Source organism: Ancylomarina salipaludis (genome assembly GCF_004122035.1).
GTDB classification, from domain to species: domain Bacteria; phylum Bacteroidota; class Bacteroidia; order Bacteroidales; family Marinifilaceae; genus Ancylomarina; species Ancylomarina salipaludis.
Genome location: NZ_SAXA01000002.1, coordinates 402,722 through 460,392 on the forward strand (window position 1 = coordinate 402,722; position 57,671 = coordinate 460,392).

Consider the following 57,671-nt stretch of genomic DNA (forward strand, 5'->3'; position numbering starts at 1 on the left):
GATGGATTTTTCAGTGGGTATAATGGCCTATTATAATAACTATTATTTTGGTGCAGCTGCCAGTCATGTCAATCAGCCTAACCTTAGTTTTGATGATTTTGAGGATGATCAGCTGAATGCGAAATACACCTTTCATGCAGGAGCCGAATTTGCATTATCTGGGCAAACACGAGGTAATGGTTTGGTTTTATCACCAGCTCTGTTGTTTCAAAAACAAGGGGAGTTTACCCAAATGAACTATGGGATGTATATAAGTAAGAGCTCTTTGGTTTTTGGATTTTGGTTCAATCAAAATTTTCAGTTGAATTACGATGCTGTTATTCTGATGGCAGGTATTGTTACTGATCGGTTTAAACTGGCTTATAGTTTTGATTATACAATAACCAAATTGGTGCAAACAAATACGGGAGCACATGAGTTATCGTTTTCATTTCCTCTTGCTTTTGAAAAGAGAAAAAAAAGGCGTCGACCTAATCGGGTTAGGTACCCTCAATTCTAAAATAATAAAGGAGCAAATTCAATTGAGTTTGCTCCTTTATTATTTCCTGTGAAAATTGATTTATTTGATTCGTTCAATATATTTTTTTCTGATTTGTTTAAGCATATCCAGGCTTAAATTTTCAGCATAAATACGAATGATGTCAATAGCTTTGAAATAGTCGTAAATAAAGCCAATTGAAGCATCAAAATGCAGCAGGTCCATATTATACTTTACTTGCTTTGTAAGTTGCTCAAATTCGCTCCAGGAAAGGTATTTTGGTATTTTAAAATAGCCGTGATTTGCTTCTACACTATCGAAATAATAATCATCCTCAACTTTTTCTAAAGAGAAAAATTTATTTAGGCGAGTAATTCCGGTTTCATGATCAAATTTCGAAGGTTTATCTTTAAAGTTAATACCTAAAGATACGTAATAGGCTTGTAGTTCTTTAATATCTGCATATTGTTCTATGTGTCGAACTCTAATAACGTAATAAACGGTATTGAAAATTGTAATTGTTCCCAATGCAGCATGATACTTTTTGTGTGTATCTGCCATAATCTTCTGAGTGACCCGGGTAAATTGCTCCAGATCATATTTTTTATCTGTTACCAGATAGATGTAATGAGGTGTAATATCCTTCTGTAAATTGTCGTAATACTCATAAAATCCAGGGAAAGGATTTTTAGATTCCAGCACGAAGGTATTAGGAAGTACAGCACCTTCTATAAGCTCAAAAGCTTCTTCTTTTATAAGGCTTCCGTATTTAATTTCAGTCGATTCAGTCATATATAAGAGGGATTTAGTGGTACTTTATTCGTTGAAAACAATTGTTACAGTTTGTTACTAGTACTCCTCTAAACTTATGAAAAAATCGAAGAAAAAACAAGAACTCAAAGTCTTTTTTTATTGTTCTCTTGTGAAGACCAACTCATTATTTTTTGAAAGATTCGGATTGAAAATATAACCTTCGGAATTGAATGCTTTCAGGTGTTCGGGATCGGTAAGTTGATTTTGAATTATAAAACGTGTCATTAGTCCACGAGCCTTTTTGGCGAAGAAGCTAATGACTTTGTATTGCCCATTTTTAAAGTCTTTAAAAATGGGGGTAATAATTTCGGCTTTAATCTTTTTTTTGTTTACGGATTTAAAATATTCGTTGGAAGCTAAATTTATTAAGTATCGATCTTCTTTTTCTTGGAGTGTTTTATTGATTTCATTGGTGATTTTATCTCCCCAAAATTCGTATAAATTATTTCCTTTATTTGTTTGAAGTTTTTTACCCATTTCAAGACGATAGGCTTGAATCAGATCAAGTGGTTTTAGAACGCCATAAAGCCCGGATAAAATCCTTAGATTTTCCTGAGCCGTTTGTAGTTCTTCTTCACTCAAGCTTTCAGCATCAATACCTGTGTATACATCACCTTTAAAAGCAAGAATAGCCTGTTTGGCATTATTCATATCGAATGGCAATTGCCAGCTCAAAAAACGTTCGAAGTTTAATTGAGCCAATTTTGGACTGATATCCATAAAATCGGCAATTTCATCAGGAGAGAGTTTGCGGAGCTGTTTAATTAAAGCCTGAGATTCCTTTAGGAACACAGATTCGGTAAAGTTTTGACTCGTGCTTTTGGTTTCAAAATCCAGAGACTTTGCCGGTGATATAAGGATTAACATATGTTGCTTTTTTTTGATATGATGAATCTAAGATATGTGATTTGATAGATATAAACTAATTGAGTTTTTTGATATGAATATTGTTCGTGTTTATAAGCGATTTGATCGACTTGTATAAAAAAAGCAGATGACGGGCATCTGCTTAAAAATTAACGATTAAATGTGTCTCGGATTAGAGATTCTGATCAGGATATAAGGCATTCCACCATTCCTCTTGATCTTTTAGGTGTTTGGCAAAGTATGCAAAAATGGTATTGTTCCATAAAATGCGTTGTGTGTAGTTTAAAATCTGATGATTTTGATTCTTAACCTGAACAAAATCGACCTCTTTACCCAACAGTTTTAAGGCTTGATACATTTGAATACTTTCGCCAAGAGGCACATTTGTGTCGACACTGCCGTGAATAAGCAACATAGGAGTTGTTACTTTATCGGCACCGAATAAAGGACTTTGATCAACAAATAATTTACGGTGACTCCACGGGAATGATTTTCCTGCGGCATTAACACTGTAGGTGTATCCCCAGTAGCCTTCTCCCCAATATGAGGTAATATCGCTAATGCCAGCATGCGAAATAGCTGCAGCAAAAATATCTGTTCTGGTTTGTAATAACATGGTCATAAATCCACCATATGAGGCACCAATACAGCCAATTTTATCCGCATTTATAAATGGGTGAGATGTAACGAATTTTTTTGTTCCCTCAATAATCTCATCGGCAGTGGTAATGCCCCAATTGTTTTGGTGTTCAGCAGAGAATTCTTGTCCGAAACCTGTTGCTCCGCTGGGTTGCAGTAAGTAAACAACATAGCCCATGGCTGCATATAAATTCAGAGGGTATCGTCCACCAAAACTGCGTTCAACAGGAACGGTTCCTGCGTAATAGTTGACAATCATTGGGTACTTTTTATTCGCGTCGAAATTTGGAGGATAATAAACGCGTCCAATAATTGTTTTTCCATTTTCCTTCGTGAAATTCCAATCCTCAGTTTTCCCGAATTTAACTTTTTCGAATTTTGTCTTTTCCGGATCAGATAGTTTTGTTGATTCTTCTTTTGCTAAATCATAAGTGTATGCTTTGTATGGATTTGATATCCCGCAGCCAATATAGGATAGTGTTGAGCCGTCGTTTGAAATGTCAAAACTTTTAACCACATCGCTACTGATGTTTAGTTTGGTAAATGACTGAGCGTTTATGGTATATTTAAATAAGCGAACGTAATCTTTATCGTTTGCCGTAAAGTAAATATTACCATCCTTCTTGTTCCAAACAGTGGTCCCGACAGCGGGATTGAAATGATATGTGATGGGAGTAACATGATTTGTTTTTAAATCCATAATATACAACTGCCCATCGTAATTGTTTGCTAGCTTCTGTTTCCCAATATTCTCACCCAATTTCCCAAAACAGGATGGGCCGCCTTGTACCAAAATCTGGCTGTCATCGGGAGAATAGAGTGCCGAACCGCCAAACAATTTATCTTTCCAGATGGTATCGACCTTAAAAGTTTCCAGATTCATTTGATAAAGGTTTTGTTTGCTGTATGGGTATTCATTATAGTCTGGTCTCGATTGTGAAAAAAGAATATGCTTGCTGTTTGAGCTGATATCGTTTAATTGAGTCGAAAGATTTCCAAAAGTTAATCTTTGTTTTACGCCACTATTTACGTCTAGCTTAAACAGGAAACTGCGATATCTAAATCCGGGAAGACGATCTTCCATACCTTGTATTTTTCTGATTTTCCATTCTTTAGAGTGGTCTTTTGCTTCAGAGTAGATGATGGTTTTAGCATCAGGTGTCCAAGTGTAATCTTCAAAATCATCTATATTATTTGCGATCTCTTTTTCGGTTCCCCTATCCAAATCGAACAAGAAAATAGATGTTTTGTTATTATAGTTCTTGGTGTAAGAAATTTGATTTCCCTTAGGTAGCCACTTGATACCATCCAGATTTGTTCCTCTAAATGAGTGAATAATATGATGACTATTGATGTCTGTAATCTCTTTCCAATGTTCAGTCTCGTCTGATGGAGGGAGTGTTCTTGAATAAGAAATTAAGGCAAGCTGTCCATTGGCAGACAACTGGGTTGAAGTCACTTTTGTCCCGTCAAGCACATTGTTGATTGTGATGAAATGTTCCGGGTTTGTTGAGAAAGTAAAGTCTTTAGTTGACCATGCTTTTTCTGCTTGTAGTTTTACATTGAAGCTGTTTTTTTTGCTTTGAGACAGGACTTTGATCAGAATGCAATGCTTGCCTGGTTCCAAAGTAATATCTGAAGTGATTTCCTTCGCTTTTTCACTTTCTGCTTCGTAGTGTGAAGCTATTTTTTTCCCATCCAAATACATTTCAAGCATTGGAAAAGTGTTGATAATCAGTTTAGCTTTTGCCCATTGTTCAACACTAATATAGGATACAAAATAGGATAGGCTATTGGCTTTCCCACGAGCATTAAGATCCTCTTTTTTAGAGAGAGCCGCTTTATTCCATTTCAGATTGGAATTGTTCCAGACTAAAACTTCATTTACCGATGGTTTTAATTCTTGTTTATTGAGATAATTCTCTTGTATTAATGCCTTCAAATGGAAGGTTTGGCCATCGATATCCGGACTGTTATTAAAGGCCGGAAGATTAATTGCAACCGCTTCAGTTTGCAACCAATCTTTCAGGATAATCGTTTTTTTGTCTGTTCTTTTCTCAGCTCTAAGACTTAAGTTAAAGAAGACAATGAGTGTCAGAATTGAAAGGAATTTGTTCATATGTTTATTTTTAGCATAGTTGAGACTTCAATATTACAAATTTAACGAGCTATATAAAAGGACTTATTCTAGACTTTATTAGTTTTTATTTACACTTGTTAGATTGGAAATGTAAAACTGAAATGCAAATTGATTTTTATTATGATTGTTTATTTTATTATCTTAGACAATATTGACAAATTCTGATACTTAACTTTCATATTGACAAGCAATGGGTGGTGATCTTCTTTTTCCTGAATTTATCTTTACAAAATGGCAAGAATTATTAGACTTATTAAGTTTAACCTTTAATTTGCCAGCAACACTTATTATGCATGCCAATGAGGATTCAATGGAGGTTTTTGCGAGGAGCATAAATCCTGAAAATCCTTATCGAGTTGGAGATTCTGAAAAGATGGCTGGACTTTATTGTGAAACAGTAGTCAAAAGTGAGTCTAGCTTATTGGTCGCTAACGCTCTTACTGATCTCGATTGGGTTGATAATCCTGATGTAAAACTGGGGATGATTGCTTATCTGGGGTTTCCTCTAATGTATCCTAATGGAGACGTTTTTGGAACAATTTGTACTCTGGATAAAAAGGAGAACCATTTTACAAAACAGATTCAAGAATTTCTCATCAAACTTAAAGAAATTGTAGAGTTGGATATTGCTGCCTATTACTCATATGAAGGAGCAAAAAATAAGGTAGATCATATTAGTTCTGATCAGCTTGATCATCTGTCTCAAGTTGAGAGAACAATGGTAAATATTGAACCTAATAGACAAAAAGAATATTATAAAAATTCAAATACCTATACGACTGCAATGAGTATTGACCTGATGGAGGAAGATAATAAGTACAAAGCTCTTTTTTCATCTATGAATTCTGGCTTGGTTGTTTATGAACCTATTTTTGACCAGAATGGTAATTTGTGTGATGCCAGGTATTTGGATATGAATACCAGAAATGAGGAACTGATTGGACATAAAAAAGAAGAAATAATTGGTAAGACTCTATTAGAAGTTTTTCCCAAAACAGATGCGATTTGGATTTCCAATTTTGATCAGGTTTTTAAAAAGAAAATACCAATCAATTTTGAATCATATTATTCACCTTTGGGTAAGTATTTTTCTGTGAGTGCTTTTTTAATCGAAGAGAATGTTTTTGCTTTTTCATTCCATGATATTTCGGAACATGTTATCGTAAAGCAAAGGTTAATTGATAGCGAGAAGAAATATAAGACATTATTCAATCACAGTAATACAGTAATGATGCTTGTCGATCCTAAGGATAGCAGTATTGTTGATGCCAACGCTTCAGCAATAAAATTTTATGGGTTTCCCAAGAAGGATTTATTGAGTATGAAGATGATTGATATTAATAATATGACCAAAGAAGCACTTCAACATGAAATAGATTTGGCAGTAAAGAAAAAAAAGAATCATTTTCAATTGAAGCATCGCTTGGCATCGGGTGATGTTCGGGATGTTGAGGTTTATACAGGGACACTTATCTCGGATGGTAAAACCTTATTGCATTCGGTTATTCATGATGTGACGGACAGATGTTTGGCATTAGAAAAGGTTAATCGCTTATCGATGGTTGTAGAGCAAAGCCCGGTTGCTATTATGATGACCGATATTAGCGGGAATATTTCATATTGCAATGCTAAGCTTTGTGAGTATACCGGTTACTCAGTTGATGAGATGATTGGGCAAAACCCAAGTATACTTAAATCCGGAAAATTTTCAAAAAAAACATACTCAAAAATATGGCGTACGATTTTATCAGGTCGTAAGTGGAAAGGGGAGTTTTATAATAAGAAAAAGGATGGCAGTTTTTATTGGGAATCAGCAACAATAGCTCCCATCAAAAATGCAAAAAATGAAATCGTCAATTTTATTAAGATGGGCGAGGATATTACTGAGAGAAAACGTCTGGAGAATCAGTTATTGCAATCCAAACTTAAGGCCGAAGAAAGCGATATGCTAAAGAGTTTATTCCTTGCAAATTTAAGTCATGAATTGCGAACCCCTCTAAATGGCATAATGGGCTTTACAAATCTTATGTTATCTGATGATATTTCGGATAAAGAGCGAAAAGAGTATGGTGCTTTTGTAGAATCTTCAGGTAATCAATTGTTGACTATGATGGATGGGATTCTAAAACTGTCAGTGATTGAAGCAGGAGAGATGAGTGTCAAATATTCCAGCTTTAGAGTTAATGATTTATTAAATGAAATCGTTAATTATTACGCAAAGGATATAGCAAACAAGAAGCTTAATCTGCATTGGGATTGCGATTGTCAATCTTTAGTGAGGAGTGATAAAAAACGCATTCGTCAGGTGTTTGATATCCTGATTCAGAATGCGATAAAATTTACCGAAAAAGGCGGCATTGTGTTGGCGGCGGAATGTAATAATAATATGTTGGTATTATCTGTTAAGGATACAGGAATTGGAATTGCAGCTGAGAACCACACAAAAGTGTTTGAGCGCTTTCGTCAGGTGGATGATTATTCGACACGGGAATTTGGTGGAACGGGTCTGGGTTTAGCTCTTTCTAAGGAAATTGTGACTTTGTTGGGAGGCGAAATTTGGATTGAATCGGAAGTTGGTAAAGGGGCTAAATTTATATTTACGATTCCCAATGTTGATAAAAATGAGCATGAACACTTAAGCTAAAATTTAAAAAGCCGAAACGTCAAAGTTTCGGCTTTTCAATATTTATCGTTTTTCCATTAGCACGATATTCTCCACATGATGTGTGTGGGGGAACATATCTACGGCTTGAACTTTTGTAACTTTATAAGCGTGATCCATCATTTGTAAATCGCGAGCCTGAGTGGCAGAGTTGCAACTGACATAAACAATTCGATTTGGTGCAGCTTGTAATATGGTTTCTACAACATCAGCATGCATTCCGGCTCTTGGAGGATCTACAATCATCATATCCGGATGACCGTGTTCAGCAATAAAATCAGCATTTAGCACATCTTTCATATCTCCTGCGAAGAAAACCGTGTTATCAATACCGTTAATTTCTGAATTCAGTTTTGCATCTTCAATTGCCTCTGGTACGTATTCTATACCAATTACTTTTTTTGCCTGACGAGCAACAAAGTTGGCAATGGTTCCTGTCCCTGTGTACAGGTCATAAACAACTTCGTCTTTTTGGATGTTTGCAAACTCACGAGTTTTGCTGTATAGTTCGTATGCTTGTTCTGAATTGGTTTGGTAGAATGATTTGGGACCAATTTTGAATCTCAAATCCTCCATCTTTTCAAAAATATGATCCTCACCTTTGTATAAAATAACCTCCTGATCGGTAAACGAATCGTTCGCTTTTTCGTTAATGATATACATCAGTGAGCTAATTTCAGGGAATTTCTCAGCTAAGTGAGCCATAAGACCTTCACGTTTCTCAACATCTTCATGATAGAAAACAACGATAACCATAATGTCACCAGTTGTTGATGTTCGAACAACAAGTGTACGAAGAAATCCCTCCTGAGCACGAATATCGAAGAAACTCAAATCATTCGCGAAAGCATACTCTTTTACGGCTAAACGAATCGCATTTGAAGGATCAGCTTGCAGATGACACTTGTTGATATCAACAACCTTATCAAAAAGACGAGGCACGTGAAATCCGAGTGCCGGAGTTCGTGCAATATCAGCATCGCTGTTGATTTCATCAAAAGTTAGGTAACGCTTATTTGAGAATGTGAACTCCAGTTTGTTGCGGTAGAATTCGGTTTTGGCAGAAGGCAAAATAGGGTTCGCTTTAGGTAACTCGATTTTACCAATTCGGCTTAAGTTGTCAAGAACTTCCTGTTGTTTAAAATTCAGTTGTTCTTCATAAGGTAAATTTTGCCATTTACATCCGCCGCAAACACCAAAATGTTCGCAAAAAGCATCCACTCTCAAGTCAGAATACTTGTGAAATACAACAGGGTGCCCTTCCATATAACTTTTACGTTTTTTTGTCACCTGTACATCCACAACATCGCCAGGTATCACGTTGGTTACAAACACAACTTTTTCATCAACCTTAGCAATGGCCTTTCCTTCGGCTGCTAACTTTACAATTTCAATGTTTTCCAGTAAGGGTTTTTTGTTTCTATTACGTCCCACTTTGTATTTCTTTTAAGATTTGGCTGCAAAGATAGTAAAATAGTCATGAGTTGTTGACGTGATGGTCTGTTGATGTGATGGTTTGATAATTTTCAGCAATCTAAGTTTGTCTAAGATTAAATGGCATTAGAATTCTAATATCTACGTACTTCGTATTATCTTTGTCGCCCAAACATATAAACATTTCATTGTCCATGATATCAATAAATAATCTCATTGTAGAATTTGGTGGTTTTACACTTTTTAAGGATGTTACTTTTATCGTTAATTCCCGTGACCGAATTGGATTGGTTGGGAAAAATGGTGCAGGTAAATCAACTCTTTTGAAAATTTTTGCTGGTAAGCAAGAGGCCACCAAAGGGACGGTTAGTATTCCTAATGAGGTTAAGATTGGTTATTTGCCTCAGCAAATGAAGCATGAAGATGGACGAACTGTGATAGAAGAAGCCTTAACCGCTTTTGAAGAAGTGATTGAGCTTGAAAAGGAAATTGCAAATATCAATAATGAAATTGGCGAGCGTACCGATTACGAATCAGATGATTATATGAAACTGATTAATCGGTTGGCTGAAAAGAATGATCGATTTCATATGATGGGAGGAGAGAATATTCAAGCTGAAGCGGAACGAACGCTTCTTGGTCTTGGCTTTCTTCGCAGCGATTTCAGTCGTCAAACCAACGAGTTTAGTGGTGGTTGGCGTATGCGTATTGAGCTTGTTAAAATTCTCTTACGTCGTCCTGATGTTTTCCTTTTAGATGAGCCAACAAATCACTTGGATATTGAATCGATTCAGTGGTTGGAAGATTTTCTGAAGACTTATCCCGGAGCTGTAGTTTTGGTATCTCACGATAGAGCCTTTCTTGATAATATCACCAACCGTACGGTTGAGATTTCAGTTGGAAAAATATACGATTATAAAGTCTCTTATTCTCAATATGTCGCCTTACATGCTGAGCGTCGCGAACAGCAGATGAAAGCCTATCTCAATCAGCAGAAGATGATAAAAGACACTGAGGATTTTATTGAGCGTTTTCGATATAAAGCAACCAAGTCGGTTCAGGTTCAGTCTCGTATCAAACAGCTTGAAAAGGTTGATCGTATTGAGATTGATGAGGTTGATAATTCAAAGTTGAATTTAAAATTTCCTCCGGCACCACGTTCAGGTGATTTGGTTTGTGAGGTTAAAGATTTAAGTAAATCCTATGGCGATCATTTGGTTTTAAAGGATCTGGAATTTGTAATAGAGCGTGGCGAAAAATTAGCTTTTGTTGGTAAGAATGGTGAAGGGAAATCAACCTTGGTAAAAGTGTTGATGGGAGAGCTGGATCATACGGGTGTTTGTAAAATTGGACACAATGTGAAGATCGGCTACTTTGCGCAAAATCAGGCAATGTTACTCGATGGTGAAAAAACGGTTTTCGATACCATTGATGATGTTGCAGTTGGAGATGTGAGAACAAAAATTCGCGATATTCTCGGAGCTTTCATGTTTGGAGGAGAAGATATTGATAAAAAAGTAAAGGTCTTATCAGGAGGTGAGCGTTCTCGTTTGGCAATGATTCGTCTACTGCTTGAACCGGTTAACTTACTTGTGCTCGATGAGCCAACGAATCACCTCGATATGAAATCGAAAGATGTTTTAAAAGAGGCTCTGTTGAAATTTGATGGAACTGTTATTGTTGTTTCTCACGATAGAGAATTCCTTGATGGCTTATCTTCGAAGGTATACGAGTTTGCTAACCAAACTATAAAAGAGCATTTGGGTGGTATTTATTCTTTCCTTCAGAATAAGAAAATGGACAGCATGAGAGAGCTTGATCGGAAACAACAAATTGCCCGTGAAGAGAAAGTGGAAGTTGCTCCCTCAGAAAACAAGTTGAACTACCTTGAGCGTAAAGAAATGAGTAAGCAAATTTCAAAGCTCGAAAGAACTGTGGCCAAGAGCGAGGAAATGATTGCTGAATACGAAGAAAAAATCGAAGAAATAGAAGCTCTTTTAGCCGATCCCAAGAATCAGGATCAGGAAACTTTTAAAGCTTACGATGAGGCTAAAAAGAAGCTTGAAGATGAGATGTCCAATTGGGAAAATATAAACGAAGAATTGGAAGCTCTAATTCTTGAAAAAGGAGAATAAATTCCAGGATCAGTATAGAGTCAGTTTTGGCGATTAGATATAAAAAAAGCTCGATGTGAATCGAGCTTTTCTTATATAGTAAACTAGATTTCTAGTTTTTCTCTTCTTTAGGTAGTAAAACTTTTCTTGAAAGTTTCAATTTACCTGTTTTAGGATCGATACCGATTAGTTTCACTTCGATAACATCACCTTCTTTCAATACCTCGTCAACAGTATTAAGACGACGGTGTTCGATTTCAGAAATGTGAAGTAAACCATCTTTACCAGGAAGAACTTCTACGAAAGCACCAAAGGCAACTATCGATTTTACTTTTCCTTGGTAAACTGTTCCCACTTCAGGAACAGCAGTAATGCCTTTGATACGACCCAATGCAATATCAATTGCTTCTTTGTTGTCAGCTGAGATATCAACGATACCTTTTCCGTCAATTTCCTCGATAACGATTACAGCACCAGAGGTTTCCTGAATTTCTTGAATAATCTTTCCACCTGGTCCGATTACAGCACCAATCATATCCTTAGGAATAGATAGTGATACAATTCTTGGAGCGTGAGGTTTAAGATCTTCTCTAGGAACTTCAATGGTTTCGCTAATTTTATCTAAAATGTGAAGACGACCAGCGCGAGCTTGCTCTAACGCCTGAGCCAATACTTCGTATGGAAGGCCATCAACTTTAATATCCATTTGAGTCGCAGTAATACCATCTCTGGTACCTGTTACTTTAAAGTCCATATCACCCAAGTGATCTTCATCACCTAAGATATCCGAAAGAACAGCATATTTTTGAGCTCCTTCAGTTGAAATCAATCCCATTGCGATACCCGTTACCGGCTTCTTAATCTGAATACCCGCATCCATCAATGCTAAAGTTCCTGCACAAACTGTTGCCATTGAAGACGAACCGTTTGATTCAAGGATATCAGAAACAACACGAATTGCATATGGAGAATCAGAAGGAATCATTCCTTTAAGAGCACGGAAAGCCAGGTTACCGTGTCCCACTTCACGACGGCTAATACCACGAGACGCACGAGCATCACCCGTTGAGAATGGAGGGAAGTTGTAGTGAAGAACAAACTTCTCTTTTCCTCTGTACAATACATCATCAACCATTTTCTCATCAAGCTTAGTACCTAGAGTTACTGAAGTTAATGATTGTGTTTCACCACGTGTAAATACGGCAGAGCCATGAGCACCTGGAAGGTAGTCAATTTCCGACCAGATTGGACGGATTTGATCTGTTTTACGACCATCAAGACGTACACGATCTTCCAATACCATTTCTCTTACAGCATCTTTTTCAACATCATGGTAGTAACGACTAATTAATGTCATGTTGATTTCAGAATCTTCTTTTCCTTCTGAGTATTCTGCAATAAACTCGTCCTTAATAGCAGCAAAAGCATCTGATCTTTCGTGCTTGTTAGGGTTTTGTAATCTTGCTGTAGCTAATACCTTAGCATATGTTTTATCAACGATTAATTGACGAAGTTCTTCGTCGTTATCTTCGTGACAGTATTCTCTTTTCACAGTTTTACCAACCGCTTCAGTCAACTCAATTTGAGCCTGACACTGAATCTTAATGGCTTCGTGAGCGAATTTGATAGCTTCCAGCATTTCAGCTTCAGAAACTTCATCCATCTCACCTTCTACCATCATAATATTTTCCATAGTAGCAGCAACGATCATATCAAGATCTGCAGCTTCTAATTCGGTACGAGTTGGGTTGATAATCATCTGACCGTCAACACGACCTACACGTACTTCTGAAATAGGTTCCAAAAATGGAATATCTGATACTGCAAGAGCTGCAGAAGCAGCTAAACCAGCAAGAGCATCTGGTAAAATATCAGAATCCGCAGAGATTAGGTTGATTGATACGAAAGTATCAGCATGGTAATCTTCCGGGAATAGTGGACGTAGAGCACGGTCCACAAGACGTGATACTAAAATTTCATAGTCTGAAGGACGACCTTCTCTTTTCATAAATCCACCAGGGAAACGGCCTAGTGCACTAAATTTTTCTTTGTAGTCAACAGACAAAGGCATAAAGTCAACATCTTGCTTTGCGCTTTTGGCAGATACTACGGTAGCTAACAACATGGTCTTACCCATTTTTACTACAACAGCTCCATCAGCTTGTTTGGCTAACTTACCTGTTTCAATTGTGATGGACCTTCCATCACCTAATTCAATTGTTTTTTCGATTACGTTCATCTTTCTGTAGTTTTATTCAAACTTATAATTTGGATAAGGCGAAATGTTGCCGTGCCTAAATAAAAAAGCAATCCTGATTTCTCAGGATTGCCAATATTATAAATATTATCGACGAATATTTAAAGCTTTAATGATAGCACGGTATCTTTCGATATCTTTTGCTTTTAAGTAATCCAATAGGTTTCTTCGTTTACCTACTAGTAATTGCAGCGCACGTTGGGTACTGTAATCTTTTCTATTTTTCTTAAGGTGCTCAGTTAAATGAGAGATACGGTAGGAAAATAAAGCGATCTGAGATTCTGCAGCCCCAGTGTCTTTATTAGACTTTCCGTATGTTCCGAAAAGCTCTTGCTTTTTTTCTGCTGATAAATACATAGTACTTAAAATTAAATTGTTTTTGTTTGAACTATTAATTCGGCAAAAGTAAGGATTTATTTTTACAAATCAATAAGCTTGCTTTGTTGTTTTCTTTTAGAAACTTAAACATTCTCCAAAAGTAAACCGTTTAGCCTTTTTATAATAAAAAAAGAAGCCTCGAAATATTGATTCGAGGCTTCCTGGTATTTGATTGTATAGGAGTAGAAATTATTCTACTTCAACATGCTCGTCAATATAGTTTTCAAGAGGTGCACAAGTACACATCAGGTTTCTGTCACCAAATGCATCGTCAACACGCGATACGGATGGCCAGAATTTATTTTCAGCAACCCACTCCAATGGATAAGCTGCTTTCTTGCGAGAGTATGAATGATTCCACTCGTCAGCAGTTAACACCATATGCGTATGTGGTGCATGCTTAAGAACGTTGTCCTGAGCATCAGCAACCCCATCTTCAATCTCTTTCATTTCTTCATTGATCTTAGCCAATGCTTCTACAAAGCGATTTAGTTCCTCCAATGGCTCACTTTCGGTAGGTTCTACCATTAGTGTTCCGTGAACCGGGAAAGAAAGAGTCGGTGCATGGAAACCGTAGTCCATCAAACGTTTGGCAATATCACCATCAGTAATACCAACTGTTTTATTAAATTCTCTACAGTCGAAAATCATTTCGTGTCCAACACGTCCTTTATCGCCTTTGTAAAGAATTTTGAAACCAAGTTTCTCGAATGATGAAGCAAGGTAGTTCGCATTTAGGATAGCCATTTTGGTTACTTCTTCTAATCCTGCAGCACCCAACATCGCGATATAACCATAGGTAATTGGCAATACACTAGCCGATCCAAATGGAGCAGCAGATACAGCTGTAATGGCATTTTCACCACCAGTTTTCACAAGTTTGTGTGAAGGTAAAAATTGAACCAGGTGTTTAGCTACACCGATAGGGCCAATACCAGGTCCACCACCACCGTGAGGAATAGCAAAGGTCTTATGCAGGTTCAAGTGGCAAACATCTGCGCCAATAGTACCTGGGTTTGTTAATCCAACCTGAGCGTTCATATTGGCACCATCCATATAAACCTGTCCACCATTTTCGTGGATCAAATTCATCATTTCTTTGATACCTGTTTCAAACACACCGTGTGTAGAAGGGTAAGTAATCATGTAGGCACATAAATTATCTTTATGCTTCTCAGCTTTTGTTTTTAGGTCTTCGAACTGAACATTACCTTTTTCGTCACAAGCAACAACCACGACTTTCATACCTGCCATTGTTACTGATGCAGGGTTTGTTCCGTGAGCAGATGCTGGAATTAATACAACATTTCTGTGACCTTCACCACGTGAAATATGGTATTCACGAATAACCATTAAACCTGTATATTCACCTGCAGCACCAGAGTTTGGTTGTAATGTACAACCTGCAAATCCAGTAATTGTAGATAACCACTGCTCAAGTTCTGTGATGATTTGTGTATAACCTTCAGCTTGATTTGTTGGAATGAATGGGTGAAGTCCACCAAATTCAGGCCAGCTGATTGGTAACATTTCAGCAGCAGCATTCAATTTCATGGTACAAGAACCTAAAGAGATCATCGAAGTATTAAGTCCGATATCTTTTTTCTCAAGGTTTTTGATGTAACGCATCATTGCTGTTTCTGAATGGTAGCGGTTGAATACATCTAAGGTTAGGTATTCGCTGGTACGAGCAAATTTCGAATCGAAATATAACTTGTCTTCCATTGCTGTTTCTGCAACTTCAGCTTTGTTTGCAGCTTTAGCAAAAATATTTAGAATAGCGTTTAATTCAGCATCGCTAATTTTCTCATCGGTAGAAATACCAACAGTTGTTTCGTTGATATAGCGGAAGTTGAATTCTTTCTCAAGAGCCGCAGTACGGATAGTTTCCATTGAAACGCCTGCAGGTAATACAACCTCAAGTGTATCGAAGAAATTTTCAACTTTTTGAGTGTAACCCAAAGCTTTTAAGCCTTCAGATAGGAAACCGGCAGCAGCGTGAATATGTGTTGCAATGCGCTTAATTCCTTTTTGTCCGTGATAAACAGCATAGAAACTAGCCATAGTAGCCAATAGGGCTTGGGCAGTACAAATGTTTGAAGTTGCTTTTTCGCGCTTAATATGTTGCTCACGAGTTTGAAGCGCCATACGAAGAGCTAGGTTGCCTTGAGCATCTTTGGTGACACCAATGATACGGCCAGGAACATTACGCTTGTAGGCTTCACGACATGCTAAGAAAGCTGCGTGAGGTCCGCCATATCCCATAGGGATACCAAAACGCTGAGATGAACCGACAACGATATCAGCTCCCCACTCTCCAGGAGCAGTTAGCAATGCTAAACTCATTAAATCAGCAGCTACTGCAACCAATGCTTCAGTACCATGTGCTCTTTCAACGAATTCAGTGTAATCTTCAACACTACCATTTGCAGCAGGGTACTGAATAATTGCTCCAAATACAGCATCAGTAAATTCAAATGTTTTGTAATCGCCTACTACAAGTTCAATTCCAAGAGGTTCTGAACGGGTAACAAGTACGTCTAATGTTTGAGCAAAGATGTTTTCGTCTACAAAAAGCGTATTTGCTTCTGCTTTTTTCTTCGCTCTTGAACGTAGGCTATGCATCATATACATGGTTTCACCAACAGCAGTGGCTTCATCAAGAAGTGAACTGTTTGCTAATTCCATTTTAGTAAGATCCAAAACCACTGTTTGGAAGTTTAGAAGTGCTTCCAATCTACCTTGTGAAACCTCAGCTTGATAGGGAGTGTAAGGGGTATACCATCCTGGATTTTCCAATACGTTACGAAGAACAACAGGAGGTGTTATTGTGTCATAATATCCTTGACCAATGAAGGTTCTGAATAATTTATTTTTAGCAGCAATATTTTTAATTTTCGCTAAGTATTCATTTTCAGTTAGGGCTTCTGGAAGATCTAGTGCTTCAGTCAAACGAATATCAGAAGGAATTGTTTCTTCAATTAGGGCATCTAATGAAGATGCGCCAACAGTTTCCAACATTGTTTTAATATCGCCGTTGCGAGGCCCAATGTGACGGGAAACAAATTTTTCGGTTGCCATATTCTTGTAAAAATTTAGTGTTTGTGTAAAAGATTCACCTTAATTTGCGAGCGTAAATGTAGCAAAAGATTTAGGATTACATTGTTTGCAAATTAGAAATAACTTTTCTGTTTTTCAACATTTCTCTGAGCTGATACTAAGAAGATTAGTATAATGTTTGTTAATATTTATTTGATGATTCCTAATGATTTTCTTTATCTTCATGCAGCTTTTGTTCTTCTAATGTCAAAAGTATAGCTTCTTGACTAGTTTTTGTGACTTGATTTTTTATATTCTTGTCTATAAATACTCAAGACTTATCTATTTAAAATGGTATATTTGTAACTCAAATTTTCAATATGATAGAACTAAAAGAAGGGGATAAAGCTCCGAGTTTTTCTGGTGTTAATCAGGATGGAAAGACACTCAAATTATCTGATTTTAAGGGAAAACGATTAATCCTTTATTTTTATCCTAAAGATAATACACCTGGTTGTACTGCCGAATCGTGTAACTTGAATGAGAATTACGATGAGTTGACCAAGCATGGCTTTGAAGTGTTGGGTGTGAGTCCGGATGAGGCGGGTAAACATCAGAAATTTATTGCCAAATATAACTTGTCATTTAATTTGATTGCCGATACTGAGAAAGAAATTCTTCAGGCTTATGGCGCTTGGGGGGAGAAAAAGTTGTACGGTAAAGTTTACGATGGTGTTTTGCGAACAACTTTTATTATTTCACCTGATGGTGTGATTGAGAAGATTTTTAAGAAAGTTAAAACAAAAGATCATACCAATCAGATTTTAACGGAGCTTGGGATAGACTTCTAATCGAATTTATATTGATTTAATCCAGTTTATAAAAATTTAATACATAAAAATATGGCAACTAAAGATATTGCAGAGATTAATAAGGAGAAACTGAAAGCGCTTCAGTTAACCATGGATAAAATTGATAAAACCTATGGTAAAGGTGCTATCATGCGAATGGGAGATGAGGCTGTCGTTGATTTACCGGTTATTTCATCAGGGTCTCTATCATTAAATATGGCATTGGGTATAGGTGGTTATCCTCAGGGACGTATTGTGGAAATATACGGACCGGAATCATCAGGTAAAACAACGCTGGCAATTCATGCTATTGCCGAGGTTCAGAAAGCTGGTGGAATTGCTGCTTTTATCGATGCTGAGCATGCTTTTGACCGTTTTTATGCTGAGAAATTAGGTGTTGATACTGAGAATTTATTGATTTCGCAACCGGACAATGGCGAGCAGGCTCTTGAAATTGCTGATCAGTTAATTCGTTCTTCAGCAATTGATTTAGTCGTGATTGACTCGGTAGCGGCATTGACGCCTAAGGCCGAGATCGAAGGTGAGATGGGTGAGTCAAAGATGGGACTACAGGCTCGTTTGATGTCGCAGGCTTTACGTAAGCTGACTGCCAATATCAATAAAACGAACACCACTTGTATGTTCATCAACCAGTTGCGTGAGAAAATTGGTGTGATGTTTGGTAATCCTGAGACAACAACGGGGGGGAATGCCCTTAAGTTTTATGCTTCAGTACGTTTGGATATTCGTCGTATCGGACAAATTAAAGATGGCGAAGAAATTTTAGGTAATCATACTCGAGTGAAGGTTGTGAAGAATAAAGTTGCCCCTCCATTTCGTAAGGCAGAATTCGATATCATGTATGGTGAAGGTGTTTCTAAAACCGGAGAGATTATCGATCTTGGTGTTGACTACAATATTATTAAGAAGAGTGGTTCTTGGTTCTCGTATGGTGAAACTAAATTAGGACAAGGTCGTGAGGCTGTGAAGCGCCTGATTATTGATAATCCGGAGTTGGCCGAGGAGTTGGAAGCTAAAATTGTTGAAGCAATTAATGCGCCTAAGGAAAACTAATTTGGTATTATTTTCCATAATGCTTAGGCTTAAAACGATATATTTAAAGGTTCTCATCTGATGAGGGCCTTTTTTTAGTTGATACTATGGAGAAGGTGGAAAATTGGTTGACTTACTTATTAATCTTTTTTTTATTCTAATTTTACGTGGCAATTAAAAACTCACTAACAAATAATGCTGATAATGAAAAATAAACATTTATTAATTGGTTTAGCATTGATCGCAGGGATGTCGTCTTGTCAAGATGCGGCAACTGGTGATAAAAAAAACGAAACCGATAAGCCATCTTACCGTACACCAGATACTAAGTTGGCTTCTAATATCATGACTCCTGAAGTTTTATGGTCTTTTGGGCGCATTGGAGGAGTAACTGTTTCTCCGGATGAAAAAAACGTTTTGTATGGCGTAACTTACTTTAATAAGGAAGAAAATCGTTCTTACAGAGATTTGTATACGCTGTCTGTTGATGGAGGTACATCTGTTCGATTGACCAATACAAACAAAAATGAATATGGCGAAACCTGGCGTCCTGATGGTAAAAAAATAGCGTTCATGACTTCGAAGAGCGGAAGCATGCAAATGTGGGAAATGAATCCTGATGGTAGTAACCCGATTCAGGTTTCCGATATTGAAGGTGGTATTGGCGGTTTTCAGTATGCTCCTGATATGAGCAAGATTTATTATATGAAAGAAGTTCGTATTGAGAAGTCAGTTGAAGATTTGTATCCTGATCTTCCTTTGGCTAATGCTCGTGTGATTAATGATATGAATTATCGCCATTGGGACAATTGGGTAGATACTTACACTCATATTTTTTTAGCTGACTACAAAGAGGGGGTAAAGATTACTGAGGGAAAAGATATCATGCCAGGTGAAAGATGGTCGGCTCCGGTGAAACCTTTTGGTGGAAACGAGCAGGTTGTTTGGACTCCGGATTCTAAAACATTGGCCTATGTTTCTCGTAAAAAATCAGGTGTTGAATATGCAAAATCAACCAATTCAGATATCTATTTTTATGATATTGCCAAGCAAACAACAACCAATATGACCGAAGGAATGATGGGGTATGATATGAATCCTGTTTTTTCTCCTGATGGATCAAAAATGGCTTGGGAAAGTATGGAACGTGATGGTTATGAGGCAGACAAAAATCGTCTGTTTGTAATGGATATCGCTACAGGTGAAAAGAAATATTATACCGAAAATTTCGATCAGAATGTGGGTCATTTAGCTTGGGCTAAGAATGGAGAATCACTATTCTTTATTTCAGACTGGCATGCAACTGATGAAATTTACAACATCAATCTAACTGATGGTAAAATTGCAAAATTGACTGATGGTGTTCACAATTATCAATCGGTATTCGTTGTTGGAGATGAGCTGCTTGCAACCCGAGTTTCGATGTCGAAACCTGCTGAAATTTATAAAGTAAATCCTAAGAATGGTGAAGCTACTGAGATTTCATTTGAAAACAAGAAGATTCTTGATCAGTTAAAGATGGGTAAGGTTGAAAAACGTTGGGTTAAAACCACTGACAATAAACAAATGTTGGTTTGGATGATTTTCCCTCCTAATTTCGACTCGAGTAAAAAATACCCAACTTTGTTGTATTGTCAGGGTGGACCACAGGGAACTGTATCACAGTTTTGGAGTTACCGTTGGAATTTTCAGATGATGGCTGCTAATGATTATATTATTGTAGCACCTAATCGTAGAGGATTGCCAGGTTTCGGACAAGAGTGGTGCGAGCAGATATCAGGTGATTATGGTGGACAAAATATGAAAGATTACTTGAGCGCAATTGATGATGCCAAGAAAGAAAGTTTTGTTGATGAAGATCATTTGGGTTGCGTTGGTGCATCTTATGGTGGGTTTTCTACTTTCTGGTTAGCGGGTCATCACAATAAGCGATTCAAAGCTTTTATTGCTCATGATGGGATGTTCAATCTTGAAGCTCAATATTTAGAAACTGAAGAAATGTGGTTTGTAAATTGGGATCTTGGGGGTGCTTTCTGGGAAAAGAACAATAAAATTGCTCAGCGTTCATATGCCAATTCACCACATAAATTTGTTCAAAATTGGGATACTCCAATTTTAGTTGTGCATGGTGGAAAAGATTTTCGTATAGTTGAGTCTCAAGGTATGCAAGCGTTTAATGCGGCTCGTTTAAGAGGTATTCCTGCTCAATTCCTGCATTTGCCTGAAGAGAACCATTGGGTTTTAGGGGTGCAGAATGGAATCTTGTGGCAACGCACTTATTTCAATTGGTTGGATAAGTGGTTGAAAGACGGTAAGAAGTAAGAGTTACGACTACTAAGATATTAAACTCGCTGCAGGTTTTGTGAATGAAACACAATTCCGGCAGCGGGTTTTTTGTTTACAATGCTGAGTGTGGTGGGGTGAAATTTTAATTTTACATGGATTTGTTGTTTCGTTTTTTTGATCATTAAAAATGTTATCGTTTGCAGTATATGGATTTTCTAAGTCGCTAATCCTTATGAGCATATTTATTTTTCTTTTAAAAATTATTGTTACCTTACAAAATAGTAATTTGTGCCTTTTGAGTTTGTATTTAGGAGGTATTTTGTTGATTATAATGTAATTAAATAAATGCTATGAATCGAGCTTGTATTCATTTATTGATTCTATCGATGTTTTTTTCCTTTTCTGTTTATGCCTGCCCCGTTGGTGATAAATTTGAAAATATAAAAACCAAGCATAATGCCGATTTGTTTTTTGTGAATTTTGAACGGGCAGATAAACAAATTGATGATACTCTTAAAGAGAACGCGGAGCGTTCGACTTCATTAATTCGTCGTCATTCTATTGCAAAAGATTCTACAGGAATACGCTACACAAGAAAATATACTCCCAATAATTTTCCGTTTTTTAATTTCAGGATAAGCAAGGATAAGGTTTATCACAAATTATCTGAATTTAATTCTGATCAGGCAAAAGAATTGTTTATTATAGCTAAAAATGATCAGTTTAATAGCGACAGTTTATCGCGCGAGGTTAATCTGTTATATACAAAGCAAGCTGTTTATTCCGGGGTTGATAAAGATTTGTTTAAGCGTAGAGTTCATGACTTGGAACAAAGAGCTGAAGAGCTAAAAAGAAATGCTGCACAAAAAGCCAAACATGCCTTGGCTTTGGAACAAAACTTAGGAGATGCCCCAAATCTTATATTGGCTGCAACTCACGAAACAGCCGTGCCTGAGTATGAAGATGTAAAAAAAGTAGTTGAGATAAAAGAACCTGTTAAAGTTGTAAAGTCTGATAATTCGGAAAGCAAAGCATTGGAAATTAGTTCGCAGGAAGAAGATGAGGGAAGTTATCTGGATTATGAGTACGAATATTGTTATCAGGTTGCTGTTTTTGACAAGAGACCTGGCAATGATTTTTATAAGGGCATGGGATTCATTAAGGAAGAAATTGTGGATGGGGGAAAATCTTTTAGATATTTAACAGGATCCTATCGGACCTATGCTAAGGCTAGTCAATATAAATCTCAAATTAAATCTGTTTTCCCAGCTGCTTTTATCGTGGTTTATAAGAATGGGATTCGAACAAGTTTGAAGGAAGCGATGGCTGTTACTGATCCGGTTTCGATTACTCCACCAGTAAGTTCTGAGCCACAATATGCGAGCGAGGCATCTGGTGAGGTTAGTTATCGTGTTCAGATTGGTGTTTTTGCAGGGGAAATTCCTGAAGAATTGAATACAACGATGGAAAAATATAAGGCTTTCGGATCATTTTATGAAAAACGATCTGATGGTAAAATAGTCTGTACAATTGGTCGGTTTAAATCAATTGCTGATGTTAGTAGTTTGAAAAAGAAATTACATGAGGCTGGCTATAAGGATGCTTTTACTGTTGCATACAGTGGGCTGAAAAGAATTTCTCTTCAGACAGGTATCAATCAAACCGAAAAGTCTAATGCAACCGTAAGTGAAGAAAAACCCGAAGTGAAAATTGAAAAGAAACCCCTTGCTAAGGAAGATTTAGTGGGAGGGATTAATTTTCGAGTTCAAATTGGAGTATTTGCAAATGGTGTACCTGAAAAGGTGAGTTTATTAATGGAAAAATACCGAGCCTTTGGGACTTCGGCAGATCAACAGGCGAATGGTAAAACGGTTTGTACAATTGGTCATTTCGATTCAATCGCCGATGCAGCTGCACTTAAGAAAAAACTGCATGAAGCTGGATTTAATGATGTTTTTACTGTAGCTTACACTGGAAATAAAAGAATCTCAATACAAGATGCTATACGTTTAGTCGAATAGGTAAGATGAAAGATCCTGAACATGTACTTTGTTTGCACAATGATAATATACATAGTTTCGATTATGTGGTTGAAACTTTGATGGAAGTTTGCGGTCATACTTCTGATCAGGCTGAGCAATGTGCATATCTGACCCATTATAAGGGAAAGAGCGAAGTGAAAGTTGGACGTTTAAGTGATTTGTCTGTATTGCAAAAGCAATTGGAAAACAGGGGACTAACGATTAGTGTTGAAACGAATAAAACAGCATATTAAATGACAATATTTATTATTATTCTCCTAATTGTTTTTGGAGTTGTCCTTTTACTTTTAGAATTTTTTGTATTGCCTGGGATTACGATTGCAGGTATTGGTGCTATTGTAATGATGTTGGGAGGCATTTATTTGTCTTATCATCATTATGGCAGTACAATCGGGCATCTGACCGTTTTGGGTGCTGTTGTTTTTAGTTTGCTGACCTTATGGTTGGCTTTAAAATCGGGAACATGGAATAAAATCATGTTGAAAACAGAGATTGATTCAACGGTTGAAAAATTAGATGATAATTTGGTTCAGGTAGGAGATAAGGGAATCTGTTTATCACGACTAGCTCCAATGGGACAAGTCCGAATTAATAATCATATTGTTGAAGCTAAATCTACCGGTTCTTATGTTGATGAAAAAACACCTGTTGAAGTGATCAAAATAGTAGATAAAATTATTGTTGTAAAACCTATAAAATAAATTAAATGGAAATTGGAGCATTAATATTATTAATCGTTGCGATAGGAGTAGGTATCTACATCCTGTTCTTTTTTATTCCGGTTGCTCTTTGGTTTTCAGCCCTTTTATCCGGGGTTCGAATATCATTGATTCAACTTGTATTTATGCGTTGGCGTCGTGTGCCACCTAACGTTATTGTCCGTGCAATGATTGAGGCTCACAAGGCTGGTTTGCATCTTGGAAGAAATGATCTGGAGGCTCACTTTTTAGCCGGAGGCCATGTTGAGCAAGTGACTCATGCATTGGTTTCTGCCTCAAAAGCAAATATCGATCTGACTTTTAAAATGGCCACTGCAATTGATCTTGCAGGTCGCGATGTATACGAAGCCGTTCAGATGAGTGTTATTCCTAAAGTTATTAACACACCACCTGTGACAGCTGTATCGAAAGATGGTATTCAGTTGATCGCAAAGGCAAGGGTTACCTTGCGTGCGAATATTCGTCAGTTGGTTGGAGGAGCCGGAGAAGAAACGGTTTTAGCCCGTGTGGGTGAAGGGATTGTCTCTTCAATTGGTTCATCCGAATCACATAAAACGGTGCTTGAGAATCCGGATTTTATTTCCCGGGTTGTATTAGAAAAAGGGTTGGATGCTGGAACTGCTTTTGAAATCCTATCAATTGATATCGCTGATATTGACATAGGAAAAAATATTGGAGCTGTTCTACAAACGGATCAAGCTGAAGCAGATTTAAAAATTGCTCAGGCAAAAGCCGAGGAGCGTAGGGCTATGGCCGTTGCTACTGAACAGGAAAATAAAGCCCTTGCGCAGGAAATGCGTGCCAGAGTAATCGAAGCCGAAGCTGAAGTCCCCAAAGCGATGGCTGATGCTTTTAGAAGTGGACATTTAGGTGTTATGGATTATTATCGCATGAAAAATATTGAAGCGGATACTTCGATGCGCGAAAATATTGCAAAACCTTCACCTAAGGATAAGAAAAAATAAACTTATTTTAAGATCAAAAATCAAGCTGGATCTGTTATTTGAACATGTCCAGCTTTTTTTTTGAAAAAAATGTAATTTTTTTTATTCTCGAATCTCATTGATTTATAATTTACTATAATTTGTCTTGTGAGAATATTTCAATTTGAGGGAAAATAAAATTTGCACAGATCAAAATTTTGCCTACTTTTGCTTCCGCAATCAGGAGAGATGGGTGAGTGGCTGAAACCACCAGTTTGCTAAACTGACGTACTGAGTAATCGGTACCGGGGGTTCGAATCCCCCTCTCTCCGCTCTTTTTCGGGGTGTAGCGTAGCCCGGTTATCGCGCCTGCTTTGGGAGCAGGAGGTCGCAGGTTCGAATCCTGCCACCCCGACACCGAAAATTCCAGAGAAGTTGAAGAACTTCTCTTTTTTTATCGCAAGTATTGAAACTAATTTCTCGGGGTGTAGCGTAGCCCGGTTATCGCGCCTGCTTTGGGAGCAGGAGGTCGCAGGTTCGAATCCTGCCACCCCGACACCGAGAAAATTAGAGAAGTTGAAAAACTTCTTTTTTATTGAAAGAACCGGAATGAAAATTTCGGGGTGTAGCGTAGCCCGGTTATCGCGCCTGCTTTGGGAGCAGGAGGTCGCAGGTTCGAATCCTGCCACCCCGACAAAAAGAGAAGTTCTAACTTTTTTTTTAAATTATTCTTTTTTGAGAATAAATTTGTAATAAAATACCGGAATGAAAATTTCGGGGTGTAGCGTAGCCCGGTTATCGCGCCTGCTTTGGGAGCAGGAGGTCGCAGGTTCGAATCCTGCCACCCCGACAAAAAAGAGAGAAGTGATTGCTTCTCTTTTTTTATATCCCTAAATGAAATCATCTACTTTTCTTTTTATTTAAATTTCTGGAACCGAAACCAGATATTTCTTAAGAACTTGTTAAAATCGCCAATAGTATATTGACGAATCAATAATCTTATTAATTTGCATCCCTAATAAAATCGATCGATTTAAAGAATAAGAAAACATGAGAAAATTAATATCAGCGATTATCTTACTTATGGGAATAGTAATTAGCGGAATGGCTCAAGAGCCTGAAGATAGAGGTTATATTGTAAATGTAGGGGAGATGGCTCCTGATTTCGAGATGAACCTAATGGATGGCACTCAAGTCAAATTATCCGATTTAAAAGGGAAAGTTGTGATGCTTCAGTTTACAGCTAGCTGGTGTGGTGTGTGTCGTAAGGAAATGCCTTTTATTGAGAAGGAAATTTGGCAGATAAACAAAAACAAGGATTTTGCTCTTTATGGCTTAGACCGTGATGAACCCATTGAGAAGGCTCAGAAGTTGATTGACGCAACAGGTATTACCTATCCAATTGCTTTGGATGAAGGGGGCCGAATTTTTGAGCAATATGCTATGAAGAATAGTGGTATCACACGAAATGTGATTCTGAATCGTGAAGGGAAGATTATTTTCCTGACTCGATTGTTTAATCAGGAGGAGTTTTCTGCTATGAAAAAAGTAATAGAAAAAGAATTGAAGAAATAAATTTTAAGATTTAGAGTCTTAAATTGAAAAATGCGATTGAATTACAATCGCATTTTTTATTTCTGAAATAGGGAAACTTATTATCAGTTTCTTCTAAACGAACGCCAAACCTCTTCATCAACATTGTTTTTATTCATTTCTGCACGTGAAAGAATAAAAAATAAATCTGATAGTCGATTCATATAAGCCGAAATATAGTCTTCAATGGGTTCTTCTCTGATTACTGTTGCTAAACGTCTTTCTGATCGACGAACTTGTGTGCGGACAACATGACAAAGTGCCGAAATTTCATTTCCTCCCGGGAGTAAGAAATTAACCGAAGGATTTTTCATTTGCAATTCCAATTGATTCATCCATTCTTCTTGAAATTGTGAGCCATTTATAAGTTCTTCTGAAGCATCATAAGGCACTGAATAATCAGCCCGGGCAATGTGACCCATTACTTGCATTAAATCTTTCTGAATTTGATATAAATTCATTTGCCAAGGGTGATTTTCTCCTAATTTGACTCTTAAGAGTCCAATCGTTGAATTGGCTTCATCAATATTTCCGTTACATTCAATTTTAGGAGAATCTTTTGCAACCCGAATTCCTCCCGATAAGCTTGTTTCTCCGCTATCACCTCTGCGGGTATATATTTTTTCCATAAGTTTTAATTTTATAATTTGAAACTAAATATAAGCTTGTTTTAATATTTACTTGAAGAAAAAAGAATTAATTTTATGCCTACAAGAGGTATAGATTTCATTTGTGTTTGAAAAGTGGGGTATTGTAGGTAATTTGTGATCTTGAGCTTCAAATTTTTAATATCATAGTTTTATGGAAAAGGCTTTTATTCAGATTATAGAAAAGGTTAGAAAATTTCTTATGCAGGAAGGCATGGGGAATATTTCGTTGGAAAAGTTGGAATCAGCTGGTATTGATAAAGATGAGCTAATAAAATTTGTCCAAACCAAGGAAGAGTTGGTTGAGAAAGTATTGGAATTTGAGAGAGATAGCTTTAGTCAGATTTTCTTAGAATATGATTTTGAAGGTCAGAATGCTATTGATATTCTGTTTATTGTGAGTCAGGAGATAAATGAGCGCTTTGTGAATGTATCGCCTTCAGTTACAATGGAATTTGAGAAGTATTTCCCTGAGATCTATAAAAAACACATGGAGCTGAGAATGAACTTTATTTTTGAGAAAATTCAGATCAATGTTCAAAAAGGGATTGCACAAGGTATGTATCGTGAGGATTTGAGTCCGGAGATTGTAGGACGTATGTATTTGTCTCGTTTGGAAGATATGCATAATCCCGAACTTTATCCGCCGGATCGTTTCAAATTTGGAACCATTTACAACACCATGATTGATAGCTTTGTAAAAAGTATTGCTACAGAAGATGGGCTTTCATATTATCGCCATCGCAAGCAATTGTTAAGCGTTCTAAGTTTTGGGCGTTAAATTCGATTTTAGTATTTCATTATGAAACGTAGCATATTAATGTGTTGAGCATTTACGGAAATGCCTATTAGTATGACTGATATGTGACAAATGAAAATCAAATTATAACTACATGAAAATAGCATTAGCACCTCTACAGGGATTTACTGATCTGGTATTTCGTAGAGCATTTGCAAAATATATAGGGGGAATAGATCAGTTCTATACCCCTTTTCTTGTTTTACAAAAAGGGGACGAATTAAGAACTTCACACCGCAGAGAAGTTGAGCCCAATGTGGAAGAGAATCTTGTTCCCCAATTTATAGGAAATAGCCTTAAGGAGTTCATCTTCTTTCGCGATTATTTGATTGATTTGGGCTATAAAAAGATGAATTGGAACTTAGGTTGCCCTTTTCCGATGCTTGTCAAAAAGAAGAAGGGTTCGGGATTATTGCCTTTTCCCGATTTAATTGAAGAGATTTTGTCAGGAGGGCTCGACGATCGGATTGAATTATCCGTGAAGATGCGTATTGGATATGATTCAAGTGACGAATTGGGTGCTGTTTTATCGGTTTTAAACCAGTTTAAAATCGCTGAAATTATCGTTCATCCCCGACTGGGTAAACAATTGTATAAAGGGGAAGTTGATTTGAAAGCTTTTGAACAGGCTATGGTTTTGTCTAAACACCCAATAACTTACAATGGCGATATAAACAGCTTGGAAGATTTTCAGAGGTGTTTGGAACAATTTCCAAGTCTGGAGTCAATCATGATTGGAAGAGGCCTTTTGAAAGATGTTTTTTTAGCTAAAAAAATAAAAGGGGAGGATATTTCTTCAAGCCAGGAACGTCTCGATTTGTTGGAGAAAATACACGGTGAGATTTATGATTCTTACGATTCGTATTTAAGCGGAGACACACAAATCTTATCGAAACTAAAACCGATTTGGGAATATTTTGCTTCTAATTTCAATAATGAAAGAAAGGTTTATAAAGCCATAAAGAAAGCAGGAAGCATTAAGAAGTATAACGCAGCCGTGGCATTTGCTTTTCAGCAGGGCGCAAAGGATTAATTGAATTCATGAATTACACGTTTGATATAAACAATCAATTTTTTCATTTGGAATTTGCCGAGCCGGTAAATATGCTGAGTTCGGCTGTTTTAAATGGTGGATTTTGCAGGGCAGATCATTTTTTCAATTCAAAGGTTGATGCCAATTTTCTGGGTGAAAAAACGGAGTTTGAGAAACCCAATATCACGCTTTTAAAAATCGCTGATAAAAATGATTGGCAGGGGCTCACGGTTGGTATGATGACAGCCGCATTAATGACTTCGTTCAGAAGAGTTAAGCTGGAAGAACAGGGGATTTGGATTGAGGTTTTTTTGACATCAGGTGTTTCAAATGCCCGACGTGCGGGTGATAAAGCCGATTACCAGTTTATGAATGAAGCTTGTGAAAAAGTGGGGACGATTAATATGATTCTTTTGACCAATGCGAGTCTTTCGGAGAACAGCATGGTCGAATGCATTATGATGGCAACTGAAGCGAAGTCAGCTTGTTTGCAGGATTTGGGTGTTAAAAGTCCGGTGAGTGGTGAAATAGCCACTGGCACAGGGACTGATTCTTGCGCGATTGCATGCGGAACAGGTCCCAAAGTTGAATATTGTGGCAAACATGTCCTTTTTGGTGAATTGCTGGCTAAAGCTGTTTACAAAGCCCTGAAAGAATCATTGGAAGAATAATTAAGGAGGTATTTTTCTTCTTATGCTTTCAGGATATTTTCAATAAAATGAACTCTTTCTTCGATGGAAACTTTTGGAAGTTCAACAATGGAAAACCCTAATTCTTCATATGTTGACTTTAAGAATTTGTAAATTTCCATGGAATCTTCGAAAGATTCCGGGCGTTCGCTGTCGTTAACGAAAATTTCCTGCCAGGGTGGAGCCAGAAACACGGTTCTATTGTACGATTGGGCTTTTTCGAAGTATTTATCAGGAACGCTTAAGCCGCCACGTCTGACATAGGCAATAATATCCGGAAGTCCACGATCGTAAAAGCAAGTGCAATTTGATTTGCATTCATCCAACTGAGCACTCATACGTTCATAGCACAATTCGGCAAAAGCAGCCAAGTTTTGCCAAGGTACCATATCCCCACCTGTCTCATGCTGCTCGCGGATAATGATTCTTGATATTTCTTCAAAACCTTGATAGGATTTATCAATAAGAGCAGCCAGAAGACTTGATTTACCGGAACCAGGTCCCCCTGTAATGATGTAGCGGTTTGAATGAGTAAGCATGTTCGTGACGATAATGGTATAAATGTCTTTCGGTAAAGAAAGATGTGCACAACTGAATTGGATTTATTCGCTAAGATGTTGATAGACCAGATCCATGTTAACATTTTCACGGATGGCATCGGCTAACTTATTGTATTGTTCCTCTTTAAATTGATTGTAATCGAAGTTGATATCTTCGGTATTGAAACCTTCCAAAAGATCTTGAATCACAACTGAATTATCGAGTATTCCATGGATATATGAGCCCCAACATTTTTCGTTTAAATAATAGCCATCTTCTTTACCCTGGCTTAATTTATTCAGATAATTTTCAGGATGTTTTAAGCTTGTTTGTCCCATATGAATTTCATATCCGGAACAAACATCAGCGTAGTCTTTGAATTTAAAATGACATTGTTCGGTTACTTTTTCATTTTCAATAACGGTATTGATTGGCAATAAGCCCAAGCCGGAAATCAGAGGTAAATCTCCCTCAATGCCCTGAGGATCGCTAATGGTTTCTCCCATCATTTGGTAGCCGCCACAAATACCAATGACTTTTTTACCGTCTTTTTGTGCTTTAACAATCGAGCTGGCAATTCCAATTTTACGAAGATGTGCTAAATCTGAAATCGTATTTTTACTACCAGGAATGATAACTATATCTGCTTTTTCAATCTCAGTAGGGCGATCTGTATAATAAAGATGAACACGAGGGTCGTATTCCAATACCGAGAAATCGGTGAAGTTTGCCATGCGTGGCAGACGAATGACAGCGATATTAATTAAGCTTGAGTGCGATTCTTTAAATTTATCCTCCAAGCTAACAGAATCCTCTTCTTCAATATGAATATCTCTAAAATAAGGCAAAACCCCAATGACAGGAACACCGGTTAATTCTTCCAGAATGGTACGTCCTTCTTCAAAGAGTTTGATGTCGCCTCTGAACTTATTGATGAGAATGCCTTTTATCTGTTTTCTTTCGACTTCATCCAAAAGGTGAATGCTTCCAAATACGCTTGCAAATACACCGCCTCTGTCAATATCGGCAACCAGATAGGTTACAGCATCGGTTTCAACGGCCATGCGCATGTTGGTGATATCTCTTGATTTCAAATTCAGTTCTGAAATGCTTCCGGCTCCTTCTAAAACAATCGGATTGTATTTCTGTTCAAGGCGACGGAATGCACCAATGGCTTCATTAAACAAGGCGGCTTTGTTATTACCCATGAAATATTCGGTAGCCGTTTGTGTGCCCACAGGTTTTCCATTTAAAACGACCTGAGAGCTCTTATCATTAGTAGGCTTAAGCAAAATTGGATTCATGTCGGTGTGACAAGCCAGTTGGCATGCCTCGGCTTGTACAGCTTGTGCTCGACCTATTTCGAAACCTTCAGGGGTGGCAAAGCTATTTAAGGACATATTTTGGGCCTTAAAGGGAGCTGGCGTGTAACCATCTTGTTTGAAAATACGACAAAAACCAGTGTTGACGATGCTTTTACCCACATCGGAACCGGTACCCACAAACATGATCGACTTTAACTTTTTCATTGCTTTGAGATATAATGATGTGAGCTGAGACTAAATGTTCTTACTGAGCTCACAAGTTCAGTTCGCAAAAATAGCAATATATGTGTTTAAAAGATAACAAATAGAAGCCGAGTCTTTCATGATTTGTGTTTTTGTCGCTATCTGGTTTTGGGTGTTGGGAAAAGAATTGAAAAAATAATACCTTTGGCTGCTTATTATGGCTTATAAATGAGTTTATTCAGAAGTTTAAGCTTATAATTTTTATATCTAAATAAATTTTAATCCATGTTTACTGACAACCTACAAAGAGGTCGAAATCAGGAACTACAGGTTTTTAAACACTGGAGCAGAAAATCGTATGCGGCATTTGCAAGTATGAATCAGGAGATTAAAATCGCCTGTTTGTCTGCAAGCTACAATTTAATGACTCCAAGTCAAGAAGCTGGTGTTTTGGGTTTTATGTACGAACCTCAGAAAGGTGGAGATAAATGTGATGAAGATGATCCTGATGGTGACGCTTTGGTATTAGTACAGAATATGATCTGTAATACGGAAAGCAAATCAATTGGTGAACGAAAGAAGTATCAGAGACAGTCTGTTCCGTTCTTTTCTTCGTCTGTAAATCCCACCACAAATTTAATTACTAACCGAAAAAAGAATTGAATCATGACTGATATTAGAAACAATTGGACCCACGAAGAGGTCAAAGAAATTTACAACCTTCCTTTGTTAGACTTGGTCAACCGTGCCTCTAACATCCACCGTAAATACCACGATTCATCAAAGATGAATATGAATACCCTGATTTCGGTTCGTACCGGAGCTTGTTCTCAGGATTGTAAGTATTGTGCACAATCAGCTCGATACAATACCCATGTGAAGCCGGAGAAATTGAGTTTGGAACAAGTAATTGAAGATGCTAAAGTGGCTAAGGCCAATGGTGTGAAACGAGTATGCTTAAGTTCAGCTGGCCGCGATGGAAATCGTGATGACCGTTTTAACGAAATGGCTGAAATGATTACAGAAGTTAAGAAACTTGGTTTGGAAGTGTGTTGTACCATGGGGATGATTAATAAAGAAAAGGCTAAGAAACTGGCTGATTTAGGTATCACTGCCGTGAACCACAATTTGGATACATCGGAGCGCCATTACCCTAGTATTACAACAACCCGAACCTATGCTGAACGATTGGAGACTCTAGCCAACTTGCAAGAAGCAGGTATTTCGTATTGTTCAGGCGGTATTCTTGGAATGGGTGAGGATGATGAGGATCGAATTGAAATGCTCAGAACACTTGCCAATCAGGATCAACACCCTTATAATGTGCCTTTAAACTCGCTTGTGCCTGTTGAAGGAACCCCTTTTTATGGTAAAGACGTGATTGATATTTTCGAAATGGTGCGTGCTGTTGCGACTGCCCGAATTTTAATGCCTAAAACGGTTGTGGCCTTTGCTGCCGGACGAACTCATTATAGTAGAGAAGGACAAGCGCTTTGCTTTTTGGCAGGAGCCAATTCCATTTTCTTTGGCGATAAGCTTTTAACGGTAGGAAACGTTGAGGTGAATGAAGATCAGGCTTTGCTAGAAACTTTAGGAATGCAATCAACAAAATATCACGAGCTGACAACTTTAGAGAATTAGATGCTTTTAATAAGTCAGACTTAATAGAACTACAAAGGCTACTCGATCATGAGTAGCCTTTGCTTTTTGTAAAAAGGATTTCGTTTCCATTTATTTATCTGAAAAACCCACCTGATTGTGTATCGGGTGCATTTCGTCTTTTGCTTGCTTTATCTAAAACTTCTTTTTTTTGCTCATTGGTATATAATGACCAGTCTCCAATTTCTTCATTGGTTCTTCTGCAACCAAAACAAACGCCATTAGAGTCGGCACGACATATTTGTATACAAGGTGATTTAACGTCTTCCATATTGTTTTTTAACTAGATTGATTTTAAATAATAATCAAATTAAACAAAAAGGATTTGCTTCTCAAAATCGAAAGCGCTTAAAGGTGTTCATTCTTTTCTATAAGCTGATAGAATTTTTATTGATGGAGGGACAAGCCTGGTTTCAATTTTCTATTTCAAATTTAGATTTTAGGATGTCGGAAAAATAAATTAACTTCTGGTTCAAAACTAAAATCGGGTATTGTCCTTTTAATTCGAAGCAAAGAGGTGCTTGCTGTTTTAATCTGATATTAGCCTATCTTTTGTTCATTATTCGAGATCTCAATCATGACATAACTCATATTAATAGCGTCTCAAATTTTTTACATTTGTTCAGAGTGAAAAAGATTAGACAATAACCCTAAAATTAAATTATCATGCCAAAAGGTATATACAACGTTCCGACCGCAGTAAACGAACCTATTTTATCATATGCTCCAGGTTCACCTGAGAGAGCAGAATTACAAGCAACCATCAAAGAGATGCGTTCAAAACAAATTGATGTGCCAATGTACATCGGTGGCGAAGAGGTTCGCACAGGAAACTTATTTGCGATGACGCCTCCACACGATCATCAGCATGTATTAGGACACTATCATCAGGGTGGTAAAGAACATATCCAAATGGCTATTGATGCTGCATTGGCTGCAAAACCAGCTTGGGAAGCTATGGCTTGGGAGCATCGTGCTTCAATTTTCCTGAAAGCTGCTGAATTGATTTCAGGACCTTACCGTCAGAAATTGAATGCAGCTACTATGTTGGGCCAATCGAAAAATGCATTCCAGGCTGAAATTGATTCTGCTTGTGAGATTGCTGATTTCTTGCGTTTCAACGTTCAGTATATGACTGATATTTACAAGCAACAGCCTGTATCTTCAAAAGGAATTTGGAATCGTGTTGAGCAACGTCCATTGGAAGGATTTGTATTTGCATTGACGCCTTTTAACTTTACTGCAATTGCAGGTAATTTACCATCAGCACCTGCTATGATGGGTAACTGTATTGTTTGGAAGCCATCAAAAACAGCTGTTTATTCAGCTCAGGTTCTTATGGAAGTGTTCCAAAAAGCGGGTGTTCCTGCTGGTGTAATCAACTTGGTTTATGTATCAGGTCCTGCAGCTTCTGAAGTATTATTTTCATCACCAGACTTCGCAGGTATCCATTTTACTGGTTCTACAGGTGTATTCCAGGATATTTGGAAGAACATTGGAAATAATATTCACAAATTCAAGTCGTACCCACGTATTGTAGGTGAAACAGGTGGTAAGGATTATATCTTTATGCATCCAAGTGCTCCAGCTAAGGAAGTTGCTACAGCAATCACTCGTGGTGCTTTCGAATATCAAGGACAAAAATGTTCTGCAGCTTCACGTGCTTTTATTCCTGCAAGCAAATATGACGAGGTAATGGCATATGTACACGAAGATCTTAAGAAAATTAAGATGGGTGGAACTGAAGATTTCACAAACTTTGTAAATGCAGTGATTGACGAAGCTTCTTTTGATAAATTGGCCTCTGCTATTGATGCAGCTAAAGCTTCTCCAGACGCTGAAATTGTTGCAGGTGGTACTTACGACAAGTCTGTTGGTTATTTCATCGCTCCAACTATTATTCGTGCCAAGAAGCATGACTATATTACAATGGAAGAAGAGCTATTCGGTCCTGTTCTTACTATTTATGTATACGAAGATGATAAAGTAGACGAGACTCTTGATATCCTGGATAAAGGTTCAATGTATGCGCTTACCGGTGCTATCTTTGCTGACTGTCGTTATGCTATTGAGAAATTGGTGAAGCGTTTAACACATACAGCTGGTAACTTCTATATCAACGACAAGCCAACTGGTGCCGTTGTAGGACAGCAGCCATTTGGTGGTGGTAGAGGTTCTGGAACCAACGATAAGGCAGGTTCAATGATTAACCTATTGCGTTGGGTTTCTCCACGTACAATTAAAGAAACTTTTGTACCAGCTACAGATTATATGTACCCGAACTTCTTAGAAGACTAAGATCATAGAATAATTGTTAGATATAAAAACGCTCGAAGCATATGCTTCGAGCATTTTTTATTGTGAATGAATTTTTAGTAGTATATAACTAATTATCTCGATTTGTTTTATCCATGATTGGGTTAAACTCCCACATGTCATCAAGATAATAATCACCAACATTCCCAGTTGCTATAAAACCTCTATTATTTATACTGAAGCCTACAGCATTTTCTCTTGAGTGTATTTCCATTTCCAAGCCTGTTTTTTCTATCCATTTGTCAGTCTCTGAATCATATTCCCAAACGGTTCTTTGGTATGGTACAATTCTTCCTGTTGCTAAATAACCCTTCTTATCAATAACAAACGATACAGCATTACTTCTAAGCATATCGTCAAATTGCTTATAAGTATCTAAATCTTTTTTGTGGGACCAACACTCATACTTAACAGATGATACGGAAGGATCAAATTCCCATACATCGTCGAGGCTACCATGCCCACTAACAAGATAAGCTTTGTTGTCGATGACGAAACTTGTTGAGTAAGCTGTTTTTTCACCGGGGTACAAACCTAAATCTGTCCATTCTCCACTCTCAAATTTGAAAAAATTTTTTAAATAATTTTCATCTTCACCATCTAAAACACCGTATCCTGTTCCCACATAGCCAATATTATTTATTGAAAAGGCAATAGCTCCCTGTCTCGCTCCACCAATAAACTCTGGAGCTTCTTTCCATGTATTTGTTTCAGGATCATATTCATAGAAATCTTTTAATCGGTTCCCATCAATATCAACACCTGTTCCTACGTATCCCTTTCCATTAATTGAAAAAGCAACAGCTTCATGCCTGGCTTTTCCCGGGAAATCAGCAATTTTCATCCATCCATTTTTCAGATTATATTTGTAAAAACTTTTTAAACAGTGTTCATCTTCAGTTTCATCATAATTTCTAATTTTTCGGTAACCAGTTCCTATATAGGCATCATCACCAATCGTGAAGCTAACTGCTCCGCTCCTGGGTTCTCCTTCAAATGATCCAGCTTGTATCCAATTGCCTTGAAGAGTATTGTTTTTATTATCGCAAGAGACACATTCAAGTACTATAAATATTAATAATAGAAGTTTAATTTTAGTCATATTAGATATCAATTTTATACTTTACAGTTGTGTTAATTTTATGATCTGCAAAGATAAGTTTGATGTTCGTATTGACTATTTATTTTCAACTTTTTTTCCAAAGAAATGGACAATAAGGTATAGGCTGAGTATGCCAACTGGGAAAATAATCCAATAAGGAACACCATAAGCAGCCGGAATTAGCCCGACAAATATGGAAACAGCACCAACGGTTAAGGCATAGGGCAATTGGGTTCTGACGTGCTCGATATGATTACAGGAACTGGCCAAAGAACTGAGAATAGTCGTATCAGATATTGGCGAGCAGTGATCACCTAGAACTGATCCTGCAAGTATCGCAGAAACGGTGATATAGAAGATGTTCATCGACTCCATATCGATCATACCAAAACTATGGCTTAGATGCCAGGACGCGGGTAAGATTAGAGGGTAGAGTATGGCCATGGTTCCCCAGGATGAACCTGTTGAGAAAGCAATGACTGCCGCAAGAACAAAGGTGAGTGCGGGTAAAAGTTGTGGTGCAATGTTGACAGAAATAAGTATGTTTGAGATAAAATCAGCTGTATGCAAGTCTTTGGTAATGTCGGCTAAAGCCCAGGCCAAAATCAGGATAAGTATGGCGGTGAGCATGGTTTTAAATCCTTTAAGTAAGCTATCACTGGTTTCCTGCAAGCTCATGATTTTTTGTCCAAGAGTTAAGGCTACAGCTGCTAATACAGCAGATAATGACGACCAAAGAAGAGCCGAGTAGGAGTCAGAAGCTCCGATTACATGTGATAGTTTTTTGCCAAATCCCAAACTGGTATCTGCCCATACACTGGCATCCCATCCTGTATATAATAAGCCAGCTAAAGTTCCTAATATGACTATAAGAATTGGAATTCCTGCATTATACCATTTAGGGGTGATATCTGCGGCCATTTCCAATTCATTATCACCATTAGAGCTTTGAATATTCGAATCCTGACTACTTATATGATTTTGTCGAGCTAATTTTTCTGCCTTATACATTGGTCCATAATCTTTACCTTTATATATAAGGAAGAGCATAAAGATCAAGGTGAAAAAAGGATAAAATCGACTGGGAAGAGAATTCAAGAAAATACTGTAAGGACTTTCGCTCACGTTAATTTGTACGGTTGCTGACTGGATATAGCTCAATTCAATACCTATCCAGGTTGTAATCATAGCCACAGAAGCCACAGGAGCAGCCGTTGAGTCTACGATATATGCAAGTTTTTCTCTGGAGACCTTTAGCCTATCAGTAACAGGGCGCATTGTATTTCCCACAACAAGAGTATTGGCATAATCATCGAAAAAAATCAGAACACCTAGAAACCACGTAACCAGTTGCCCTGATTTGGCTGTGTTTGCAAAGCGTGATAAAATATTTACGATACCCTGCATGCCACCATTTCTCGAAATGAGAGTGACCATAGAACCAATCAGCATGGAAAACACGATAATTGAAATGTGGCCTGAATCATGTACTGAATTGATGACATAAGTATCTGAAATGGCAAATATTGCCTTGAAGAATGCGATGAATATGGAAGTACCTTTATAGGAATAAATGATAAGTGTTCCGGTGAATAGGCCAATAAACAGGGCTAATAAGACTTCTTTAAAAAAGAGTGCCATTAAAATAGCGATGAGAGGTGGCAGTATGGAGAGCCATAGTGGGATAGGATTTATCTCAATAGTATCAGCAAATTCACCAATTTGAATCTGGACGACTTCTTTTTGAGTGAACTTGTATTTTAGTTTTAGGTTCGAATCCTCTATTTCGTATGTCGTGTTATTCCCATTAATGAGAATTTGAAGTTGATCTGATTTTATTTGATCAATGAAACTGGCATTGGTTTTAATCGTGATGGTTTGTTTAACCTTTGCGACAATGATAGAAGGATATTCAACCGAAAAGGGATTCGTTTGATCGGCAAAACTTTTAAAATTATAAAATGAGACCAGAAGGAGTAGGGGGAGAACCGTCTTTCTTAATAACTGAATCATATAGGGTGATATTTAGGTTAGTAACCCTAAATATATAAATTATAATCAGTTTGATTTTATGATTTTTGCAGTTTTATCCGAAAGGCTTTTATCTTTTATGGGTTAAGATGTGAAATCAATCTTTAGAATTATTCTCAGGATTTAAGAAAATATAAATTGGACGTTTTTAACTGGCGATATTTTCCCCCATTTTAACTGTTGTTTCTAATCCACTATGGGTATTATCCAACAAATCCTGATCTATTTTTACTTTACCTTTTTCGAAAAATAAGACGATGGTTGATCCTCCAAATGCAAAATAACCTTTTTCACTCCCCTTTTTCACTGTTGTATTGGCCTGATAGGTTTGAAGAATACTTCCAACCATGCTGGCACCCACTTCAGAGATGATTACATCGCCATAATCATCCGTTTGTAATGTGCTATAAACCCTTGTGTTCTGACAAAAAATCTGCAAACTCTGTCTTAAAGCTAAAGGGGAAACTGAAAAGTATTTTCCTTTAATCAGTTTTGATTTTGAGATGAGACCATCTGCAGGAAAATGGAAACGGTGATAATCGGCAGGAGCCAAGCGAACAATTATCATAGCGCCATCGGCATATTTTTTTGCCAGATGATTGTTTTTTAAAAAACTTGAGATGGTAAATTGAGAGCCTTTTATAAAGAACGAAGCCACATCGGTCATCGACTGAAATGCAAGTATTTTCCCATCAGAAGGGGAGACGAAAGCATCACCTATAGGTCTTTTTGAAACTTCAATTTTACGGTAAAAGAAATCATTGAAATTTTGATATGCACTACTGTCTTTGATCTGATAGATTGAAAGATCAATATTATTTCGCTGAATGAATTTTGTAATTAGTCCTTTTGATAAGCGACTATTCATATACCAACCCCCTAATGAAGAAACAAGTTTTCTTTTCATCAGTAAGTGAAGAGATACTTTCCCAAGAGGCTTATTGTAGAACCAACTTAGTATTTTACCACTTGGTACATATTCCTCTTGTATTTCGTTATTTCTTCTATTCTTAAAAAAAATTGGCTCCATATATTCGAATCTACTTGTCATCAACTCCGTTTCCGAAAGCTGATGGACCAATGCATCACATTTAGTACAATAATCAACAAAGATGCAACTTTTACATTTATTAAGAGAAAAAAAAACATCATTCTAAGCATGATCTTATCTTTATAGCATTAAAAATTCTAATTTGAGCTTCATTTTTCATCTATCGCAATTTGCAATTCTGTTTGAGAATTGTTTTTTGCATCAAAGAGCAGGTCTCTTTTTTTTGATTCCTAAGCGATTTTGTTTACTTTGACTCTATAAAATTTATGAGGGGTGGACGAATTATTTAATATATTTCGATTTGGATCGAATGATGTAAAACCAGCGAAAGGAAAGGTGTTAATTGCTGAACCATTTTTAGAAGGTCGATATTTTAAACGATCAGTGGTTTTGTTAACTGAATTTTCTGAGGATGGGGCTGTTGGTTTTGTTTTGAATAAACCTACTCATTTGAATATAAACGAACTTTTAACGGATTTGGATGTTTTTGAGAGCGAAGTGTTTGTGGGAGGTCCAGTTCAAAATAATCAGATTTATTATTTGCATACAGTACCTGAGTTGATTCCAAATTCGTTTCAGATTTTCGATAATCTTTATTGGGGTGGTGATTTTGCCATTTTGAAGGAATTGGTGTACAATAAAAAAATTGAACGCGATCAGATTCGTTTTTTTGCAGGCTATTCAGGCTGGAGTGCAGGTCAGCTTGAAGATGAAATTAAGGAAAATTCATGGTTGGTGAGTTCTCTTGGAATGAAAGAAATTATGGCTGTAAACAATGACGATATTTGGCAAAAAGCTTTGACTCAATTGGGTGGTAATTATAAGGTCTGGGCCAATTTCCCAAAGGATCAAAGCATGAATTAGAGTTTGGAATTTAATTCTTAGGAAAGGCCTTTTTATTTAGTTCTTCAATTAAAACTTTTGCACTTCTATTGAAGTAGCGTCTTTCTTCATAGGCGACGACCCATCGAATTCCGACAATTGCATTGGTTAAGAAAATTTCATCAGCGTCCATTAACTGTTCCGGTTTCATAATACAGTCATCATAAACTGTGATGCCAAGGTTTAATGCAATCTGAATAATTTGTTCGCGCATAATGCCATTTATGGCACCGCTTTCAAGCGATGGAGTATACAGAATCCCATCCTTAACGATAAAAAGATTTGAGCTTACACTCTCTACCAGATTTTGTCTTTCGTTCAGTAATAAACAATCATCCCATTTCATCTCAGTTTTGTGTAAGCCTGCTAAAATAAAAGGTAGCGAGTTGCCTGTTTTAAATCCAGATAGCGAGTTGGATGCTTTTTTATAAGAATCAAACAGGCCAATTTTCAATCCTTTTTTATTCAAATAATAGTTTGGCGAATCTAATTTCGAACTCTCTATTAAAAATGAAATGCGATTGGTTTGGGGTGTGTAGAGCCCCCCTGAGTTTCTGAAAACACTTAAACGTATACGCGTGCCTAAAAAGGATTTGTTCTTTGTAATTAGGTTTTTAATATTGGTTTCAATTGTATGAGAGAAATTATCCGGAATTTCCATTCGTAAATGCGACATCCCCAGTTGAAGGCGCTCCATATGTTCCTCGAAGAATTGGATTTGTGTGCCATTGCAATGGATGGTTTCAAATAATGAATCCCCGTAACGAAATGCTCTGTTGTCTGCCGTGAACAGAGCTGTCGTATCCGGATAGAATATACCGTTATAGCAAAGTTGCTGTGAGTTCATACTATATCTCTCCCTTTAGTATTTTGTCGCAATAGATCGAAATATCTTGGTTTGCCTCTATTTTTATTCCTTTGATTCCTGCGGCTTCAGCTGCCTCAATATCTCGTTTGCTGTCACCAATAAGATAGGATGTTTTAAGATCAATGTTATATTTTCTGACTGCTTGATTAATCATATAAGGGCTAGGTTTTCTGCATTTACAGGCAGCTACACTGTCGTGATGAGGACAGTAGTAGATTTCCTGAAAACGAATATTATCCTCCAGCAATTTAGCTTCAAGATGAGCATGGATATTATCGACATCCTCACAGGAATAAATTCCTTTGGCAACACCCCCTTGATTGCTAATTATAAAAAGCATATAACCAGCTTCCTGAAAGCGCTTAAGAGAATTTACAATTCCCTTATTGATGATAAAATCCTCAATTTTATAAATATAATAGTGGCCAATATCTGAATTGATGACCCCATCGCGATCAAGAAAAATTGCTTTTTGCATTTTGAATCCTTAAAATAATTTCTGCAAAAATAAAGAGAATAATTCTGGTTTTACAAGAATAGGAAATAGAAAACCGAATAGAGCACCGTAAAAATGGCTGCTATGTCCAATGTTATCTATTTGTTTTTTACTCATATAATAGGAGTAAGCAAGATACAGAACCCCAAATACAATACCTGGAATGGGTATTACAAAAAAGAAATATAAGAGTTGCCAGGGGTCGAAAAATATTGTTGCAAACACAATGGCTGAGGTCGCACCCGATGCGCCTAACGCATTATAATTATAATCGTTTGCATATCTTTTTAAATCGTAAAGACTTGAGAAAATAATGCTGCATATATAGAGCGCAATAAAATAAAAAGTACTTGCCCCTAAGTAGTACTGAAAGTAATTTTCCAGCGCTTTACCAAAGAAAAATAAAACGATCATATTCACCAACAAATGGTTCCAATTGGCATGTAGAAAGGCATGTGTGAGTATGCGGTACCACTGACCACGTTTTAAAATCTGATAGGCATTGAATTGGTAGCGATAAAGTAGCTCGGTTTTGTTAAAGGCCGTAATTGAAATGAATACTGTAATGGCTATGATGAGAGTGGTCATGATCTAATAACTTGATGTAAATTAATAATAGAATACGGCTTGTTTAAAATACTTAGAATGAATCTACCAATTTAACAACAAGAGAGGCACTTCTGGTATTGAAGCCAATAACTTTCTTTTCGATTCGGTTAGCTGGAATACCTTGTGAAATCAGATAATTCATAGCTTCAGTAGCTCTTTTTAAGCATAATTCTTTGTTTTTCCGATTACCTCGATCAACCTTCGTACTTGCTCTAATTTCAATAAGAATATCCGGGTTATGGTTTAGTATTTCGATAACATTATTTAATTCTCCTTTTGTAATCTCCTTTAATAACCAACCCTCATTAGGAAATGTGGAGGTGCGTAATTCAATTGTTTGGTTCCCCTTGGTTTGAATAAGGTCAACAGATTGGATTTCGTCATAGGTATAATTGGTTAGAACTGTGGTAAAATACCCTGGCTTCGAAACAATTAAATTGTAATAATTTCCTGTATCGACATCCATTGAGAAATTACCGTTTTCATCAGTCATACAAGATGTTGAAAGTTTATATGTTTTATTAACAACTTCAACCTTGGCATCTTGGATTGGGGTTGAGGAAAATTGGTTTTTAACAAATGCCTTAATATTGGCCCAAGGTGATTCTTCCAATCGAATTTGGATATTTTTATTTTTTGATAAATTTTGTGGGAAATACAGGACACGTTTGGTTTTAAAACCTTTTTTCTGAATAATCAGACTGTATTTTCGATCTTTAAAAATATTAAATTTAAAACTTCCGTCTGGATTGTTATAGGTCTTGTCCAGTACAATATTCCTATCAACAAGAAAGATGGCCACACTGTCGATTGGTTTATTGGAGCCAATTTTGGATACAACACCTCTGAGTGTATTTAGTTTTGCAATGTTTTTCTTGAATTCAAAAACATCATCATTCCCATTTCTGTTGGATGAGAAATAGCCAACTTTGTTTTTGAAATCATACATGTAAGCAAAGTCATCCTTGGGTGAGTTGAACGGGAAGCCAATATTTACAGGATATTTCCAATGGTTTTTTTCAAAGGTTGTTTTGAAAATATCTAAACCACCAAGACCTATATGTCCGTTTGATGCAAAATACAGAAAGCCATCTTCACAGATGTAGGGAAACATCTCGTCCCCCGATGTATTAACACTTGGGCCTAAATTGATTGGTGGGCCCCATGTAAAACCTTGTTTGCGACAATAATAAATATCACTACCTCCGTATCCACCGGGCATATTCGAAATAAAGAATAATAGTTTACCGTTTTTCGAAATAGAAGGATGTCCTGTTGAATAGTCATCTCCGGCATATTGAAATAATTCGGGTTTGTCCCACTCTCCTTTAGAATGCCGGGACATATAGATATTTAGTTGATCTTGACCATTTACATCTACTGTCCCTTTATTTCGTGTAAAATAAATGAATTCTTCGTTAGACGAAAATGAAGCAGAGCCTTCGTGATACTTTGTACATAAATCCTCGGATAGTAGTTTAGGAATTGAATATTTCGATCCTAATTTTTTTGTGTAATAAAGGTTGAAATAGCAATCTCTGCTCTCTTTATTGATTTGTTTGGAATATTTATTGGGACGACCAGAAACTATAACTAAACCATCCTTATACAGTGAGGTTGCATAATCCGTTTGAGCTGTATTTATATTTATTGGTTTGGCAATATACAGGCTGTCGTCTGTAATTTCAGTAATCAAATTACATGCCTGAATATGTTGAAGTACAATTTCATTATATGGGTTAAGTTTGCTGTATTTGATATACCATTCTTTCGCTTCGCTATATTTATGCGTTTTTTTTAGCAAGCTGGCATAGTTTAGATAGTCAATAGCTTCTGCATTTGAAGCATTAACCATTCTTTTGACAAGCATTAAAGCTTTATCTTCCTGATTGGTTTCACTGTAACAATAAATGAGATTTCTTTTGACCGATTTATCATTATGGTTCTGAATATATTCTTTCAGAAAGGGTATAGCCAGACTGTACTCTTTCTTTTCAAAGTGATGTTGACCTTTCTCCAGGTCTCTGTCCTGTGCAAAAACAAAGATCGGTGATATGGAAAATACAAAGGCAATTAAAATTGTTGTTAGCAATTTCTTATTCATAACTTAAATATCTAGTCAATAAAATTTGAAGCTTAAGTGTTAACCATCTGAACGAGACAAGTTTTAAACGGAACAGAATGCAAAATACACAACTTTAGAAAAATCTAGGTGATGTATAGTTACTTTTCTTCAAAGATATCTTATAATTTATAAAAATTTCATGGCTCGTGTGGTCCCCGCGTTTTATTTTATCGAGACTATTCTCATAGGAATAGCTAATTCCTAATTTAGAATTGAACTCATAACCCATATTGATAGACCAATATTTTTCTGCGCGATAACTACATCCTGCAAAAATACCATTTATATGATAAAAAATAAGATTAAAGTTATAATCTAATGTAGAGTTTAGTGAAGAAAAAAGCAGTATTGATGGTTCGACTTGAATTTTGGTGTTAACTTTTAAGTTGATGTCAGTATTTAAATAAAAATAGATGTCCTTAAATTCAAAGTTGATATTTTTATTTAAACTATTTTCGTAAGGGTAAGTGTCTTGTAGTAAGCGCGGTGCAGAAAATCCAATATGGAATTTTGGCGAGTAATAAGAAAAACCTAGACCAAAATTTGGAGTAATGCTACTGACGTTCATATTTGGAATGGAGGGATCATCTCCATTAAAACTCGGATCGTAAGTTCTAAGTTCAGTCCATCGGATTTCCTTATTTATGATTCCTGCCTGAAATCCGAGAGCAAAAATACGTTCTTTCTCCAGGTTAATTTTATAGGCATAGTTAGCAAAAAAGCCCGTTTCATTCAGAATTCCAATTTCATTATTGTATATCATGCCAGCGATTCCAATTTTAATATTGTTTAATGGGGCATGTGCTGACAATATTGCAGATACAGGAGCGCCTTTTACTCCAGTCCATTGCTTGTGATATCCCATGGCAATTTCCATATAGGATTTATTGCCGGAGAAGGATGGATTCGTAAATATTTCGTTCAGATTATAATTGGTGAAAAGAATATTTTCCTGAGAAAAAAGCTTTGGGGTTGTTGAAAAAAGACATATCAATATCATCAGAATATACCAACTGATGATATGAAGTCGATTTTTCATTCAGTAATAAGCTAGTTTATATTATAGTTTAAAACTCACGGTAATTACCTACAATCTGTTAGCCGATATAGTAATGGTTATATCTATTTTTTGATAATGATATAGCCGCTTTTAAGGTATTTTTTATCCTTAATTATGAGTTTGAAAAAATATGTTCCAGGAGGTAATTTGTCTCCAGGGCCTAGCTTCACACCAGTTTTACCGTAACTTCCATCCCAAGCGTCATCGTTCGAATAGTTACTTTTGTCGAAAACTTTTGTACCCCAACGGGAGAAAACGATAAATTCATTAATCGGGTAATTTTCTATGCCTTTAATGTAGAATTTATCATTAATATTATCTCCGTTAGGAGAGAATGCAGAAGGAATTAATATATCGACCTTATTAGGATCTTTAACATCAACAAGAATATAGGCCCGACTGCACTGGCTTTTGTTATCGCAAATTTCATAGAAGACGGTATCAACCCCAAAACTATCTTCATATGGATAAAATACCATCAAAGAATTGTTTTCAATTAAATAGGCTTTTCCGGCTTGATCGTTTTGACGAAGAATTTTGGTTTGCGTAAAATCCAGGGTTGATGAAGAGTAAATATCGTTTTCGAGGAAGACTATTTCAATATAGTTTACTTCGTCTATAATTGTTTTATTGTTAATTGAAACTGAATCGTTTTTTGCTATCGGGGGGGTACCATCTTGGCCAAAACTAGTTGCTGGACCAAACAAAAGAACTAATATGAATGAAAGAGTAAAAATTGATTTCATAGTTAAATATAAATTCTTTATTGATGGATGTATGAAATTCATACACGAAAAAAAGAAATTAACAATATATTATATCTATTATTCATTTACTCGAACTGGGTAAACGAAATGTATTATTAAAGATAATAGATTTGTTGAAATATTGCTAATGTAGTGTTTTGAATATTAACTCTTTTAATAAATCTCCATTTTTAGAACTGACATTTCCGATCCCTTTTGATTTTAAATCGTATTCTCTGAGAAGATTTATAATTGAAACCAATTTCTTTGGATGGTATAGTTTTGCTGCTGATTTATAGTCTTTTACGAAAAATGGATTAATGCCAAGTGCAGAAGCGACACTATTATCATTTGTTTTATTTTTTAAAAAATGAAATTTTAAAATTTTTGAAAAATAGGAGTGTAGCAAGGCAATTGTGACATAAATTGGGTGCTTTTTTTCATTTGTAGAGAAGTAATTTATGATTTGATTTGCTTTTAGAACGTCTTTTTTGCCCAATGCATTTTGTAATTCAAAATTGTTAAAGTCTTTTGAAATACCAATGTTTTTTTCAATATCGTCAGCTGTAATTGTATTTCCCTGGGGAATATTAATGCTTAGCTTGTCGAGTTCATTCGAAATTTTATTTAAGTCGTTTCCCAGAAATTCAGAGAGTAAAATACTGGCTTTGGTATCAATTTTTAGTTTGAGACCATTTGTATATTTTGTTATCCAATCAGGCAACTGATTTTCGTATATCTTTTTCGATTCGAAAAGGATACCCAACTGAGCTATATTTTTAGTAAATGCTTTTCTTTTGTCTAATGATTTATATTTGTAATTAATCACAAGAATGGTTGATTGAAGTGGATTTTTAATGTACGAATCCAATAGTTCAATATTTTTTAGATGTTGAGCTTCTTTAACCACGACAAGTTGTCGGCTTGCCATCATAGGAAAACGGCGAGCTGTATCAATAATGTTTGCGATATCGGCATCCTTACCGTAAAAAATACTTTGATTAAAATCACGCTCGGCTTCAGGCAAAGCATTTTCCAATATGTAATCGGTAATTTTATCGATGTAAAAACTTTCTTCGCCCATTAAAAAATAGATAGGCGCATATTCTTGTTTTTTAATACTGCTGTATATTTCTTCAAATGTCATGTAGAGCTGTTGAATAGTTTGGTTTTGAATGAAGTTTTTTTTAGAACCTTAAATGTTTCACCGATTCCTTATTATGCATTACTTCTTTTAAGGCATCAATTCCCGTTTGGATGTGTTGATTCACAAAAAGATTGGTGACTTCGGCATCGCTACGATCTGTTTTTACGCCTGTTGAAATCATGGGTTGATCAGAAACCAGTAAGACAGCACCTGAAGGTATTTCATTAAAAAAACCAACCGTAAATATGGTTGCAGTCTCCATATCGATAGCCATTGCACGGGTTTTAGCCAGATATTTTTTAAACCGTTCGTCAAATTCCCAAACCCTTTTGTTTGTGGTGAAAACGGTTCCTGTCCAATATTTTATGTTTTTATCTGCAATAACCTGTGAAACTGCTCGTTGTAGTCCAAATGCGGGTAGGGCGGGTATCTCAGGAGGCAGGTAGTCATTTGAAGTTCCTTCACTACGAATGGCTGCAATAGGGAGAATCAAATCACCCAGTTTATTCTTTTTCTTAAGTCCCCCACATTTTCCCAAAAATAAGACACCTTTGGGTTTTATGGCACTCAATAAATCCATTATTGTAGCAGCATTGGGGCTCCCCATTCCGAAATTAATCATGGTGATTCCCTCTGCAGAAACATTTGGCATGGCTTTATCTTCTCCCAGAATGGTAGCATTATATTTATTGGCAAATATTTCGAGATAACCACTGAAATTAGTCAAAAGAATATAGGGGTCAAAATCCTTAAGTGCCCGACCTGTATAACGGGGCAGCCAGTTCTGTACAATTTCTTCTTTTGTCTTCATATGCTGGATGATTTGCTTTCTTAACTTTAATCAAGAGCTGATAAAATCTGTATATTTGTTTTCAATATAATTAAAATATGGACAAACTAAATCTACCCACTTATAATTTTAATATCAAATTAGAAGGACAAAGAAAGCTAATTTTTGATAGTATAAGAAGGAAGTTTGTGGTATTAACACCTGAAGAGTGGGTGAGACAGAATTTCATTTCTTATTTAGTGGATGAAAAGAATTATCCCAAGGGATTGATTGCTGTAGAAAAAAAAGTTGATGTAAATAGGATGCCACAACGGAGTGATATAGTCTTATATAACAATAAGGGGATTCCTCTTATAATTGTTGAGTGTAAGGCTGTTAGTGTGAAAATATCACAGGCTGCATTTAATCAAATTGCACGTTATAATATGAAATTGAAAGTTCCTTACCTTGTTGTAACCAATGGATTAAATCATTATTGTTGTCATATTGATTACGAACAGAACAGCTTTGAGTTTATCCCTGAAATCCCTGATTATAAGTCTTTACAATAATACTGATAAAAGATTGAAATCCAGTTTTCAGAAAGAGTTCTGAAGACTGGATTTTACTTTTATATGTTGATGTATCAATAATTTTCCGATTGCTAATTTCTACTTATGTTAGGAATTAATAAACTGCCTGGATATTGAAATCATATTAATGCTTACACCTTTACTTTAACGACAACTTTGCGAACCTTTGAGCTTTGGTTAAGCCCAATACAAGGCTGATGAAGATCATTGGGAAAAAAGATTCCAAAAGTTCCGGTTTCAAATTTAAATAGAGTTGAGTTTCCCTCATAAAAAGCGTAATCACCTTCATTGTTTTGAGTCAGAAGTTTTTGATTACTTTTTGACACTAAACCAATGTGTTCTTCTCCTGAAATTATATACTGAATATCGATATATTTTGTATGACCTTCAAGTTTGCAAGCTTCTCGTGATTTTGTTGTGTATTCTTGTACCATAGCAAAAACGTCACCCCCTTCAATTTGGTAGGTTCCTAATTCAATTTTAGAAAAATCAGAATTGTTTAGATACTCAAGTCCTAAAGCTATCCGTTCACTGATATTTGCATAAAGCTTTGAGTTTTCAATCTTATCTATTATCATCTTATATCTTTTATATAGTAGTGTGTTTATTATCTTAAATTAAGATCTCAAACTTATCAAATTTATTGAGACGAAAGAAGGCTGTCCAATTGGGCAGCCTTTATTTTTATTGTGATCTTAAATTATGTGTTTTTTTAAAGAAATGGATTAAGCTTTTTTAGCTTTCTTCTCTCTTTTTTCCGCTTTTTTCTCTTTAGCCGTCTTTTGAGGCTCTTTTTTCACGCTCTTTTTTGAATCTTGAGATTTTGCCATGTTATTCTATTATTAAATGAGAGTTCTGGTATTGTACACAGAAGAATGATTGAATCATTTAAGTATAAATTTAGAACTTTATCTCTAATTTTTCTTGTTTGGAGAGATATTAATTCGACTTATGTTACTTGTTACCATACCCAATGAGTTACAGTACTCAACAGATGATGGTTTGCCGCAGACTACTAATTTGATATCCTGATCGAAATGAATTCAGCATTCTTTAATTAGTGATTAATGCAAAATACAAAAGGCCGCCCCTAAGGACAGCCTTTCTATATATTGAGAATGTGAGTTCTCTTAGTTTTGCTTCAAATTTGCTTGAGCAGCTGCTTATCTCTTGTAAAGATGAACTGATAATGCCGATCGATGTTTTAAAATGAATAGCAACCGAAGTGAAGCGATTAATTATTAAAACACATATTGGTATAAACGTGCTATAGGCACATGGAAAGCGTTAATCGTAATTTAACCTACTTAAAACCCAAGTTTTAGTGTGAAAGTATAACTTTTAGGTACAGGTAATGACACGCCTCCAACAAGTTCATATTCGGGATCAATACCATTCAATTTACTGTCAGAATACAATAAGCAAATATTATTTGCCTGTACCGATAATGAGGCCGATTTCAGATCAAACCTTTCAATTATATTTTTAGGAATTTGGTAGGACAATTGAATATTGTTTAATCTAATAAAATCACCTTTTGCTGTTGCTTCAGTACTTAGATTATATAAGTCATACAAATTATCTAACTCATATGGGGCTTGACTTCCATTTTCAAACATCCATCTACTTACAATAGCAGGTATATAAGTATGTTCTTCGTCTCCCGTTAAAACCCATCTATTGTTGAATGAATTCTGAAACGATTGGGTATCGTTATAGTTTGCCTTGTAATTATTATTTACTCGAACAACATTACCAAAAGCATAAGTTAACCCAATCTTTAATGTGAGGTTTCTATATTTGAAGCCGTTTGAAAAACCACCATATACCTTGGGATTTACAGGCCCTTCATATTTTAACACTGACTCGATATCATTCGTGTCGTATAAACTCAAATAATTAATAACTTCATTATTACGTCCATAAAAGGTAGGTATTCCATTCTTATCCAAACCTGCAAATTTTACAGAGTATAATGCCCTATGTGGTTTTCCTTTAAAAGATGCGCCATAAGAAGTTGCTTCAGCAATCGTTATTGAATTATTTGCCCTTTTCACTTCGCTTTTGTATGTACTGATATTCAAGTTAGACCTCCATGAGAAATTTTTTGTTTTCACATTAATTGAATTCAAATTAACCTCAAATCCCCTAGATTTAATCTCTCCTTCATTGGCGTATTTCAATGCCATTCCTCCTACTCCAGAAGTACGATACAAACTAATCAAATCATCCGATTTTCTCTTGTAATAAGCCAGTTCGCCATTCAAGCAATTGGCAAATAGTCCAAACTCCAAAGCCATATTAAGCTCATTCATTTTTCCAGTAGTAAATTCTTGGTTAAGGTTCATTTGAGCAAACTCCTGAGGGATTATATAATCAGAATTCAATTGATCAGGCAAAAGATGAGTCTTTCCATACGACAGCTTCGGACTTAAATAATTAATAATTGATGATTTTTTTAAGAATGCTTCTTCTTTCATGTTCCACCTGGCTGAAAACTGCCAGCTTGGTAAAGCTTTATCCTCTATATAGTTGTAGTCTGATTTATCGGAACGCATCGATCCATGAAAGAAATACTTATCTCTTAGAGAATAGTTAATGTCAACGAAATAAGATAATTGCCTAAAATCATTATCACGACTTGCATTTACAGGAAAAGGTCCACTGTAATTCTCTATTTCGGATTTAGTTTCGTCATCAATTTTTCTATTAATATCAGAAATTTCATGCCCCAATGTGATGTCGAGTCTCTGCAATCCATTCAAGATCGGATTCCATTTGATAAAATTTCGGATATTAAAATTCGTCATCTCCCTGTCAATACCATAACAAACTTCTCCTTCCGGTATGTTTTCCACATTCAGGTATGATGCCACTAAATTAGAATTTGTTGTCACAGTGTGATTGCTTTCGGTATTTGCGTTGCGATATAATACATTGGAATGAAAACTTAACTTTTTGAAAATTTGATAATCCAGATTTATTTGTGCAGAAATATCTTTCACCGAAATATCTGCATAGTTGTTTCTGATTTCATTAATGATATTAAAAGAGGCATAATTTTTTCTAAAAAATTCCAACTCTCCATTTTCATCCCTTGCACGCATACTTCTGCTTGTGGTTAAGGCGTACAAAAACGGATTGATTTCCAATCTTCTCAGATAGGTTCCATTTTCTAAATATTCAGCATCATTCACACCAGGAGTTTGTTGATCTCTCCAATTTGACATCAACTTTGCTCCGACTTTTAATTTATCATTAAAATTATGCTGAATATTTGCATTTATGGTGTTTCTTTTGGTCTCATAACCTATAGCGTAACCATTATCCCTATAATGAGAAAATGAAGTATAAAAAGATGTTTTATCATTACCTCCGGAAATATCAAATGAATGTTGCTGAGTAATATTATTATTGAAAAGTTCGTCGAACCAGTCAGTATTAGCATTTATATAAGGTTCTAAAAATTTCGCTCGTCCTTCCGCAGAATAATCAGCCAGCCATGAAGTTCCATCGAAAGTATTTACAGCTTCAATATATTTTCCAATAACACCGTAGTCTTTAGCTATGTTTAAATCTTGAAGAGATAACCATCCTCTATCAATTAAATCATTATATATATCCATTTCTGATTTAGAATCCAATATATTAAAATCAGAGATATTGGGTTTTCGATTGATTGTAAAGCTTCCTCTATAATTGACTGAGAGTTTCCCCGATTTTCCTTTTCTTGTTGTTACTAGGATAACGCCATTGGCACCGTCGACACCAAAAATTGCTGTAGCCGAAATATCCTTCAATATTTCAATGCTCTCTATATCTTCAGGATTAATGCCAGCAACTGATGAACTGAATACATCTATTAGATTTCCAATATTCAATTCATTCTGGTTAATATTTATCAAGTCAGCCTGTTTTACTCCGTCAATAATCCACAAGGGACGTCCATCACCAATAAAAGATACATTTCCTCTAATAGTAATTCTTGGGGCTGTGCCAAAAGTTGAGGATGTCTTTTTCACATAAACACCTGGAGTGTTTCCATCCAACGAGTAGCTTATGTCTGGATTTTCATTTATAACACTATGTTTATTTGAAAGATGTATCGAATCTCTATCAGCTTTCATTTCAATAAATTTACTTTTGTTTAATTGGAACTGATCTAAATTTGATGCTATTGAAGAATTAACAATAGTGGTGGAAAATACTAACAATACAATTCTACATTTTAGAATTGAAAATTTAATGTGAAAGAGACCTTTGTTTTCCATTCAAGAGGTAATTTTATGTGAAATATTTTAATTTTTGTACAATAATACTTAATTGTTAAAAAGGGGTGAAAAAAATTATATATTTTGTTTCAAAATAGGTTTAATCTAAATAAGTAATTACATCGTAAAACAGCAATTTTAGTATAGTAAAGAATAAGCTTACAGCTACAACAGATATCAATGAATATAATCCTTTTGTGAAATAGCTCTATCTAATTCTAAATTTAACTTCCTTGATTTTATTTTGAAGTCAAGAGTGCATAAGGGGAAAAAGACGATTTGATCCATTATACTGACAGTTACAAAATCCAAGTTTTACTGTTAAAAAGTATTAAGATACGAAAGGCTGCCCTAGGGATAACTTTTCTGTTTAGAATTCACTAGAAGACTAGGTGCATCTATGAAAATAATACATCTTGAGAAAATCATCGGATGAATTAACAAAATTCTCATTATTCATCCGATGATTGAAACCGATTTAGTTTTGCTTCAAGTTTGCTTGAGCAGTAGCTAAACCTACGATAGGCACACAGAAAGGAGAACATGAAACTTGAGCATTTCATATTCCATATCGACTGAGTTCCAGAGACCAACAAATGATGGCTTACGACAGATATTTAATCATCTTATCGCAAATTAATTACCTGATTGGGGGATTGATACAAAATACAAAAGGCCGCCCCTAAGGACAGCCTTTCTATATATTGAGAATGTTAGTTCTCTTAGTTTTGCTTCAAGTTTGCTTGAGCAGCAGCTAAACGTGCGATAGGCACACGGAAAGGAGAACATGAAACGTAATCCATACCCACTGAGTTACAGAACTCAACTGATGATGGCTCACCACCGTGCTCACCACAGATACCTAATTTGATATCAGGACGAGTAGATTTTCCTTTTTCACAACCCATACGTACCAATTGACCGATACCTTCCTGATCTAATACTTGGAAAGGATCGTGCTTAAGGATACCTTTCTCAATGTAGATAGGTAAGAATTTACCAGCATCATCACGAGAATAACCGAATCCCATTTGAGTCAAGTCATTTGTTCCGAATGAGAAGAATTGAGCATGCTCAGCGATTTGATCAGCAGTCAATGCAGCACGAGGAATCTCGATCATTGTACCTACTAAGAAATCAACTTCGATACCTTTTTCAGCGAATACATCAGCAGCAATTCTTCTGATAATCTCTTCCTGCATCTTGAATTCCTTGATTGTACCGATCAATGGAACCATGATCTCTGGCTTAGGATCTTTACCTTTAGCTTTAAGATCACAAGCAGCTTCGATAATAGCACGAGCTTGCATCTCTGTAATCTCTGGGTAAGTGTTACCTAGACGACAACCACGGTGTCCCAACATTGGGTTAAACTCGTGAAGAGACTCAACTTTAGCTTTAACGATAGATACATCGATACCTAATTTTTCAGCCATCTCTTTTTGAGAAGCATCATCGTTAGGAGTAAACTCGTGCAATGGTGGATCCAGTAGACGGATAGTTACACCAAAACCGTCCATAGCTTCAAGAATTCCAGAGAAGTCTTCGCGCTGAACAGGAAGTAATTTAGCCAAAGCAGCCTTACGTCCTTCAACATCTTCTGCAAGAATCATTTCACGCATCTTCCAGATCTTATCGCCTTCGAAGAACATGTGCTCTGTACGACATAGACCAATACCCTTAGCACCGAATTCACGAGCAGTTTGAGCATCAGCAGGCGTATCAGCGTTTGTACGAACGTACATGCGAGTGTTTCTCTCAGCCATGTCCATTACTTTACCGAAATCACCGTCTAATGTTGGAGTGATAGTAGCAACTTTACCTTCGTAAACAATACCAGTAGTACCGTTCAATGAGATGAAATCACCTTCTTTGTACTCAACACCGTTGATAGTCATTGAAGAACCAGTAACTAAAGTGCCAGCAGCAGAAGAGATACAACATTTACCCATACCACGAGCAACTACAGCAGCGTGAGAAGTCATACCACCACGCTCAGTAAGAATACCTTCAGCAGCATACATACCTTTCAAGTCTTCTGGAGAAGTCTCGCGACGTACAAGAATAACTTTTTTACCAGCAGCAGCCCACTCTTCAGCAGCTTCTGCAGAGAATACGATTTGACCTGTAGCCGCACCTGGAGAAGCTGGAAGACCTTTAGAAAGTTCTTTAGCAGCAGCAAGAGCAGACTCTTCGAATACTGGGTGAAGAAGCTCATCTAATTTGTTTGGCTCTTGACGTAAAATAGCAGTGTTCTCGTCAATAAGACCTTGCTCTAGCATATCTACAGCCATCTTAACCATAGCAGCACCAGTACGCTTACCAGAACGAGTTTGCAACATCCAAAGCTTACCTTGTTGGATAGTGAACTCCATATCCTGCATATCAGTGTAGTGATCTTCAAGCTTCTGCTGGATAGTATCTAGCTCCTTATAAAGCTCAGGCATTGCTTCTTCCAATGAAAGGAAGTTAGCTTTACGATCTTCTTCAGAAGTACCGTTACGCTCAGCCCAACGCTTAGAACCAACAACAGTAATTTCAAGAGGAGTACGAACACCAGCAACAACGTCTTCACCCTGTGCGTTGATCAAGTACTCACCATTGAATTGGTCTTCACCAGTAGCAGCATCACGAGAGAAACAAACTCCTGTTGCAGAAGTCTCACCCATGTTACCATATACCATAGCCTGTACATTTACAGCAGTACCCCACTCGTCAGGAATATTCTCCATACGACGGTAAAGAATAGCACGCTCAGTATTCCATGAATCAAATACAGCGCAAACAGAACCCCAAAGCTGCTCCCAAGGACAAGTAGGGAAATCAACACCAGCGTGTTTACGTACAACGGCTTTATAAGCTTCTACAAGTTCCTTAAGATCTTCAGCAGTAAGTTCAGTATCTAATTTGTAACCTTTAGCTTCTTTCATCTCATCAAGTACAACTTCAAATGGATTGTGTTGTCCTTCTTCAGCCTCAACACCCATTACTACGTCACCGTACATGTGGATGAAACGACGATATGAATCGTAAGCAAATTTTTCGTTTCCTGATTGTTCAGCTACAATTTTTACTGTATCATCATTCATACCAAGGTTAAGAACAGTGTTCATCATACCTGGCATAGAAGCACGAGCACCAGAACGAACAGATAGCAACAATGGAAAACCATCTTTAGCATCAAATTTCGCGTTCATAGCTTTTTCAGTGTCAGCTACAGCAGCCTCAACTTGCTCTTTAATCATTGCAACAACAGCATCTTTTCCAAGCTTGTTGTAGTCAGTACAAACGTCAGTAGTGATTGTGAAACCAGCAGGAACTGGTACACCAATTAGGTTCATTTCAGCAAGGTTAGCTCCCTTACCTCCAAGCAAATTTTTCATGTCTGCTCTACCTTCGGCTTTACCGTCACCAAAAGTATAAACGTACTTAGTACTCATAATTATCGCTTTTTAGTTTTAATGTTATTTCATGAATAAATTAAAGCATTCAATAACAATTATATATTAACTTATAATCTTCAAAATCTTAAATTTACAAGACTTTGTTGCCAAATATGCCTTGAAAATTGTACACAAAAGTAGTGTTCTTTTTTTAAAAAAGGAAGTAAAGAACAGACAATCTAACTGTCTTTTTTCAAATGATTTAGACTTTTATTTTTCAAACGTTTGCAGGTGTTTAAGTTTTAGTTTTTTATAAAACAACTGCATAAAAAGACCGATCTTTTGATCGGCCTTTTCAAACAAATTCAGATCCAGTTATCGCATTGGATACTTGTTGATTATTTCTTCCGGGTTCAATAAGAAATCCAGATACTGAGCCCGATAATACACGTCGGACGATTTCAGTTTATTGTCGGAGAGTTTACCTTGAAATTCTTTGATTGTTTTGTATCCTTTCTGATCCATCCACATTTCTAAATCAGAGAGAATCTCTGTAATATATGAAGGGGTATTTTTATAAATAGCACTGACCATTTGGACTACATCTGCTCCGCTTAAAAGCATTTGAACCACATCCTCAAATGTATAGATACCGTTAGTCCCGCATAATTGAGCTTTAATTTTATTGTGAAGTAAACCTACATAACGAAGTCCCAATTTGAAATCTCCCCTATGGCTTAAATTGAAACGGGTGATGTGGCTTTGCGTTTCGATATTCACTTCAGGTTGGAATAGGCGGTTAAACAGAGCGAATGATGATGCTCCGGCTTTATCAAGTCGATTTACAAAGTTTAAGGTATTGGTATAATAGGGACTCAGTTTAATGCAGAAAGGAATTTTTAATCTCTTTTTAAGGGTTTTGACGATTTTTATTTTTTCGTCTTCAATTTCTGCTGCCGTTTTATCCATATCGGTTGGCATGGAATAGAAGTTTAGTTCCAGGGCATCAACGCCTGCATCTTCCAATTGCTTGGCATAATCGAACCAGGTAACGTCGTA

The 57,671-nt window shown here is 36.5% G+C and carries 45 protein-coding genes and 5 tRNA genes (2 of these 50 running past the window's edge); 24 read left to right on the forward strand and 26 right to left on the reverse strand.

Features of this window, described 5'->3' with window-relative positions; genetic code table 11:
* Positions 1-499 carry the 3' portion of a PorP/SprF family type IX secretion system membrane protein gene (locus EO244_RS03905; RefSeq protein WP_129253135.1) on the forward strand. 497 nt of this gene lie to the left of the window's left edge, so only the last 499 of its 996 coding nucleotides appear in the window; the start codon falls outside the window, past its left edge; it ends in the stop codon at positions 497-499.
* Between the two features lie 60 nt (positions 500-559).
* Here EO244_RS03905 and EO244_RS03910 read toward each other — a convergent pair whose 3' ends face one another.
* From EO244_RS03910 to EO244_RS03920, 3 genes are all read right to left on the reverse strand, one after another.
* On the reverse strand, positions 560-1,270 hold the full coding sequence (locus tag EO244_RS03910) for a hypothetical protein (RefSeq protein ID WP_129253137.1): 711 nt from the start codon (positions 1,268-1,270) through the stop codon (positions 560-562).
* A gap of 117 nt (positions 1,271-1,387) precedes the next feature.
* A complete protein-coding gene (yaaA, locus tag EO244_RS03915; protein WP_129253139.1) occupies positions 1,388-2,158 on the reverse strand; it encodes a peroxide stress protein YaaA in 771 nt (256 codons plus the stop codon).
* 172 nt (positions 2,159-2,330) lie between these two features.
* Positions 2,331-4,916, reverse strand: a complete 2,586-nt coding sequence (locus tag EO244_RS03920) for a S9 family peptidase (RefSeq protein WP_129253141.1) — start codon at positions 4,914-4,916, stop codon at positions 2,331-2,333.
* 211 nt (positions 4,917-5,127) lie between these two features.
* On the opposite strand from EO244_RS03920, the gene EO244_RS03925 reads away from it, so the two are divergent.
* Positions 5,128-7,581 carry a PAS domain S-box protein gene (locus EO244_RS03925; protein WP_129253143.1) on the forward strand — a complete coding sequence of 818 codons (2,454 nt, stop codon included), beginning with the start codon at positions 5,128-5,130 and terminating at the stop codon, positions 7,579-7,581.
* A gap of 42 nt (positions 7,582-7,623) precedes the next feature.
* Here the strand turns inward: EO244_RS03925 and rlmD are convergent, their stop codons facing one another.
* Positions 7,624-9,033, reverse strand: a complete 1,410-nt coding sequence (gene rlmD, locus EO244_RS03930) for a 23S rRNA (uracil(1939)-C(5))-methyltransferase RlmD (protein ID WP_129253145.1) — start codon at positions 9,031-9,033, stop codon at positions 7,624-7,626.
* Positions 9,034-9,227: 194 nt separating this feature from the next.
* On the opposite strand from rlmD, the gene EO244_RS03935 reads away from it, so the two are divergent.
* Positions 9,228-11,168: an ABC-F family ATP-binding cassette domain-containing protein gene (locus EO244_RS03935; protein ID WP_129253147.1), complete on the forward strand. Its 1,941-nt coding sequence runs from the start codon at positions 9,228-9,230 to the stop codon at positions 11,166-11,168.
* Between the two features lie 91 nt (positions 11,169-11,259).
* Here EO244_RS03935 and pnp read toward each other — a convergent pair whose 3' ends face one another.
* The 3 genes from pnp to gcvP form a co-directional block, all read right to left on the reverse strand.
* A complete protein-coding gene (gene pnp, locus EO244_RS03940; protein ID WP_129253149.1) occupies positions 11,260-13,386 on the reverse strand; it encodes a polyribonucleotide nucleotidyltransferase in 2,127 nt (708 codons plus the stop codon).
* Positions 13,387-13,491: 105 nt separating this feature from the next.
* A complete protein-coding gene (gene rpsO / locus EO244_RS03945) occupies positions 13,492-13,761 on the reverse strand; it encodes a 30S ribosomal protein S15 (protein WP_129253151.1) in 270 nt (89 codons plus the stop codon).
* 210 nt (positions 13,762-13,971) lie between these two features.
* Positions 13,972-16,863, reverse strand: a complete 2,892-nt coding sequence (gene gcvP / locus EO244_RS03950; protein ID WP_129253153.1) for an aminomethyl-transferring glycine dehydrogenase — start codon at positions 16,861-16,863, stop codon at positions 13,972-13,974.
* Between the two features lie 338 nt (positions 16,864-17,201).
* Between gcvP and bcp the strand changes: the two genes are divergently transcribed.
* From bcp to EO244_RS04015, 13 genes are all read left to right on the forward strand, one after another.
* Complete coding sequence (bcp, locus tag EO244_RS03955) at positions 17,202-17,672, forward strand: thioredoxin-dependent thiol peroxidase (protein WP_129253155.1); 471 nt, start codon at positions 17,202-17,204, stop codon at positions 17,670-17,672.
* Positions 17,673-17,723: 51 nt separating this feature from the next.
* A complete protein-coding gene (gene recA, locus EO244_RS03960; protein WP_129253157.1) occupies positions 17,724-18,746 on the forward strand; it encodes a recombinase RecA in 1,023 nt (340 codons plus the stop codon).
* 183 nt (positions 18,747-18,929) lie between these two features.
* Complete coding sequence (locus tag EO244_RS03965; protein WP_129253160.1) at positions 18,930-21,047, forward strand: S9 family peptidase; 2,118 nt, start codon at positions 18,930-18,932, stop codon at positions 21,045-21,047.
* A 314-nt stretch (positions 21,048-21,361) separates the two neighbouring features.
* Positions 21,362-23,032, forward strand: a complete 1,671-nt coding sequence (locus EO244_RS03970; protein WP_129253162.1) for an SPOR domain-containing protein — start codon at positions 21,362-21,364, stop codon at positions 23,030-23,032.
* A gap of 5 nt (positions 23,033-23,037) precedes the next feature.
* Entirely contained in the window at positions 23,038-23,286 is a 249-nt protein-coding gene (locus tag EO244_RS03975; protein WP_129253164.1) for an ATP-dependent Clp protease adaptor ClpS, read from the forward strand.
* Positions 23,287-23,754 carry an NfeD family protein gene (locus EO244_RS03980; protein WP_129253166.1) on the forward strand — a complete coding sequence of 156 codons (468 nt, stop codon included), beginning with the start codon at positions 23,287-23,289 and terminating at the stop codon, positions 23,752-23,754. It begins immediately after the preceding gene.
* 5 nt (positions 23,755-23,759) lie between these two features.
* Positions 23,760-24,737 carry a flotillin-like protein FloA gene (gene floA / locus EO244_RS03985; protein ID WP_129253168.1) on the forward strand — a complete coding sequence of 326 codons (978 nt, stop codon included), beginning with the start codon at positions 23,760-23,762 and terminating at the stop codon, positions 24,735-24,737.
* 201 nt (positions 24,738-24,938) lie between these two features.
* Positions 24,939-25,027, forward strand: a tRNA-Ser gene (locus EO244_RS03990).
* A gap of 8 nt (positions 25,028-25,035) precedes the next feature.
* Positions 25,036-25,110: transfer RNA gene (locus EO244_RS03995), tRNA-Pro, on the forward strand.
* Positions 25,111-25,176: 66 nt separating this feature from the next.
* A tRNA-Pro gene (locus tag EO244_RS04000) sits at positions 25,177-25,251 on the forward strand.
* A gap of 63 nt (positions 25,252-25,314) precedes the next feature.
* Positions 25,315-25,389: transfer RNA gene (locus EO244_RS04005), tRNA-Pro, on the forward strand.
* Positions 25,390-25,470: 81 nt separating this feature from the next.
* Positions 25,471-25,545 (forward strand) — tRNA-Pro (locus EO244_RS04010).
* A 200-nt stretch (positions 25,546-25,745) separates the two neighbouring features.
* Positions 25,746-26,270: a TlpA family protein disulfide reductase gene (locus EO244_RS04015; RefSeq protein WP_129253170.1), complete on the forward strand. Its 525-nt coding sequence runs from the start codon at positions 25,746-25,748 to the stop codon at positions 26,268-26,270.
* 83 nt (positions 26,271-26,353) lie between these two features.
* On the opposite strand, the gene EO244_RS04020 is transcribed toward EO244_RS04015, so the two are convergent.
* A complete protein-coding gene (locus EO244_RS04020) occupies positions 26,354-26,917 on the reverse strand; it encodes a cob(I)yrinic acid a,c-diamide adenosyltransferase (protein ID WP_129253172.1) in 564 nt (187 codons plus the stop codon).
* A gap of 172 nt (positions 26,918-27,089) precedes the next feature.
* Here EO244_RS04020 and EO244_RS04025 point away from each other — a divergent pair, with 172 nt between their 5' ends.
* The 3 genes from EO244_RS04025 to EO244_RS04035 all read left to right on the forward strand — a co-directional run bounded on the left by EO244_RS04025 (position 27,090) and on the right by EO244_RS04035 (position 29,438).
* Positions 27,090-27,716 (forward strand): hypothetical protein, encoded by a 627-nt coding sequence (locus EO244_RS04025; protein ID WP_129253174.1) that lies wholly within the window; start codon positions 27,090-27,092, stop codon positions 27,714-27,716.
* 112 nt (positions 27,717-27,828) lie between these two features.
* Positions 27,829-28,767 carry a tRNA-dihydrouridine synthase family protein gene (locus tag EO244_RS04030; protein WP_129253176.1) on the forward strand — a complete coding sequence of 313 codons (939 nt, stop codon included), beginning with the start codon at positions 27,829-27,831 and terminating at the stop codon, positions 28,765-28,767.
* A gap of 8 nt (positions 28,768-28,775) precedes the next feature.
* Entirely contained in the window at positions 28,776-29,438 is a 663-nt protein-coding gene (locus tag EO244_RS04035; protein ID WP_129253178.1) for an adenosylcobinamide amidohydrolase, read from the forward strand.
* Between the two features lie 20 nt (positions 29,439-29,458).
* On the opposite strand, the gene EO244_RS04040 is transcribed toward EO244_RS04035, so the two are convergent.
* Complete coding sequence (locus EO244_RS04040) at positions 29,459-29,995, reverse strand: AAA family ATPase (RefSeq protein WP_129253180.1); 537 nt, start codon at positions 29,993-29,995, stop codon at positions 29,459-29,461.
* Between the two features lie 63 nt (positions 29,996-30,058).
* The gene (locus tag EO244_RS04045; RefSeq protein WP_129253182.1) at positions 30,059-31,525 is read right to left on the reverse strand and encodes a cobyric acid synthase; all 1,467 of its coding nucleotides are present in this window, start codon (positions 31,523-31,525) and stop codon (positions 30,059-30,061) included.
* Positions 31,526-31,789: 264 nt separating this feature from the next.
* Between EO244_RS04045 and EO244_RS04050 the strand changes: the two genes are divergently transcribed.
* Positions 31,790-32,167 carry a hypothetical protein gene (locus EO244_RS04050; RefSeq protein WP_129253184.1) on the forward strand — a complete coding sequence of 126 codons (378 nt, stop codon included), beginning with the start codon at positions 31,790-31,792 and terminating at the stop codon, positions 32,165-32,167.
* A gap of 3 nt (positions 32,168-32,170) precedes the next feature.
* Entirely contained in the window at positions 32,171-33,145 is a 975-nt protein-coding gene (bioB, locus tag EO244_RS04055; RefSeq protein WP_129253186.1) for a biotin synthase BioB, read from the forward strand.
* 94 nt (positions 33,146-33,239) lie between these two features.
* Here bioB and EO244_RS04060 read toward each other — a convergent pair whose 3' ends face one another.
* Positions 33,240-33,434 carry a DUF1289 domain-containing protein gene (locus EO244_RS04060; protein ID WP_129253188.1) on the reverse strand — a complete coding sequence of 65 codons (195 nt, stop codon included), beginning with the start codon at positions 33,432-33,434 and terminating at the stop codon, positions 33,240-33,242.
* 395 nt (positions 33,435-33,829) lie between these two features.
* Here EO244_RS04060 and pruA point away from each other — a divergent pair, with 395 nt between their 5' ends.
* Entirely contained in the window at positions 33,830-35,461 is a 1,632-nt protein-coding gene (gene pruA, locus EO244_RS04065) for an L-glutamate gamma-semialdehyde dehydrogenase (protein ID WP_129253189.1), read from the forward strand.
* Positions 35,462-35,549: 88 nt separating this feature from the next.
* On the opposite strand, the gene EO244_RS04070 is transcribed toward pruA, so the two are convergent.
* From EO244_RS04070 to asd, 3 genes are all read right to left on the reverse strand, one after another.
* Complete coding sequence (locus EO244_RS04070; RefSeq protein WP_129253191.1) at positions 35,550-36,581, reverse strand: Kelch repeat-containing protein; 1,032 nt, start codon at positions 36,579-36,581, stop codon at positions 35,550-35,552.
* A gap of 75 nt (positions 36,582-36,656) precedes the next feature.
* On the reverse strand, positions 36,657-38,594 hold the full coding sequence (locus EO244_RS04075) for a Na+/H+ antiporter NhaC family protein (protein WP_129253193.1): 1,938 nt from the start codon (positions 38,592-38,594) through the stop codon (positions 36,657-36,659).
* A gap of 166 nt (positions 38,595-38,760) precedes the next feature.
* Complete coding sequence (asd, locus tag EO244_RS04080) at positions 38,761-39,663, reverse strand: archaetidylserine decarboxylase (RefSeq protein WP_129253195.1); 903 nt, start codon at positions 39,661-39,663, stop codon at positions 38,761-38,763.
* 273 nt (positions 39,664-39,936) lie between these two features.
* Between asd and EO244_RS04085 the strand changes: the two genes are divergently transcribed.
* Complete coding sequence (locus EO244_RS04085; protein WP_129253197.1) at positions 39,937-40,527, forward strand: YqgE/AlgH family protein; 591 nt, start codon at positions 39,937-39,939, stop codon at positions 40,525-40,527.
* 10 nt (positions 40,528-40,537) lie between these two features.
* On the opposite strand, the gene EO244_RS04090 is transcribed toward EO244_RS04085, so the two are convergent.
* The 8 genes from EO244_RS04090 to EO244_RS04125 form a co-directional block, all read right to left on the reverse strand.
* Positions 40,538-41,392 carry an aminotransferase class IV gene (locus tag EO244_RS04090; protein WP_129253199.1) on the reverse strand — a complete coding sequence of 285 codons (855 nt, stop codon included), beginning with the start codon at positions 41,390-41,392 and terminating at the stop codon, positions 40,538-40,540.
* 1 nt (position 41,393) lies between these two features.
* Positions 41,394-41,891: a D-glycero-alpha-D-manno-heptose-1,7-bisphosphate 7-phosphatase gene (locus EO244_RS04095; RefSeq protein ID WP_129253201.1), complete on the reverse strand. Its 498-nt coding sequence runs from the start codon at positions 41,889-41,891 to the stop codon at positions 41,394-41,396.
* Positions 41,892-41,900: 9 nt separating this feature from the next.
* Positions 41,901-42,497 carry a rhomboid family intramembrane serine protease gene (locus EO244_RS04100; protein WP_206734475.1) on the reverse strand — a complete coding sequence of 199 codons (597 nt, stop codon included), beginning with the start codon at positions 42,495-42,497 and terminating at the stop codon, positions 41,901-41,903.
* Between the two features lie 52 nt (positions 42,498-42,549).
* On the reverse strand, positions 42,550-44,622 hold the full coding sequence (locus EO244_RS04105; RefSeq protein ID WP_129253205.1) for a carboxypeptidase regulatory-like domain-containing protein: 2,073 nt from the start codon (positions 44,620-44,622) through the stop codon (positions 42,550-42,552).
* 94 nt (positions 44,623-44,716) lie between these two features.
* Positions 44,717-45,682, reverse strand: coding sequence for a PorP/SprF family type IX secretion system membrane protein (locus EO244_RS04110; RefSeq protein WP_129253207.1), 966 nt, complete (start codon positions 45,680-45,682; stop codon positions 44,717-44,719).
* An 83-nt stretch (positions 45,683-45,765) separates the two neighbouring features.
* Positions 45,766-46,449, reverse strand: a complete 684-nt coding sequence (locus tag EO244_RS04115) for a gliding motility-associated C-terminal domain-containing protein (RefSeq protein ID WP_164977398.1) — start codon at positions 46,447-46,449, stop codon at positions 45,766-45,768.
* A 145-nt stretch (positions 46,450-46,594) separates the two neighbouring features.
* Positions 46,595-47,596: a DNA polymerase III subunit delta gene (holA, locus tag EO244_RS04120; protein ID WP_129253211.1), complete on the reverse strand. Its 1,002-nt coding sequence runs from the start codon at positions 47,594-47,596 to the stop codon at positions 46,595-46,597.
* Between the two features lie 40 nt (positions 47,597-47,636).
* Positions 47,637-48,407 (reverse strand): AMP nucleosidase, encoded by a 771-nt coding sequence (locus EO244_RS04125; protein WP_129253213.1) that lies wholly within the window; start codon positions 48,405-48,407, stop codon positions 47,637-47,639.
* A gap of 77 nt (positions 48,408-48,484) precedes the next feature.
* On the opposite strand from EO244_RS04125, the gene EO244_RS04130 reads away from it, so the two are divergent.
* Positions 48,485-48,937, forward strand: coding sequence for a type I restriction enzyme HsdR N-terminal domain-containing protein (locus tag EO244_RS04130; RefSeq protein ID WP_129253215.1), 453 nt, complete (start codon positions 48,485-48,487; stop codon positions 48,935-48,937).
* 152 nt (positions 48,938-49,089) lie between these two features.
* On the opposite strand, the gene EO244_RS04135 is transcribed toward EO244_RS04130, so the two are convergent.
* The 4 genes from EO244_RS04135 to EO244_RS04155 all read right to left on the reverse strand — a co-directional run.
* Complete coding sequence (locus EO244_RS04135) at positions 49,090-49,536, reverse strand: YhcH/YjgK/YiaL family protein (protein WP_129253216.1); 447 nt, start codon at positions 49,534-49,536, stop codon at positions 49,090-49,092.
* Between the two features lie 729 nt (positions 49,537-50,265).
* The gene (locus EO244_RS04145; RefSeq protein WP_164977399.1) at positions 50,266-53,085 is read right to left on the reverse strand and encodes a SusC/RagA family TonB-linked outer membrane protein; all 2,820 of its coding nucleotides are present in this window, start codon (positions 53,083-53,085) and stop codon (positions 50,266-50,268) included.
* An 866-nt stretch (positions 53,086-53,951) separates the two neighbouring features.
* Positions 53,952-56,669 (reverse strand): pyruvate, phosphate dikinase, encoded by a 2,718-nt coding sequence (gene ppdK, locus EO244_RS04150; RefSeq protein ID WP_129253222.1) that lies wholly within the window; start codon positions 56,667-56,669, stop codon positions 53,952-53,954.
* Between the two features lie 318 nt (positions 56,670-56,987).
* Positions 56,988-57,671, reverse strand: partial view of a dihydroorotate dehydrogenase-like protein gene (locus EO244_RS04155; protein WP_129253228.1) — the 3' portion only. 330 nt of this gene lie beyond the right edge of the window; the window shows 684 of its 1,014 coding nt (coding positions 331-1,014); its start codon lies off the right edge, out of view; its stop codon occupies positions 56,988-56,990.

Bases quoted from the DNA above. Each gene is read 5' to 3' on its own strand.
- EO244_RS03910 (WP_129253137.1), bottom strand. From the start codon at position 1,270: ATGACTGAATCGACTGAAATTAAATACGGAAGCCTTATAAAAGAAGAA.
- yaaA (WP_129253139.1), bottom strand. From the start codon at position 2,158: ATGTTAATCCTTATATCACCGGCAAAGTCTCTGGATTTTGAAACCAAA.
- EO244_RS03920 (WP_129253141.1), bottom strand. From the start codon at position 4,916: ATGAACAAATTCCTTTCAATTCTGACACTCATTGTCTTCTTTAACTTA.
- EO244_RS03925 (WP_129253143.1), top strand. From the start codon at position 5,128: ATGGGTGGTGATCTTCTTTTTCCTGAATTTATCTTTACAAAATGGCAA.
- EO244_RS03935 (WP_129253147.1), top strand. From the start codon at position 9,228: ATGATATCAATAAATAATCTCATTGTAGAATTTGGTGGTTTTACACTT.
- pnp (WP_129253149.1), bottom strand. From the start codon at position 13,386: ATGAACGTAATCGAAAAAACAATTGAATTAGGTGATGGAAGGTCCATC.
- rpsO (WP_129253151.1), bottom strand. From the start codon at position 13,761: ATGTATTTATCAGCAGAAAAAAAGCAAGAGCTTTTCGGAACATACGGA.
- gcvP (WP_129253153.1), bottom strand. From the start codon at position 16,863: ATGGCAACCGAAAAATTTGTTTCCCGTCACATTGGGCCTCGCAACGGC.
- bcp (WP_129253155.1), top strand. From the start codon at position 17,202: ATGATAGAACTAAAAGAAGGGGATAAAGCTCCGAGTTTTTCTGGTGTT.
- recA (WP_129253157.1), top strand. From the start codon at position 17,724: ATGGCAACTAAAGATATTGCAGAGATTAATAAGGAGAAACTGAAAGCG.
- EO244_RS03965 (WP_129253160.1), top strand. From the start codon at position 18,930: ATGAAAAATAAACATTTATTAATTGGTTTAGCATTGATCGCAGGGATG.
- EO244_RS03970 (WP_129253162.1), top strand. From the start codon at position 21,362: ATGAATCGAGCTTGTATTCATTTATTGATTCTATCGATGTTTTTTTCC.
- EO244_RS03975 (WP_129253164.1), top strand. From the start codon at position 23,038: ATGAAAGATCCTGAACATGTACTTTGTTTGCACAATGATAATATACAT.
- EO244_RS03980 (WP_129253166.1), top strand. From the start codon at position 23,287: ATGACAATATTTATTATTATTCTCCTAATTGTTTTTGGAGTTGTCCTT.
- floA (WP_129253168.1), top strand. From the start codon at position 23,760: ATGGAAATTGGAGCATTAATATTATTAATCGTTGCGATAGGAGTAGGT.
- EO244_RS04015 (WP_129253170.1), top strand. From the start codon at position 25,746: ATGAGAAAATTAATATCAGCGATTATCTTACTTATGGGAATAGTAATT.
- EO244_RS04020 (WP_129253172.1), bottom strand. From the start codon at position 26,917: ATGGAAAAAATATATACCCGCAGAGGTGATAGCGGAGAAACAAGCTTA.
- EO244_RS04025 (WP_129253174.1), top strand. From the start codon at position 27,090: ATGGAAAAGGCTTTTATTCAGATTATAGAAAAGGTTAGAAAATTTCTT.
- EO244_RS04030 (WP_129253176.1), top strand. From the start codon at position 27,829: ATGAAAATAGCATTAGCACCTCTACAGGGATTTACTGATCTGGTATTT.
- EO244_RS04035 (WP_129253178.1), top strand. From the start codon at position 28,776: ATGAATTACACGTTTGATATAAACAATCAATTTTTTCATTTGGAATTT.
- EO244_RS04040 (WP_129253180.1), bottom strand. From the start codon at position 29,995: ATGCTTACTCATTCAAACCGCTACATCATTACAGGGGGACCTGGTTCC.
- EO244_RS04045 (WP_129253182.1), bottom strand. From the start codon at position 31,525: ATGAAAAAGTTAAAGTCGATCATGTTTGTGGGTACCGGTTCCGATGTG.
- EO244_RS04050 (WP_129253184.1), top strand. From the start codon at position 31,790: ATGTTTACTGACAACCTACAAAGAGGTCGAAATCAGGAACTACAGGTT.
- bioB (WP_129253186.1), top strand. From the start codon at position 32,171: ATGACTGATATTAGAAACAATTGGACCCACGAAGAGGTCAAAGAAATT.
- EO244_RS04060 (WP_129253188.1), bottom strand. From the start codon at position 33,434: ATGGAAGACGTTAAATCACCTTGTATACAAATATGTCGTGCCGACTCT.
- pruA (WP_129253189.1), top strand. From the start codon at position 33,830: ATGCCAAAAGGTATATACAACGTTCCGACCGCAGTAAACGAACCTATT.
- EO244_RS04070 (WP_129253191.1), bottom strand. From the start codon at position 36,581: ATGACTAAAATTAAACTTCTATTATTAATATTTATAGTACTTGAATGT.
- EO244_RS04075 (WP_129253193.1), bottom strand. From the start codon at position 38,594: ATGATTCAGTTATTAAGAAAGACGGTTCTCCCCCTACTCCTTCTGGTC.
- asd (WP_129253195.1), bottom strand. From the start codon at position 39,663: ATGACAAGTAGATTCGAATATATGGAGCCAATTTTTTTTAAGAATAGA.
- EO244_RS04090 (WP_129253199.1), bottom strand. From the start codon at position 41,392: ATGAACTCACAGCAACTTTGCTATAACGGTATATTCTATCCGGATACG.
- EO244_RS04095 (WP_129253201.1), bottom strand. From the start codon at position 41,891: ATGCAAAAAGCAATTTTTCTTGATCGCGATGGGGTCATCAATTCAGAT.
- EO244_RS04100 (WP_206734475.1), bottom strand. From the start codon at position 42,497: ATGACCACTCTCATCATAGCCATTACAGTATTCATTTCAATTACGGCC.
- EO244_RS04105 (WP_129253205.1), bottom strand. From the start codon at position 44,622: ATGAATAAGAAATTGCTAACAACAATTTTAATTGCCTTTGTATTTTCC.
- EO244_RS04110 (WP_129253207.1), bottom strand. From the start codon at position 45,682: ATGAAAAATCGACTTCATATCATCAGTTGGTATATTCTGATGATATTG.
- EO244_RS04115 (WP_164977398.1), bottom strand. From the start codon at position 46,449: ATGAAATCAATTTTTACTCTTTCATTCATATTAGTTCTTTTGTTTGGT.
- holA (WP_129253211.1), bottom strand. From the start codon at position 47,596: ATGACATTTGAAGAAATATACAGCAGTATTAAAAAACAAGAATATGCG.
- EO244_RS04125 (WP_129253213.1), bottom strand. From the start codon at position 48,407: ATGAAGACAAAAGAAGAAATTGTACAGAACTGGCTGCCCCGTTATACA.
- EO244_RS04130 (WP_129253215.1), top strand. From the start codon at position 48,485: ATGGACAAACTAAATCTACCCACTTATAATTTTAATATCAAATTAGAA.
- EO244_RS04135 (WP_129253216.1), bottom strand. From the start codon at position 49,536: ATGATAATAGATAAGATTGAAAACTCAAAGCTTTATGCAAATATCAGT.
- EO244_RS04145 (WP_164977399.1), bottom strand. From the start codon at position 53,085: ATGAAAGCTGATAGAGATTCGATACATCTTTCAAATAAACATAGTGTT.
- ppdK (WP_129253222.1), bottom strand. From the start codon at position 56,669: ATGAGTACTAAGTACGTTTATACTTTTGGTGACGGTAAAGCCGAAGGT.